This window comes from Stenotrophomonas sp. S49, assembly GCF_016624905.1.
GTDB lineage: Bacteria > Pseudomonadota > Gammaproteobacteria > Xanthomonadales > Xanthomonadaceae > Stenotrophomonas.
Genome location: NZ_JACVUD010000014.1, coordinates 1 through 57249 on the forward strand (window position 1 = coordinate 1; position 57249 = coordinate 57249).

The window sequence follows — 57249 nt, forward strand, 5'->3', positions numbered from 1 at the left end:
CCTCTGCGCCCGGGTTGCCCACCACCCCCCCCCCCCCCCGCCGGCCCCCCCCGCCCGCGGCCCCCCCCCCCCGGCGAGCGCGAAGCGCGGGGGCCTTGCCTCAACCACCGCCCAGCGCGTGCACGATCTCCACCACATCGCCCTCGGCCAGCACGTGCTCGCCATGGCGGCTGCGGCTGACGATCTGGCCGTTCACTTCCACCGCCACCCGGCGCTGCAGCAGCTGCTCGGCGGCGAGCAGGTCGTGGACGGTGGCCGGGGCGGGCAGGGTGCGGGGTTCGCCGTTGAGCTGGATATTCATGCCCGGCATTGTCGCTTATGGCCAGGTTGGATCGGAACCGTTGCAAATCCAGCGCAACGCCACCTCCGGCACAGTTGTTCCGGGGTGGTCCGGGCGACAATTCATGCGGCGGCGCAGCGTGAGCAATCGGCGGTACGGTGAAACCATTCACCGTGCGCCGGCGTACGTGTGCCGGGTTCCCGACATTTTCCCCCAGGAGTTTTTACATGCTGCTCAGCAAACGCCCGATCCGCTCCCTCATGGCGGCCGCGATCGCGCTGGCCGCGCTGCCGGCCATGGCAGGCGAATCCGCATTCAACAGCACCGTCTTCTTCGGTGACAGCCTGACCGACAGCGGCTACTACCGTCCGCTGCTGCCGGCCGATGCCCGCCCGGTGGCGGGCCAGTTCACCACCAACCCGGGTTGGGTGTGGGCGCAGTTCGTGGCCGACTACTACGGCACCAACGCCACCCCGAACGGTCTGGGCCAGAGCGGCGACAACTACGCCGTGGGCGGCGCCCGCGTGGGCACCGACCTGACCCAGCCGGCCTTCGGCAACGTGCCGGTGCCGTCGCTGAAGACCCAGACCGCCAACTACCTGGCGGCCAACGGCGGCAAGGCCGACCCGAATTCGCTCTATACCGTGTGGGGCGGCGCCAACGATCTGTTCGCCATTACCACCCCGACCCAGGCCCCGGCCGTCATCGGCGCGGCAGTGACCGACCAGATCGGCATCGTGGCCTCGCTGAAGCAGGCCGGCGCCGAGTACGTGATGGTGCCGAACCTGCCCGACGTGGGCATCACCCCGGGGTTCATCGACCGCGGCGCCGCTGGCCAGGCCCTGGGCACCTCGCTGTCCAACGCCTACAACAGCGCCCTGTATGGCGGCCTGAAGCAGGCCGGCATCGATTTCATCCCGCTCGATACCTACACCCTGCTGCACGAAATCATCGCCAACCCGGGCATGTACGGTTTCAGCAACGTCACCGGCCGCGCCTGCCTGGTGGCCTCGTCGCTGACCTGCAGCCCGCTGGCCTACGCGCGCCCGGACGCAGCCAGCACCTACCTGTTCGCCGATGATGTGCACCCGACCAGTGCTGCCCACCAGATGCTGGGCCAGTACGCCATTTCCATCCTGGAAGGCCCGCGCCTGCAGCAGGTGCTGAGCCATTCGGCGCAGACCATCGGCCGTTCGCGTGCCGACCAGGTCAGCCTGCACCAGAGCGGTCGTCCGGCCGATGGCCTGTCGTGGTGGGGCGGCCTGCGTGGCGACATGCAGCGCTACGACCACGCCGACGTGTACGACGGCATGGCCCCGGCCGGCCTGGCCGGTATCGACTGGGCGCGTGACGGCATGGTGGTGGGCGGCTTCGCCGGCTTCGGCCGCATGGACGCCGACTTCGGCAACAACCGTGGCGACTTCACCCAGAAGGACACCACTGCCGGTCTGTTCGCCGGCTGGTACGGCGAGCGCGTGTGGGTGAACGGCCAGGTCAGCTACACCTGGTTGTCCTACGATGTGAATCGCAAGGTGCAGCTGGGCCCGGCCACCCGCGAACACGGCGGCTCGCCGGACGGCAGCAACCTGACCGCGGCGCTGAACGCCGGCTACGAATTCGGCACCGAAGGCGGCTTCCGCCACGGCCCGATCGCTTCGGTCATCTGGCAGAAGGTGAAGATCGACGGTTACACCGAAAGCGCCACCGCCAACACCCTGGCCACCGGCCTGGGCTACGGCCAGCAGGATGTCGATTCCACCGTGGGCCGTATCGGCTGGCAGGCCCGCTTCGACGGCGGTGCCGTCAAGCCGTACGCGCAGCTGACCTACGACCACGAGTTCGAAGACACCAAGCAGGCCAGCGCCTGGGTGCAGAGCCTGCCGGATGTGGGCATGTACCGCGTGCCGGGCATGAACTTCGACAAGAACTATGCCACCGCCATCCTGGGCGCGCGCATGGAACTGTTCGGCCTGCAGAGCAACGTGGGCATCAGCGCCACCACGCTGCAGAAGCGTGCAATGGACGCCACGCTGTTCGCCAGCTTCAGCGGCAGCTTCTGATGCAACGCGGGGTCAGAGCCCTTTCCTGATGGAAAGGGATCTGACCCCATTGCGGCAGCCACCATTGCGCAATACCGGCCGCTGCGCATAAGATTCCCCCCTGCAATGCGGGCGTAGCTCAATGGTAGAGCTGTAGCTTCCCAAGCTACTGACGTGGGTTCGATTCCCATCGCCCGCTCCAATCTTCCAGCCCAGTTCGCAAGTGACTGACTGGGTTGAAGATTTAGGCCGATTGATGATTCCGAGCGATGCCCCTTGAGGTATCAATCGAGGTATCAATCTTGCCCAAGGCCCTCATGATTTCGCGCTCGGCTGGCCTGTATGCGCGCTTCTTCGTTCCTACCGATCTCCGGGCTCTGGTTGGCTCGCGTTACCTCGTGCGCTCGCTCGGGGCTTGCCGTGGGGACAGTGCCAGGCTGCTCGCTGCGATGATGGGGATGGCGCTATGCTCAGCCTTCGATGCCGTGCGGAAAGGGATAGCCGTGGATCTCGACGAACTGCTGGAGAAGGTTCGCAGTGGAGCGATCAAGGAGCTGATACTCAGCGACGTGACGTTGCCGGATGGCACGCGCATCGCCCAAGCTCAGCTGGACAGTCCCGCAGATGCGGCGATGTTCGCAGACCTGATGGATCGATCCCGGCAAGTGGAGCCGAGTGAAGTCACCTCGGCAAGAGTTGCCAAGCGGCGCGACCAGATGCGCAGCGCCAGCCAAAACATCACCAGCCACGCCCCCAACGCTTTGATGCTGTCAAAGGCGATGGCTGATCACTTGAGCGACCTGACAGCGGCGCGACTGCATCAGAAAACGGTCTTGGAGAGCCGTCATACCCTGCGATTGTTCGCGGGCATCATCGGCGAAGACGTGCCGGTAGCGTCGCTGACCCAAGACCACGTCCGGGCCTTCTTCGAGGGCGTGCGTTACTGGCCCTCTAATGCGACCAAGCGGCCGGCTTACCGTGAACTGTCAGTGCCCGAGGTGATCAAGCTGGCGAAGAAGAACGAAGAGCAGGAACCGGCGGCGTGGACGATGGCCAAGCACCGGCAGCGCTTGAGCGTCTTTCTGGTGTCCTTGGTCGACGGCAAACATCTGGCAGTGAACCCATTGGCGGGCATCCGAGCGATTTCCACCCCAGATTCGGAAGACACCGGCTCACCTTTCACGGATGACGAGCTGAGGGCCATCTTTGACCCGGTGGAGTTTCCGAAATGGGCGTCCAAGTATCCGCATCGGTGGTTCGGACCGATCCTCGGGCTTTACTCGGGGGCGAGGGTCAACGAGATCGCGCAGCTCCGACTGGAAGACATCGACACCATCGACGGCGTGCCCGGCTTCTTCGTCCGCAAGATCGGGAAGAAGCAGAGCATCAAGAACAAGCACAGCAGACGGTTCATCCCGTTGGCTCAGCCGGTGATTGACTGTGGGTTCCTGGACTACGTGGAAGAGGCTCGCCAAGCTGGAGTGGAGCGTCTATTTCCGGACCTGCCAAACTCCACAGGGCTGGGCTATGGGCGGCAGCTGAGCCGTCAGTTCTCCGTTTACATCAAGCGGCAAGGTGTGTCTGAGAAGGGACAGGGCTTCCACGGGTTCCGCCACACTATCGCTTCCAAGTTGGACGAGGCGGGGGTGTCGGCGTCAGCCATTGGAGCGCTTACGGGCCATGGCACTGGCCAAACCGTCTTGGAGAAGTTCTACATTGATAGGAAGAGCTTGCCGGACCGAGTGGGCACGTTGGCGAAACTGTGTGTGCTTGCTGAACTGCCCAGCTATCAGCCTGGGCAGTTTGAAGGCAATCTCAGGCAGGCAACGTAGCGGGGGGGCGGATCGGCCCGAACCTGATCTATCAACAGTTCGCAAACCGAACGTGTGCTCTATGCGTTGCTCCGCCACCACGGCTTGTTGATAACTATTTGACTTTCCCCTTCCGTATTGAGTAAGAGTTCGTCGACTTGGTCTGCAGCACCGGCTTCTGCGGCACTCGAGGCTGCGCAAGTGGTAAAACTCCCAAACGCTGCTGCCTCATAACGGTAAGGTTGTTGCTGTTGATGACGGTGGGATTCAGTTCACTCAGAGGAGCGCCCTCGAAAACGTCCATTAGTAGCCGTGTTTGTTTAATGAATGAGGAGGCTTCCGTCCAACGGTTTATCTCAAGCCACCCTTGCGCCATTTGCGGCTCTGTAACGCCCGATCTAAGTAAGTCTGAAAAATTTCTGATTGGGATGGTCTTCGGATAAAGAACTTTCTTCCCGGAAACTTTATCCCAAAGGGCCTTGACATCATCAAGATCTGTTTTCCCCTTGCTCTTGATCTGGGTGTTCGTAAGGTCTATTTTCTTTATTTCCTCGGTGTGGTCGCTGAGAGGGCTCAAATATGCGTCATCGTGATGGTATATGAGATAGTGTGCGAAGGATAAATCCTTTGTCGACCATTCGAGCTGTCCATTTGGTAGTGGTTTTTGAGCCACCATCGAAAGTGAGTGATCCTTGAGTCGAATGATTTGAGGCTCTGGAGGTCGGCCGTCCCTCGCTGGAGAAATGTGAAGGTGTTTGAAACTTAAATGTTCACTCTCGGAGCGCTTCGCCTGGAAAATGGCCGCTCGCCATCTCGACTTGGACAGCCTGAGCACTATTGCGAAGTCTGCTCCAGTGTAGGCCTCTGAAGTCTTGTCCTTCTTGTGTTTGCTATAGTGAACCCACGATAGTGGGCTGATTTCGGAATCTGCGAGTAGTGCTGAGGTCCATGCAATATTACTCGCGAAGAATCCCAAGAGGGCGGCTGTTGTTATCTCTTCATCCACGTGCTTGATTAGCTTACAGAGCACCACGTCTCTTATGGATAGCTCCAAAGCTCTTGCAAGGAGCTCGCTGTTTCTTGCATCCGTCGCATCGGTCACAAAGCTGCCCCCAAATCCATTGAGCGCAAGATCTTACATCTTTTCCCATCGATAGGTCGTGCTGGCGCCGGCGCAGCGATGACGTAAGCCACGATGAGTGGATGGGCCCATGTGTCTCGCAAAGGTGCCTTAGTTCACTAGGAGAAAGGATGAGGTTGCGAGAATGCTCTTTGTTCAGCGCGCAAGATAGGAAGTCGGGCAAGCCGATTTCGAGGTCTGACCACCTTTGAAGGTCCTTCACTTGCATGTCTGTCATATCCTCACGGGTAAGCACATCCAGTGCCGCAAGCATGCTGACTTGCTCACGTGACCTGCTGCTCCAGTAGCGAAGTGCGTGAGCGGCGCTTGAGAAGACGGATTTTTCTGGTGGTGTTGAGTGTAGAATCGCCACCCACCTATTCTTGTCTGTGCCCGTTGGTGATCTTTCAAGTGTTACGCCGAGCATTGCTAAGTGCATTTTGATTGATTCGGTTCTCATGCATGGCTCCCTTTCTTGGGAGCCTATGTCGGGATGGCCAAAAGTCAAATTGAAGAGCTGTCAATGTTGCCCGTTTCAGAAATAAATAAGCCACCCCTGGGTGGCCTATCTATTTGTCTATTTGAAGGCCCAGATTTACATTTGGCCCTAAGCTTTCTGGGGTGTGTTTCTCCCTTGTCGGTGCCTATTGACTAAGCTGTGCATAGAGCACGAAAAGGAACATCGGCAACCCGCTCAGGACAGCGAAGGCTCCAGCAGCGCCCATCAAGGTCAGGACGGTCATGGCCCACCACTGCCACCAGGCGAACCCCTTATCCCTGGCCTGAGCCACTCGAGCTTCGGCCGGGTAGAGGCGTCCTACCTTACGTGTTCCTCGCCGGGCCATAAGCGGTCCGACAAGGAACCCAAAAGGTCCCAGGAAGAGCAGGGTGAGCGTATACCACCAGAAGAACCGGTCCCGTGGCGTCATGAGCTTGCGCCGGGCGGGCAACGGCTGGTCAAGCAGAGGGGGAGGCGCGCTCATTTGGCGTAAGCCTTCCAAGTCCTCGAGTCCTTGGCATATCGGAGATTTTTGCTGATTGGCAACGGCACTTGTCGCCCTCCGATGTCCAGCGTCACCATTCCGCTGGTGTCGCACCGGTATCCGTCGACATCCTTGGCTTCGACGCACCCGTTGAGCTCGAACTCAGGCACATCAGAAATCTCGCCAGCCCCGCTTTGCTTCAGAAGTGCGACAAATGCGTCTTGGGCGTCGGCGTTGGATGGCGGCCCGCCGCAGGCCGAGAGGGTCAGTGCAATGGACAAGCCGGCCAGGGGGAGCCATGGTGCTTTCATCGTTCGTTCCTTGATTGATCTGGTTGAGGCGGCAGGCACCTGCCGCCCAGATAGGTGGCGATGGGGGAGGATTACTTGTCGCGATTGCCTTCCGGCTTGAACCCAGCGATCCACATGCGGCCGTCTTTGAACGGGGTCAGGAGCCCAGACGCCCCCGGGTGAAGATCTGCTGTCTGGATGAACCCAGAGACCCACGCCACCCTCAAGGCCACGTCGACGGCGCGGTCGGACACACCTGGACGGCTGACGTTGACGACAAAGGGCTGTGCGGGCGGATTGGGGCCAGTAGACGGGCTGGCCCCCGTGTTCGGCTTGCCCGACGGCACCCGAATCCCCATCAGGCTGTCACGGCCCTTCCAGAGTGCGGCAGTGTTGAACTCCGCCGTGTCGCCGAGATCGTCCGTCACCGTCACAGGTGCATTTGCGCAGGTCCGGAAGGTCTCCGTGGTGGACGCGGAGGGGCTCGTCCAAATCCGAGCCTCGACCGTCCAACACGGCAGCGTTGTGCCCCAGTCAACGTAGGTCAAAGAGACCCGAGGCCACTCCAATCGTCCCTGCTGGGCGAGCTGGTGGTTATCGGATTTGAAGAGCCCGGGCAGCTTCCCTGCACCGCTGACCGGGGTGTAGATCGGCTGGTTGTTAGTGGCTTGGCCAGCGGCAGCCCCGGTGGGCTTCACTCCAATCATCTGGCCGCCAGCATCCTTCAAGCTCCTCCCCAGCTGCCTGAAGAAGCCGGGCTGTTCCGCCTGCTGGGTGGACTGACTGGCTTCCTGGGCCGATACGCTCTGGCCACTCAGCAACAGCGCGGCCGCCAGAGCGGCGGCCATCCTTGTGGTGTCCTTCATTAGGTGCCCCTGTAGACCGCCACGCCGGCGGCATTTACGATAATCGCAGATGTGCAATCGGGTTCCAACAGTCAGACTTGGGAGGAGTTCAGCTTTGGCGCAAGAATCCGGATGCAGCCCAAAACGCCTACGACGGTCTATGGCAAGCGCCTGCGAAGCGCCAGGCTCGCCAAGCGTTGGACGCAGGCCCAGCTGGCGGAGCGGATTGGAATGGTGGACTCCGTCTCGGGGGCGACCCGAGTGAGTCGCTACGAAACGGGTCAACATGACCCTGACCCGGCGACCTCTCAGGCATTAGCTAAAGCGCTAGGTCTTCCGGTCGCTTACTTCCATGCAACCTCAGATACGCTGGCCGAAGTGATTTTGTTGGTGTCCAGGCTGCCGGTCGCCAAGCAGAAGGAAGCCCTCCAGCGCCTGAAGGACATGGTGGCTAAAGCGGAGGCCGGGCGTTGAGGGTGGCGCTCTAAGAGCAGCCATCGAGGCCTTGGCTCGGTCTTGCTCTCCGGTTGTCTGAAAGTCAATGGGGCCTGCCTTGAGGGGGCCGGTTTTGCTATCGGCAGGAGACCGCTGGTGAGTGGAATGCGGGGTGATGGGAGGGCAGAATGGGCCATGGACTCTATTCAACGATTCGCCTTAGACACCAACTTCTTCCTCCAAGTGAAGGCGGCAGAACTTTTGCCATGGGACGAATTGACAAACGCGGCAAAAGTCGAGCTCTTCCTCTTGGACGAAGTGATGGGCGAGCTTGATCACCACAAGTCGAACGGCAACAACCGGGCAGCCAGGCGGGCGCGCGGTGTCTTCGAAAAGCTCGATCCCCTAATCGATGGCGAGATCGATGAGCTTGTGGTTAGGGAGAGTGGTCCTCGGGTCGTTTGGCTGCTCGCTCCTTTCTTCGATCCTGAGCGTGCCAAGCCCGCAAGCTTGGACCTCTCATCGGCGGATGGAAGGATCGTGGAGCAAGCGTTCGCGTTGCATCAAGAGTGCGGAAGCGTCGTGTTCCTGACCCATGACCGACTTCCAAGAAGAATGGCCAAGTCTGTTGGACTGCCCTTCAAGAAGATCCCCGAATCATGGCTTCTTGCTCCTGAGAATGATGAGCGAGATAAGGAAATAGCCAAGCTCAAGGACGAGTTGAAGGTTTGGAGCAACCGCTTCCCCCAAGTCGAAGTTCAACTGTTTCGGGATGAGAAGCAGGTCGACCGGATATCCGGTTCGATCCGTCAATACCGTCCTTTATGCGACGATTTCATCGACACTGCAGCAGAAATCATCGAGAGTCGCTTTCCTGAGGAAAGCGCCGGCGTGCCGGGCCAGGTCACGGTAACGAGGCAGAGTGATTTGTTGGCTTATCAGCAAGCCCGCCGGGAGTGGTGTAAGAGTGTCCGCGAACGGATTGAGAAGCTTCCTGCCAGACTCAATCTTGACCAGGGATTGTTTGAGCTGACCCTATCTGTAAATAACGTGGGCGGTGCTCCCGCCGAAGGGCTGACGCTGGAGGTCCTCGTGGAGGGGCCGATGATGCTTGTCAATGACAAGCTAAAGGAAAAGTGGTTTCCTCCAGGCATTCGGTTCACACCGCCACAACCGCCAATATTAGAACGCTATTCTGGTTTTGAGCGGTTCAGCCGACCCTCCCTTCCTGAAGTCGCGGACCTTCACCGACATTTCAACCCTCACCCTGTCCCGCGTGACCCAGAGCGTTTCTACTGGGACTACGCTGAAGATGCGATTCTATGCAAGTCTGCGGAAGGGAGCTGTGTAGACTTTCGGCATCAGGCGCGTGCGGTGAATCTACCCATCATCCTTTTCCTTCCTCAAGGTGAAGGCGAGCCGAGGGGCTGTCTGCTGATTCGATGGTCTGCTAGGAATATCCCGAGAGCTCTCGAGAAGAAGTTTTCGATCAACTTGGCGATTGACTGGAAAGACAGCGAGGACGATGTGAGCAAGCTGGTGATTGGGGGCGAGATCTAGTATTGGGCATGGGGTTCGAACAGCCGGATCTATCTGTTTGAGATGTGATGCGAAATGCTGGGATTAGCTATGTGGTGCGTCCGTCACCCGCCACAGGTCACCTAGTCCAGTGGCGGGCAAGGGGTCGAAGGGTAATCAGGGGTAGAACTTACGAGGATCGGACAACGCCCCCTTGAACTGCCCCGCTTGGTAGGCCGGAAGCACCACATCAGGGCGATACTTCTCCAGAACTGCGATCTGCTTCGTTCGTGCCTGCGCTGGCTTCTTGTGGAAATAGGCCTCGTGCAGCACAGGGACCCGCTTGCTGATGGAGTGGCCGGTGACCAGGGCGATGTCCTCATCGGCCACCCCCATGTGATGCAGCTCCGTGGCAAGGGTATGCCGGAAAGCGTGGAACCCGACGCCTTTAGGAAAGCCGAGATCCTTCATGTATCGGCTGAACTGGTTGAGGACGCCTTGGCTGTAACGGGCGTTGGTGTCGCCATTGTCGCGTCGCACGCCGGCAGACAAGTGGGGGAAGAGGCGAGGATGGCCACAAGCTCGGATGTCCTCCACGAACGCCAGGAAACCAGCATCGAGCAGCGGTTGGGGAATGGGGAGCGTCCGAACGGCTGCTTTGCCTTTTAGGCTTTGGCGGCTCCGGTTCCTGTCTCTGTGGCTCAGGTCCGCGTCTACCGTCTTCTGGATCTTGATGCACCACACACCAGCCTCTTGGACGATGTCTGCGAGCTTCAGCTGAGCGACTTCATTGATACGCGCTCCCGTGTGGAGTCCAATCATCGGCACCCACCACCGGTGGGGCGCTTTCATGGCCCAGGGGATGAATGTGTTGGGGGCAAAGATGCGACGCAGATCTTCTTCGTCAAACAAGCGCTCGGCCTTATCGGGGTCAATGACCAGGTCCTTCTTCGCCTCTGGGAAAAAGTGCATGGGAGAGCCCGCAATGGCTTTCGCCTTGTCCAGCCGCCCAAAGAAGGTGACCAGGAACCGTCGATGCTTCTCTACGGTGGCCGGTGCGGGCGGCTGGACACAGAGCGCCTTCCCCTGAGCCACCGCCTGCTCATACGTGAAGTTCCGATACTGAGGGTCCGACTGGAGAAGCGGTGGAGCCCAACGCATCAGCTCCCAGAGTCGGTAGATATGCACGTGGTCGACCCGGGACACCGGAATATCCCCGCAGGCCATCAGGAGCATCTTCAGTGACCGCGCTGTGGCCTCGATGGTGTTGCGTGTCAGGCCCATGCGCTCGCGGTCAGCCAGGTAGTCCCGGATCTCGATAGACAGCAATCGAGCGGGAGCGGCCACGGGGAGAGGCTCAGGGTGGCGCGTGCCATTCTTTCCAAGGAGCGCTCGACGGGTCCGCTCGCAGGCGTCGTTGATGATCTCTTGAGCATGGATGGCTGCTTCTCGGCCAGTCACGATCATTTCGCCGATGCGGACGCGGCCGATGCGCACGTCTGTCAGTTTGAGCGTGCCCGTCGGGTCTGCGAGGTAGGCGTTGAGGTGTTTCGAGGTGGGGGAGGTCACTGCGTTGCTTCCATCTGAAGGATGGAAGTAGGGATACGACAGGGATGAAAATCGTCAACGAAAAATCGGCTTTTTATTCACGGCCTTAGGCATCGCCTGAGAGGTGCCATTTTGCGTCTCGGTCTAGCCAATCGTACCGCCCCTATATGCGCTGACATTTACATTTAAATCAACGGTTTGTATTCGTCGGGGTGGCCCATTTCCGGAGTCATTACCGTACTGTTTAACTGGCATAAGCTAACAAAGGGTGCGATTTAACATGAACGCAAGATAAACGACCGTTGATTTTGTTAGTTTGTTAAGTGCAGTTAATCAGTTGGTGACACCTATCGAGGACTGGCAGTGGCTCGTCGCAGTGTTTAGGTATCGGACGCTTTACATTCTGTGATGGCGATCTCAGAATCGATGCGTCAGGAGGGACCTGACGAGTTTTCCCACATTCGACAGAAGGAGTTTGCGATGGCTGGTGGTAAGTATTGGTCCGGGCAGGAGTGCCCGAAGACTGCGACCTATGGGCAATACAACGATGCAACGGGAACGTATGCGGGCAGCTCGAGCGATCGCCGCGTCGAAAAGGGCGAACGTTTCCCGCCCAGTCAGAACAACCATCACTTCGAAGAGAAGTGATGGTTGGGGGGAGGGCGTAAGCCCTCCCTCCTTCTTGTGTGGTTAGGAAAGCGAGGGCGCGCCTCCAAGGAGGGGAGTGGCTTTTTGAGTTCAGGAGAGACCGTGGCTGGGGGAGCGGATGACCATCTTTCGGGTATACGACATCATTTGGGACGTGGATGGCGCGTCGGTGATGCTTCCGTCCGAAGTCGAGATCGCTGTGTTGATAGGGCTTCCCTGCCGGGCGCTCTATCAGACGCCTACGGGTGGCTGGTCACAGACTTCAAAGTAGTTTCGGCAGCAGGGGCCTAGGGTCCTTCCTACAGCTGCGCTTGAACGCTGCGGTCCGGCCTGTGCGCAGGGGAGGGCAGCGACACGGAAACAGGGGGGCTTTATGGGTATTACTGCGTATCGCGGCGGAAAGCCGATCACGGACGAGCTTGAGCTGCAGGCTTACCTCGCATCTCTTTTGCGACTGGAGAACGTAGGCCTGCTGTTGGGGGCCGGGGCATCGTGCTCCGCAGGCGGGCAGACGATGAGGATGCTTTGGACATCCTTCCTTAGGGACAGTCCGACCGATGCGGATTGGCTTCTGTCCCAGAAGTTCATCACCGAGGATGAGCGGAGATTGCCGCTTCCGCCGCTCCCGGCTCTGCCTGGTGGAGCTATCACGGCCTCGACAAATCCGTCTATCCCAATGCCTGCTGCCAGCTTGCCCAACTTTGAAGTGCTGCTGGACCGTTTGGAAATAGCCATTCTTGAGTGGGAGCGCCAAGAGAGCTCGGAAATTATCCGAGCTCAAGCCGCCAGGGCAGCGCTTTTCAGATCTGTGGTTAGTGCAGCGAAGCTGAAGGAAGATTGGTGGAAGTCTCCATTGGGCGCTGACCTAGCCGAAGAACTGGGAGCACATCGATCGATTCTTCAGAAGTTGACTGCCGCTCGTCAGCCTGGTCAACCGGCTCCGTGGATCTTCACAACCAACTACGACTTAGCCATTGAATGGGCCGCCGAATCGGTCGACCTTCAGGTCATCAATGGATTCTTGGGCGTGCATAGCCGCCGCTTCTCACCTCAGAGCTTCGACCTTGGGTTCCGTAATGCCCAAGCCAAGGGCGAAGCCCGTTTCGGTGTCTACAACATCTACTTGGCGAAACTACACGGCTCGCTGACCTGGAAAGAGGTTGACCACAGCTTGTATGAGCTGCCGGCGTCTGAAGCTTGGCGCGATATCGATGAGTTCTTGACCGGGTTCGCGGACAAGCTGAGCTACTTGGTCCTCCCCCGCGCTGCCAAGTATCTTCAGACCGTCGGATATGTAATGGGCGAACTGCTGCGACGATTCGCGGAGTTCATGGCCCGCCCGCAGACGGCTCTGCTGATAAATGGCTATGGCTTCGGCGACGAGCACATCAACCGTCTTATCCGCTCTGCCCTGCTCAATCCCACTCTCCAGGTAGTCGTGTATTTGCCTGAGTTCAAGGGAGACCCCGCAGCGGCGGACCTTCCGCAAACCGTGCGAAGACTCCTTGCTCTTCAGACGCCACGCCTGACCATCGTTGGTGGGGGAAGTAGGGCCTTCACCAGCGCCTTAGCAAATGATCTTCCAGACCCAACGGTCTACGATCAGGAGCTGGCAGATCTGCGCAGGCGACTGATGCCTGAGAAGCCAGATGGGACCGAGGACGACGAGCCATGAGGAGCCGCCAAGCCATAGGCTACGTTGTCCAAATCGACGGCGTGGACATCACGCTGAACCTGATGGATGTCCATCGAGGGCAGTTGGCTGCTCACGTCCATGGCGTTTCTGTGGTCACTGAAGTCGGCAGCCTCCTCGGGATTGAATCCGGGGGGCGGCTACTGGTGATGAAGGTTCAGTCCCTTTCGTTTGCCGAGCCCAAAGAGGTTCACCGGGTCGGATTTTCAGGGACTTCGGTTTCCTCTGAGCCCTTGCGTCACCTCACGGGTTTGGTGGTTGGTCGACTGCGCCGCGAGGCTGGTCGATTGACGTTCGTGTCGGATTCGCTCTCCTCGCCGACGCTGGGTGCTGAGGCCTTCCCGCTAACCGACGACGAGCTCTCATCGATTCTGGGTGGTGACGCAGCCACGCCTGCGGACATCCACTTAGGGGATGACCTCCGAGGCGGCGGCCGCCTGACCATTGACCTGCAGAGTTTAGTTTCCAGGCATGTGGCGGTGCTCGGCAGCTCAGGGCAAGGCAAGAGCTGCTTCACGGCTGCGGTGCTCCAGCAAATCGCGAAGATGCCTAAGGCACGCGTTGTCATCTTCGATATCAACGGTGAATACGAAGACGCCTTCCCCGCCAGCAACTACCCTGCGAATGCCATCAAGGTCACTCGGATCGGTGGGTCGGATTCGGACAGCTACCGCATCCCCTACTACGCATTGGGTCGCCTTGGCCTGCAACGTCTTTTGTTGCCAAGTGACAAGACTCAACGGCCCGCCCTGACCTTTGCCTTGGACCATTTGAACAAGATTAAGTGGTTTGCGTCTTCTAAGGGTGCAGGCCTCGAGAGCGACACACAGGCTTCGCTCTTTGATGACTGTAGAGGCGACAGGGTGTTGGATGCTCAAGCCATTATTCAAGGCCTAAGAGCAGGAACGGCTCCCGTCGCCTCAGCATGGCCGCCCATGCAGGCGATGGGGCCGCTGATAGCAGATAGCCACGCCATTTCGCCAAGCAACAAAGGATTGGAGCGCAATGCCTGGAACTACGGCAACATCTCTCCTCTCATTACACGTATTGCCCGCTTCACAGACGACGACATGTTCAAGGATGTGGTCAATGTAGACGGCGGACCAGGCTGCGGCGGACCGCTCAGTTGGCGAAATGAGTCCAAGGCTGTCGTGGAACGATTGTTTGGCGGGGATGAGGTGGACTGGCGAGTGCACATCGTTGACCTCCGCCGTGTATCCCATGACCTGACCCCCTTCGTCCTGGGGGCTGTCTTGGAGCTCTATGCATTTGAGCTCTTTAGTCGCGGCCAAGAGAACAAACGAGAGACCCTGTTGGTGCTGGAGGAAGCGCACCACTACCTACGCCAGATGGGAACCGGCGACGAGGCCGTGAACAACGCCTTGGCATATGAGCGCTTGGCCAAGGAGGGCCGAAAGTTCGGACTGGCGCTCTGGCTGAGCACCCAGCGCCCATCGGAGATCTCTCCCACCGTGCTTTCTCAGTGCAACACCTGGGTGTCCTTCCGGCTGTCGTCTGAGAAGGACCTTTCGGCCATTCAGTCTGCTAGTGAGTGGGCGGACAGACAGGAGGTCCGGCGCATTGCTGGTCTAGCCCGTCAGAACGCCTTGGCCTTTGGTGGCAGCCTACAGATGGCTACCCTGATCCGGGCGTCGACTGCGGACCCGCGGCCTCGTTCGGAAGACGGGCGATTCAATCAATGGGCTAATGACCAGGGCTACCCTGTTTGCGTTAGCGAACTGTAATCTGAGAGGTGGCTCTTGACGAAACACAGTTTGGGGGCACCATAGTGGGCTCTTCACGCGCCCAGAGCAGAGGCTGTTACTCGCCACTGCGTTGTTAATCGAATCATGATGCTGTGCCAGTTGTTTACAGGAGTTTTACGTGGCAAAGGGTAACTATAAGGATATCCCCATGGATCACGCTAAGGTCTCTGGCGTGCTTGCTGGGCTGAACGTTGTAGGTCTTACTGAAACAGTCGTCCAAAAGGGGCGACACAATCGATACACAGGTTCACTGAACTCGGAAGCGCTGTGGATCGACGTTTACATCAACAAGGGCGCTAAGTGCACTCTTAGTCATCAAGCGGGCAACTTGAACGCAGCTTTCACTTCAGCGGCGGATGCATTGGTTGCCGGGTGTCGTTTTTCTGAAAAGGCGCGGCTTGAAGAAAGCGTTCCGGACATGAATGTCGAACGTCTTAGCGACCTTTTGATCGCTCTTCAGAAGCATGGTGCGACGATTGAAGAGGATAGCCAGACAAAGATTTATCGACTGGTGAGGCTGTGTGGTCCTCTGAAGGACAAGCTCACGCTGAAGCTCTATGGCAACGGGACTTTGCAGTTGCAAGGAGTTCATGGTCAAGTCGCGGGGTGGACACTAGCAGCACTCGGAGAAATGCTGCCCATTGACTCGATTCTCGACCACCAGAAACGGATTTACAAAGTTGATATTAGTGTTAAGCAGGTGAATGAGGACCTTGCCTGCCGGATCCCTTACGCACATACGGTCTTGCATCCATCTGTCAGTGTTCAGCTTGCGTCTTCACTTGTTCTCACCAAGACTGGGTTGAACTTGGAGGACCATGCGGTTCTGGCATTTCCGGCGCTCAAGGCCCTTGAGGGTTTCGCCTTTCAACTCATCAACGACAAGTTCACGCCTGCCCCTACGCATATGCAGAAGTTCGGCGACTATGTCCAGCTAGTCAATGGTCGGGCTGAGATTGTTTCCGCCTACAAAGGGGCTGCAACTCCAGCTGTAGCTCAAGCGCTTGAGAAGTGTTATCGCCTGTGGTATGATCATCGGCACTCTCTTTTTCATATGGATCAGGTCCTGGACGCGACGAGATTCATTGAGCAGCGTGAAGACGCCGTTGAAATCGTTGATACGGTCCTGGATTTGATTGAGAGTTGTTGCCGCGAAGTCTATTAGAGCCGAGGCGCAGTCATGAAGAACTTTGCCATAGTTCCACCAAAGCTTGGACTGAGTCCAGCGCTCGTGTTGTCCACGGGCGCGAGGAAGCCGCATGAAGAGATCGGCTTGGTCGAGGAAGAGCTGCGTGCCCTCAAGGTGGAAGGTGATGTGATTTTCGACCTTCTAACTTCCAATGCCTCTAGGACAAGGCGTTTCTTCAAAGCGCGCTTCAATGGAAGGGGGTTTGAGTCTCGTATCCGGCTCGAGAGGGTCGAGTGTAGCGACGATCTGAGGCGAGCATCCGCGAATTTTCTTTTCGCAAACCCAGAGAAGTTTGACTTGTCGCTTTTGAGTTCCTCCCTGCGTTCAGCTGTGGAGCGTGGTATTCCGGTCTGAGAGCAAGAGCGCACTTAGGCGTTCCTCCGGAACGCGTGCGCCAAGGGCTCCGCCCCTGGAACCCCAAGCCTCTGCGAGGCTTGCCAAAAGCAGAAGCTGATCCATAAAGACTCCTGTTTTCAGGAGTTTTTATGGCCATCTTCCACACCGCAATCAAAGTCTTCAGCCGAGGCAAAGGCCAATCCGCCGTCGCAGCAGCCGCCTACCGAGGCGGCCTGCTGTTGTCCGATTTCGCCACTGGGCAACAGCACGACTACCGCCGCAGAAGCGGCGTTGTCGAAACCTTCTGCCTTGCGCCTCCCGATGCCCCGGATTGGGCTCTGGTGCCCGGCGAGCTTTGGGCCGTGGCCGAAGCCGCCGAGCGCCGAAAAGACGCGACGGTAGCCCGGGAGTTCGAGCTGTCGTTGCCGCACGAGTTGACCGACGAGCAGCGTGCCCATCTGGCTTTCTCTATTGCAGAGGCCTTGGTGGATCGCTACCAGTTCGCCATCCAAGCCAGCATTCACTCGCCTGGAACCCCGGACGGGCTCAATCATCACGTGCACCTACTTGCCAGCACCAGGCGTATTGGGCCGGATGGGTTTGGCGAGAAAACGCGCGAGCTCGATGGCGGCGTGTCGGGGAAAGTGCAGGTTCAATGGGTGCGGGAAATGGTCGCTGAAACGACGAACGCACATCTTGAAGCGGCTGGCCTCACGATCATGATCGATCATCGGAGTCTGGCGGAGCAGGCTAGGGCGGCTTCGGACCGGGGGGACGAGCTCCAGGCGGTGGCATTGTCTCGGGAGCCAACCAAACACTTGGGCAAGGCGGCCGCCGCGCTGTCCAGAAAGGGCATGGACAGCCGGCTGGCAGCAGAGAATAACGCCATTGAGGCCGGCAACGCCGAATATCTGGACCATCTCACGATCCAAGCCGGGCGAGCGGGCCGGGCCGTCCCCGCGCCGGTCGGTGATGGTGAAGTTGGCCGATCGCCCTCCATGCAGGGCTTGGCTCCTGGGCTCGAGATTCGAGGCGTGTCCGGAATGCGGCTGCCTCAGGTCCTGGGCCGCCAGCACGAAGCAACCGAAGGCCCGCGCCCCATCAGTCTCGCCGAGCGCGTGGCTCAGGCCCTGCGTGACCTCCAGGACATCGCGCGCGCCAGGGCAGACCTCTCGACCCAGCGCGTCCGCGCAGGGCTTGAATGGTCCCAAGCTGAGCTGGCACGGGCTGGAGAGACAGTCCCGTTACGGGAGTGGATCACCAAGGCGGTTCTCCAGGTCCGGGCACTGCGAGCCGCTATCCTCGGGCGCGCTTTACGATTGGTGTCGCTGGGCAGGGCCGAACGCCTACATCACTTGGCTCAGCACGAGTGGGAGCGGTTCAATACTGACTACCCCCTGGGAACCAATGGCTATTCAAGGCCGGAATGGACGCAGCGACGGGAACGCCGCTTGTCGGCCCTTGAGCAGCGGACAAAAGAGTTGGAGAAGGCACGTTCGCGTGGGTCAGCTGACGCGCTGGCAGAGGTGGACGCGGACATTCTTCGCAAGGCGATCGAACTGGAGACCCTCCCTTCGCCGTCCCAGCTCGCTCTTGAACGGCAGACCATTTCGCCGGTTGCAGGGGACTCCCCCGCTCCCGTTTTGAAGCCACGGCCGCCCACCCTCCACTGAAAGACGAAGCCCCGCAGATGCGGGGCTTCGTCTTTCAGTGAATCGTCGGTCCAGAAGGCTTTCGAGGAACCGGCGCGGGAGCCAGCCCGCGTGCCTTGCGCCATTCGTCGGGCGAAACGAACGTTGGCGGCACCTGATCTCGGCTTACAGTCGCCGCCCGTGGGGCAGGTCGCGCCCCGGCGCTGGGCACATAGGCTTGCTGCGCTTGTCCGGCAGGTGGTGCTGCGAACCGGCGCATCAGAGCGGCGGCTACATCCAGGGCGTGTTGAATATCGGCTTCGCGTTCGGCGACGTCTCTGGTCCCGCTTTGCGCCATGAGGGCGGGCAGGAGGCGGCTGGCGATGCGAAGTTCTACGTTGGCAGGCATTGGATCTCTGAAGCTCTCAGTATGAAGGGTCTTCACATCGAAGCACTTCGTCCCAGATTGGCAAGAGACGGAATCTGCGTTGGTTCACAAATATTGAAGTTGACTCTCAATGCCTAGGGATGACAGAAGCCTGCCGGTAACAAAGTCATGCAGCTGTCGATTCGGGTTGTGGTGCCAGTCTGACTAACCAATGACCGCCGGGCGCTTGTGTGGCTGTCAGCAGGTCGTATGTCTGGATCATGTCCAGGAGGCCGGAGTGGCCGTAGGCCTTCGGCGAGAAGGATGGGTCAGTCCGCTTCAGATAGTGGCCGAGTGTCCCTAGCACCACTTCCCCGTCCGTCGTCCCATCGGCCAGTAAGGCAACCGCGTCGACAAGGAAGCGAGGGCGGCGTTTGGGAACCGGCCTGGCCACTTCGGCTTTGCTGGGGGCGACTTTAGCGGTCGGGGCAGGCGACTCTTCGCAGGTCGCATTCGACTCCGTTGGTTGCCACTCAAAAAACTGGTCGCAGGCGTTACGCAACGTCTCTGGCGTCTTAGCTTCACCCACGATGCAAACCGTGGCGCCTCGCTCTCGAAGCTTACGACACAGGTAAGCGAAGTCAGAGTCACTGGTGACCAAACAGAAGGTGTCTGCGCGCTGGTCGAACATGGCTTCTAAGGCGTCCAGCGCCAACGCGATGTCCGCCGTGTTCTTGCCAGCGGCGTATTGGTATTGCAGGCATGGGGTAAACGCTTGCCGGACGAGTGTTTCCTGCCAACGCTTGGTCAGCGTGGAGTGGTTGCCGTAACCCCTCCGAACCACCACCCGTCCGAACTGAGCTCCCATCAGTAGGGCATGGTCAACGATCTCAGGATTTACATTGTCACAATCGACCAACACAGCCACTTTGCTATCGTGAGCGGCGGATCCGTTTGCCATTTTGTTGGTCCTTACGCTGCGATACGTGCATCAAGGCCTGCATGCTCCCTCAAGAGGTAGAGCAGGCCGCCTCCATCGATCAACTCGATGGGCTTATCCTTTGCGAACTCGAACGCCGCAGTGCCGTAGCCGCTGGTGCAAACTAGGATGCCTTTGCTGGCACCTTCGTTGAGCATGGTTCCGTAGAGGTCCCGAACCGCGCTGACGCCCACTGTGTCCTTATAGCGCTTGGCTTGAATGACGACCTTTCCACCCAGCACCGGCCGGGTGTCGAAGGCCACCGCATCCACGCCGCCGTCGCGGGAGCTGCGTGTCAGCTTCGTATCCAACCCCATTTGACTAAAGAGATTCGATACCAGCGCTTCGAACTCACCAGGGGTCAGCTCCAGCAGATTGGGCCGCGACTCCAGGCCCGAGAGCACGTCTGTCTGGGCAATGAAGCGCTTATCGACCATGTTGAACTCAACAATCGGCTTGATGGCTTGTAGCTCATCCGGCCGGCTGGATACCTGAGCGCCCAAGTTTCGGAGGCATGGGATTTTTTCCACTCGGTCCAGCCGCAGTTGCAGGAAGGCGGCCTTGGTCGCGCGGACCGAGACCACAGGGACGCGGACCTCTTGCCCAGTGGTGGGGTCGTGTGCATCGACCACGCCATTGAAGGTCACCAACGCTAAGGCATCCGCTTGGTCGGCTTCAAACACCTCGTGCAGCGTGCGCAAGGTGATGGAGGCGATGATGTCCTGGTAGAGCGCTTTGATGTCGCTTGCCTTACGCGCCTTGGCGTCGATAGCATCCCGGGTCTTGACGTAGCGGTAGTCCGATTCGGCAGGAATGACGGACACCTCTGGGAGGTCATACTCTATGACCAGTTCCTTGGATTCCTCTGCGTAGGCCAGCTTGAAGGACTGCGGGAAGCCCTCGGCGGGGTATTCCGAGCGTGTCAGCACCATGTCGTTGTAGGCGACGACGGCGTCTGGCTCGTGCGCGTTGTAAGCCTGCTGAAAGGCATCAACCTCCGCGTTCCGACGAGCCACATCGGCATCGTAGAGGGCGCGAGCCGCCTCATGTTCGGTTCGTAGGTCGGTCAGGCGTTTTCTTTTTTGCGCTTCCGCACTCTGAAACTGCTCCAGAGCCTGTTGATGGGCATCTCGTGCTGCCGTTTGAGCCGCCAAGTGCCGCTTTCCAGCGCCCGGCCAGAACCGTGCAAGGCCGGTGGGGGCGAGCACGTCAACCGGGGCTGGGGCCACGCTTGGCATCAACTCCTTGGGTGTCTTGAAGGTGGGGTGAGGATCCGTGTGCCGCAGGCTGTCGAAGCTGATGGTGTCATTCACCGAGAGGGTGTGAAGGAGCAATCCCTCCAGCTCCTCCAGCCGGTCTTTTAGCTCGGCGTTGAGGTCGTCGGCGTCCGCCTGTCGATCCTGAAGGTATTCGGCCTTGGCCAAACGGGCTGCCGCCTTTTCTTCCTTTTCCATCGCGCGCAGCTCCCGCATCTGCTGAGCGGCTGCCATACGCTGATGGCGCTCCAACTGTCTCAGCTGCGTGGCCTGCATCCGCTCTCGGCGCTTGCTCTCCCGCTGCGCTGCGGCCGCTGCCCGGCCAGCTGCCCGCAAAAATCCTTCCAGGCCGCTCCGTCGTCCCATGGTGTTGCATCCCCCTGATGAGTGCCCAGAGAGTAGCGCGTTCCCATCTGCCCAAGAACACCGAGGGGGCTAGACGATGGGCTGAAGACATCAGGAAGGCCGTGGGGTATCATCCGAGGCATCATTTTGGATCACCCTCCTGCTGGGATAAGCTAGGGAAATCAATCGGTTGGCGTGCGAGGATTCTGTTCCCATCGCCCGCTCCATTTGTCACCGGATCTGCGCCTAAGTTGTTGATAGCGCACGGGTGATTTGGCAGAAAAACGAACGCTCAAACGACCTGCCCAGGTATCGTTCGAGGTATCGTTTTTGCCCAAGCCGCTGCTTCTTTCTCGTCCCAGTGGGCTATACGCCCGCTCTCTTGTGCCCATCGATTTGCGTGCCGCCATCGGTTCGCGCTTCCTCGTTCGTCCTCTCCATGAGCCTGCCGGCGATAGGGCACGGCTGGTGGCCGCCTGCATGGGCGTGGCACTCTCTCAGGCATTCGAAGCGATACGCCAGGGGGACGCGGTGGATCTGAAGAAGGCACTGGAAGCGGCACGTGCTGCTGGGCGCAGGGACCTGATCATCAAAGGCATGACCCTGCGCAACGGAACCCATGTTGCTGAGGCTCAGCTGGAAACACTTCAGGACGTGGAGATGCTGGAGCGGCTGATGGGGCAAGTGGCGGAGAAGGATCCGCTGACTGCTGCGGTGGCCGGCTACCTGCCTCAGGTGCCCAAGTTGGCCACTGTCCCGTCAGGACCACTGCTCTCCGTCTGTATCGATAAGCATCTGACCAGCTTGGGAAAGCTGGCGCCGAAAACCATCATCGAAAGTCGGCACAGCCTGCGAATTCTGTTGGGCCTTGTTGGGGACATTCCTGTTTCCACACTGGACGCTGACCACGTGCAGGCCTTCATGGACGCGGTGGAGCATTGGCCTAGAAACGCAACCAAGCACAAGCTGTATCGCGACCTCAGTGTCCTGGAGGTTCTCGCGCTCTCCAAACGCAACGGCGAAAAGGCACCGGCCAGTGCGACGCTCAGCAAGCATTGGGACAGATTGAGGGTGTTCATTTCGCACCTGCGCAAACAGCGGCTTCTACAGCTTGACCCGATGGAGGGCATCGCCTCACCGTCGGAACGGCGAGGAGTGGAGGAGCCGGAAACTGGTCGCCCGTTCACTCATGACGAACTGAAAGCAGTGTTCGGATCGGGTTTCTTGCGCTGGGCCTCGAAGTATCCGCATCGCTTCTGGGGGCCGATATTGGGTCTATACAGCGGCGCGCGCGTGAACGAAGTGGCGCAGCTGCGCGCAGCAGATGTGATGCATGTGGATGGGGTTGCCGGCTTCCTGGTCACAACTCTGGGAGAAGGAAACAAGGTCAAGAACACGAGCTCACTTCGGTTCGTTCCATTGGCGCAACCGGTGTTGGATGCAGGTTTCCTCCATTTCGTAGATGAGGTGCGAGCGTCCGGCGTGGATCGCCTTTTCCCGGACCTTCCCAACAGCACAGGGTTGGGCTTTGGGCGTCAGCTGTCACGGCAGTTTTCGACCTACATCAAGCGGGAAGGCATCACCGATGAGGGCATGGGATTTCATGCCTTTAGGCACTACTTCATTACCCACATGGATCGAGCTCTGTTGGCCACCGGCATGGAGGTCGGCGCCAGGGACGTGGCCATTGGCCGCATCACCGGACATGGAAAACCGCCCAAATCCGTCTTGCGGAAAGTCTACGTGGACAACAGTGGGTTGGCCGTGCCGGCCGCAGTTCAGCCAGAGACTTTGCCTCTGCGAGTGGAGACGCTGGCGATGTTCAACCCGCCGGTGACCTTGCCTTCGCACGCCCCGGGTCAATTTGCGGACAACTTGAAACGAGTTGCCGCAGAGGCGAGGCGAACCGCACGTGGGGCATAGTCAAACGGTGCTTCCACACGAATGCGTGCTTTGGAGCTCTAGGAGGCGAGCTCAAATTTTTCGCCGGATCTGCTTATCCAGAGCAGGAAAAGCATGCAAAAGCTTTTCTATTGCTTCTAATGGCTTTGCCAAAGCCCCCCTGCTTTGCCCTTCAGCTGTCGGGTCCCCTTCGGGGCCCCTCCAGCCGAAGGGCAAAGTCTCCCCTAGGACCGGCATCGAAAGGCGCCGCCCGGGGATGACTTTGGCCCTGTGAGTTGGCCTCCGCAGGAGGCCCCCAGCACTCAGGGCGCGGTGATAATCAGACGACACCGCTTCAACAGGTTCAGGCAGTCTGACTGCCCCGGCTCTGGGTCCTGTCACCAAGCTCTCGCCTGGCGTCTCTCCAGTGGGCTACCCCGTCCCCAGACGCGTTCTTCCTGGGAATAACTCCTAGCTGCATTCCATTGACCACAACCCCGTTGGTGGACGGACAGAGAAGGGGATACGCTCCCGGGCCAGATTGAGCACTCCCGGTTACCCCTCGACAGATGATCCACCTAGGTTGGCGCAAGTTGCAGGCCATACAGCGCCTTGTCCCCTTGCTTCAAAGCTCACGCACGCCGGTGGAGGTCAATCCCAAACCCTCGCGGGTTCCCGCTCCTTGTGCATGACCCGGCTTGTTCCATCCGGGCACCGTGATACGGCTACCAACGGCCAAGCTGGGCAGACTGGGAGGAGAGGAAAGATAGAGGCTTGCGGTCCATCCGAGGCTTGCTAATGTGCACTCAAGGGGCACCGCCTGGGCATGTCGTAGCTGCAACTACCTTGCTCGCCTCCGGGTTTACCTACCCGGGGGCCATGAACTCAAAGTAAAACGCCCCGGAGCTTTGTCAAGCCCGGGGCGTTTTTTAGATTTTGGTTAAATGGGCGGCAACTTCGCGATTTCATCTCTCTTTTCACGCAGCAAAGCAGCATGCGTGAATCTGTGAAGCTCTATGATCTGAAGCGGGATCAAGGTCGACCTAATCAGTGAAGCAAAAAACAAGCCGCAAACAAGTATTGCTGCTGGCTGCCCCGCCTGCTCCCAGCGTGAAACAATCGCCGGAACAAGGAGCGCCATCACCAAACAGGTGAAGTGATTTATCAGTGTTCCAAACTGGTAAAGAAGGAGATAGTTCGCCTTAAGCGAAACATCTCGAAGTTCTGAGATAGACAGGCTCTTAGCTACGTCAATCTTGCCAGTGAACAACATGGTCGCGATCATGAACCCGCTGAGAACTGAGGTTGCCGTAAGGACCGCTCTCCACAGATCTTTGTCCTTGGGATCAATCAGCCCGATTTGCAAGAGCAAATACCCGATTGCCCCACCAGCTATCAACGTTAAAGCATAAAAAGCGATCTTGGAGCGCTTGGCGGCCTTCGTCGGCAATGCATCACGACGCGCAGCCGCCAGCGTTTCAGCAGCTGCTGAAACCTCGGGAGGCGTAAGATCTCGTAGGCTCACAGCGATACTCATAGGTCCGTGTTACGTGAATTTTCCGGTGTTATCAATAAGTTGGAAATTATTCGCATTGGGTGTCACCAGGTGGGTCATATAATTCACCACCTCCGTCTCAATTTCTGTGACTGCTGGAACGCCTGGGCGCACTTGCTGAACCTCGATCATCAACTTCTCTCGATACTTCTCAAGGTCACCAAGAGACACGCCGTCCACAAATGTGACGGTTATCCCACTCAAGCCAGTCCCATCCTCACTTTCATTTACCAACTTTTCGACTTCGTCAACGTCAAGCTCTTGGCCATCCAAAGCCTCGACGGTGGTGGTCACTCGCTTAAGCGCTCCCAAGCCCTTGGGAGTAATGAACGTCTCTAGCGACTTGCCAAAAGTATTCGGCTCAGCGACAAAGCCACTGTGAAGACGCGCCGTAACTTCCTTCACTCCTCGATGCAACTTCGCCATTTCCTTAAACCCTAAGCTCGGAGCATCTTCCAGCCGCAAATTCGGGAATTTGGGCGATACGTGTCGACGAACAAGATCGCGAATTGCATGGATCGCAAGGGGGCCACTCCCGGCAACCCGCGCAGTTTCAATCACAATTGCCTCACCGAAGACAAGGATCGCGAAGCGTTCCACTACCTCTTTGGGAGTTCCGTCCTCGTCGACAATAGGCTCCGCAGATATGCGAGCTTTAATGTCATCAAGCACGGCTTGGTCTGGTGTGAGGCCTGCCACATATGAATAGGCATGAAAAAGCACTGCCTGCCCTTTCCTTTCCACGCGCTCAAAGAACACACACCTGTTGCCGGGCTTTATCTTCTCACGCTTAGGATAGTGCCGATCCCAAACAGTGTTAGCAGCCGTGAAGACTGCATCCATTTGCAGGTGAAGATTGATGGCCGGAATGGCCGGATACCGCTGACCGTCAATTTGAGCAACTTTCTTTACCAACAAAGTCCGGCGAATAAGCGCCATTTAACATCCCCCTGAATGCACAAGCGATCCTGCGAGTTTGCCCATTCTGACATGACACGACGTTATGCGCCCATCTACCAAGTCGTCTCCGACGCCTAGGGACATGACGTAGATCGGACAAGCGTAAAGAACGTGCCTCCTGCTAGTGGTAGGGCCACGTGAAGCGGCACTAGCACCAACTCTGCCAGTGCAGTCAGGCCCCGCACTTGTGCTGGACTGGGGAGGATATCGGCGAAGCCGCTCACCAGGAACGCCAGCGTGTGGAGGGCGATGACGGCAGCCCAGGTCCAGAGGAAGCCCCGCCAGAAGCCTCCGCGGGGGAGACCCTGTCCTGCGTGATGGGGGAAAGGCTGGCGGTTGATCCACGCCCGTCGTCGGTTGGCCCGATGGGTGATCCAGAAGAGGAAGGCCAGCACCAGCCAGGTGCCAATGCCTCCCAAGACCGCCAGCCACCCAAATGAGCTTCCGTTCTGGAGCATCTCCAAGCCGCCACCGACGAAGACGAGGCCGGCTCCCCCGAGAAGAACCGATGCGCAACCCACGTTTGCGTAAGAGTTCATGCGGTCAGGGCCTGTGCGCCGTCCAAACGCCATTGGCCTTGCTGAAACGGACCGGCTCAATGATGGGACGCACCAGCTCGGTGCCCGAGATATTCAGGACCACCTCGCCTGCCAAGTCGCAAACGACCCCATCGGCCGGGGCCGCGTCTCGGCAATCCGAAAGCTTGAAGTCCCGGTAACCGGTCACCGTCATCGATCCGCTGGAGACTTGGGTGAAGGTGGCTCCAATCGCAGCTTGGGCTTCTTCGATGGACGGCCAGTTGCTGCCACAAGCGGCCAAGCCCAGTGCAGCGATGGCGGAAATCAGCAAGGTAAGGACGATCTTCATGAAACCCCCTGTGTTTGGGTGATGGTTGGGTGCTACATTTCATGAAGACTCTGCCACAAAACGCCGTGAGAAGTCATGCTTCAGGATCAATCCATCAAGCTGCGTCCACGTGTCCAAGGCTCCACCGTCACCCCGCAGCCTCTTTGCGGCCCGCCTGAAACAAGCGCGAGCGCTGCGCGGCATTGCCAGCCAGCGGGCGCTGGGGGTGCTCATGGGACTGGATAAGAAGCTGGCGAGCAGCCGGGTCAACCGTTACGAGAACGAGACCAGTGGCATTGACCTCGACGGATTGGGCAAATTGGCCGAGGTGCTCGGGGTGCCGATGGCCTACCTTGTGGCCGAAGACGAGACCATTGCTGAGGCAATCTTGGCTTTAGCTGAGATGCCCCCCAAGGAAAGAAAAGAGGCAGTTCAGGCCCTTTTTGGCACAATCGTTGGCAAGCCGACTCGCTAATTCAATGATGACGGAGTGGTATGCGGGAAAAAATCGCTGCATGGAAGAATGCCTTAGATGGCGATGCTAATTCTGTCAGCCAAGCGCTCTCGCATTTAGCATGGAATATCGCTGCTTTTTCCTCTATCGGCGAAGCTATACGTGAAGCTCCGGAGACGGAGGGGGCGAAGAAGATCAATGGAGTGATGATCGACTTGCTGGTTGAAGGCTTTTGGGGCTCGACCATGCAGGCAATTCGACGACTGGTGGACAAAGCGCACCCCCTATATGGTCGCAATGGAGTGTGCTCCTTGGGGGCCATCCTCAGTGATGTTCGTGCAGTTCGAAATCGCATCACGCGCCGGGTGTATGTTGAGCAAATCGCGGAACTTCCTTACAACTACGAAGAAGTCCGGAGGCGCCATGAAGAATATGCGTGGCAACAGGGTCCCGGTGCTTTTTGGGTGCCCCGGGAGTTTCACTATGAGATTTCTGAACAACGGCACGCTGAGTTCGATTGGCTGAGTGGAACAACCCCTGGAACGAGTTCCGACGCGGATGTCATTCAAGAGAGCATCTTTGATCGACTGGATGCACGCTTGGCACGTCTAGATGGCGTTGTTGAGCATGCCACGCTGCATTACGCCCATGCCGCCACGGAGGCAAGCAGGAATGGGCGCGTCCTAGACCAATGGGGGCTCGATGACGCAAAAGCTGCGCTGAAGGAACTATACGAGGTAGCCGAATTGATTGGCAGATGGTTTTGTTTCTCAGGTGTTGGAATGCTGTTGCCAACGCCTCAGTTCGATCAGTTTGAGCATCTGGATCAACCATTGCTTCAAGGCTCAAGAGCGTCGCTTGATGCACTATGGAACGCCTTCGATGAAGAAACTCAACGTTGGTATCAGATCAACAACGAAGATCTCTAATAGGTGCCTCAGGGACGCGGGGGGCGGAACGATGTTGACTTCGGTGGATTGAGAGTTGAGTGAACCACATGCCGCTTTTCGGGGGCTGGTTCTGAAGACGCTGGCTGTTGTTTGGAAAAGCGGAAATTCTCTTCCGGATCTGCCTTCAGGAACCTGTCCAATAACCGCTGCTGTAGGCGTTTTGCTTCGATGACAGCGGCTTCCTGAGCGGTGACCGCCAAGCGCTCGGCTTGCTTGGCGCAGCCCACCTGCTCTTCGGTCAGTTTCACCGCGTCTTGCAGGTCCCGCAGGGTCCTGGGTGTCCAGCCCACGCGCTGGGCGAGCTTGTCTTTGCCCTTCAGCCCTGCTTCGCCTTGATCGCGGTAGTAGCGGGCATCGTGCCGGGCCCGTCGGGCCTGCTTGAGGTCAGCCGTCGCCTGGTTTCGTACGACGACGGCCAACTGGGCTTCTCCCTCGGCAGAGAGGTAGTCCCGGGCCAGCGAGCGGGGCAAGGGATCGGCATGGTTCTGAGCCCAAGCCAGGGCACGCCGGATCAGATCGGCCACGTCTTTTTCGAGCTGAGCCAGCCATAGGTTCGCCAGGTGGGCCGCTTGTTCGCTTTCCCTCGTTCCATTACCGGTGACCCGGGTGTGGACTTGCGGAGGCAGTTTGGCCGCTGCCTCTTTCCCCCGGTGACTGACCACCCGAGTGGTCCTTTTGGGCACTGAAGATCCGGGTTGGAGGGAAGCGGGACGCATCTCAGGTGCTGGAACGGCGCCGTGGGCTTTTGGGGTATTTGGAACGAGAAGGGCTTCGGTCGCAGCCTGCAACCGCTGAGCCCCTTCTTTACGGCGTTCAACCAAGGCACGCGCATGCAGGGCTTGTTCGTCCACGGTTGCCAATCGGCCTTCGGCAGCGGCCTTGGCTTTGATTTCTTCGAAGCGACGGGAGTGCTGGTTGAACCGCCGTTCTCCTGCCGTCTTCAAGCGATCGTTGCGTTTTGCACGAGGGAGGCGCTCCCCCCTGCGACGGGCTTGCGTGACCGCCTTGCCTTCGTGCCTGGAGGGCAGACGGTCCAGCTTGGCGGCGGCGCGGAAGTCGCCCGCTTCTATGGCGCTGCCTTGCTGGTCGCGCAGGCTGCGGTGGTCCACGCGTGCCGATTGGCAGGCAGCGCTCAGGGCATCGTTGATGCGCTCACCGATCAAGGCTCGCAGTGCCTTCAGCTCCTGAGCACCTGCCTTGAACTCGTCCAAGATCCTGGCCGCGCTGTCGCCAAACCCGGTCGGATCCACTTGGCGAGGGGTCATGAGAATGTGCGCGTGGTAGTTCCGCTCATCGCCTCCCTTGTCTGGGGCGTGGAGAGCGATCTGCACGGCCACGCCGTAACGTTCCACCAACAGTTGGCCGACGTCCCGAGCCAGCGCCCGGCGTTGTTCGGGCGTGAGTTCGTGGGGCAGGGCCATGAGCACCTCGCGCGCGACACGCGCGTTCTTCCGTGTCTCGTGTTCTTCAACCTTGGACCAGAGTTGGTGCGGATCCAATGCCCACGCTGGCGCGTTGGTGGGGGCCAGCATGTCCACGGAAAGTACGCCGGTTTTGCGGCAGTAGCTGTGGCGTGCGCCGCTGGGATCGTCCAGGTCGAGACCAGCCCGGTAAGCGGCGGCAGCGGTGGCGCTGTCGCCCTTCCCACGGCTGAGACTTTTCACTTGAACGCTGTAGATCGCCACTGCCCAAAGCTCCGATGCAACGCAGCCCCCTCTGGGGGGGAGGATTGGGGGGAGGCGACGCGAAAGGCGTGGCGTTCGGGTGTCGGGGCGAAGCCCTGACCGCACGGTTTTGCGAAGCAAAACCATAAGTGCGCTATTGCTTGGTTGCTGGGGGCGAAATCGCCCCCTGCCAACCACATAGAACCGGGCCGCTCGCTGCCGCTCGTCGGGCCCCCTTCTCAGGGTTACATGCACGTCGGAACTGTCAACTTTTTAGCCAAGAGCAAAAGCGATGCTCGCTGACCGCTCGCATCCACGATGGGGCAGAGCCCCTTGCGCTTCGCGCCATTTCTGGTTGCATGGAGCAACGAAGCAAGAGCAAGCGTGCTGTGGGAAACGTTGAAAAGCAGAAACTGAAGTTGGAGCGGATGGTCGGAGCGCTGGCCAAGGAGCAAGCCAAGCTGCTGCTCGTCGAACGCGAAGAGCAACGCAAGCGCCGGCGCGCAGAACTGAAGCAACGCGAGGCGGATCGCCGTGCCGATGCTCACCGGAAGATCGAGCTGGGAGGTCTGGTTGTCGCTGCCGGCGTGGACAGTTGGGATCCGGCAGAGATTGTCGGCGGCTTGTTGGTTGTAAGCGAGCAGCTGTTGCTACAACCGACCCGACGAAACGCCCTGCGCGAAAAAGGCATCACCCATTTGGAGGCAAGGGCCGCCACTCGAAGGGTAGGGCAATCATGACTTGGACGCCATTACACGAGGCCGTGGTCATGGGCGATGTTGCCGCGATCAACGCTGCACTGGCCGCGACCATCTTTCCTGATCCGCGCGATCGCCACGGTCAGACACCTCTCCACTTCGCCGCCCATCTGGGAAACGTTGAGGCAGTGTCCGCGCTGTTGCTGGCCGGTGCTTCCCCGAATGCACGTGATCGCCATGCCCAGACCCCGCTTCACTTGGCGGCATGCTCAGATCATGTTGGGTCTTCCGGACCCGCTGCGGCGGCTCTGGCTGCGCTGGCCGATGGGCGCCCCTGGACGTCCGTTCACGCAACTAGGTTCCTGGAGGGGTGGGAACGGCGTGACCCTGCCGCCACGTGTGCGACGCTCCTTGCCGCAGGCGCTGAGCCAAACGCCCCAGATTGCCGACACGAGACGCCGTTCGGTCTGGCTTACCCGCGAGCTTTGAAGGCTTTCCTCTCGGCGTGAATTGAGACGCGTTTGCGACATCCGCGGGTGCGGAGCGAATTGGCGTGTTTTTTTGTGAATTAACTATATCTGGTGTTGATTTTGTAATTTTTACACAAGATCATGGGTGTGGGCGGTCGTCGCCCAAAACCATTGTCGAGGTCGAAATGGGCAAGAATCAGCACGTGGTGAAGCGGCCGGATGGCTGGGCGGTGCGTGGCGAAGGCAACTCGCGCGATACCTCTCACCACCGGACCCAGGAAGAGGCAAGGCAGCATGCGCGTGAGATCGCCATTAACCAGCGCAGCGAAGTGGTGATCCACGACCGTCAGGGCCTTATCCGGGACAAGGACAGTTACGGGAACGACCCAAATCCTCCTAAGGGTTGATCAACAAGGCCGCCGTTTGGCGGCCTTGTCTTTTGCTGGAGCTTGGTTTGCCGACGGGGCAATGCGCACCCGAGCCATCCCCAACAGTGGGAGCAAGTGGGACGCATTGCCCCGCTGCTTGCTGGCCCTTCTGCAAGCCTGTTAGGCTTCCAAGTATCGTTAGAGGTATCGTTTTTCTAGTCGAATGTTCCGGGGATTTTCTTATGGAACAGTCGGTTAGGTGGGTTTGGGTTCGATTCCCATCGCCCGCTCCAGCATTCCAAACCCCGGTAACGGTCAGCCCGTTGCCGGGGTTTTTTTTCAGGGCTGGGCTGCAGATGCCATCAGCTCGCCTTTCTCCAGATGCAACACGCGCGAGGCATACTCGGCAGCCTTGGGGTCGTGGGTGACCATCACCAGCGTTTTGCCGTATTCATGATTCAGCTGCTGCAGCAGCTCCATGATCTCTACGGCTGACTGCCGGTCAAGATCACCGGTTGGCTCATCGCAGATCAGAAAGTCGGGGTCGGTCACAATCGCCCGCGCGATGGCCACACGCTGCTGCTGGCCCCCTGACAATTCCGATGGGCGGTGGCGCGCACGGTCGGCAAGCCCGACCAGCTCCAGCGCAATCGCGGCGCGTCGACGCCGTTCCGCTCCGGGAAGTGGCGTGAGCCGAAGCGGCAGTTCCACATTCTGCAAGGCGGTCAAGCTGGGCATCAGATTGTAGAACTGGAAAACGAAACCAACGCTGCGGCTGCGCCAGGCCGCCAATTGGCTGCTGCCCAGTTGGTCAACGCGCGTTCCATCAACAAGAATGCTTCCGGCGCTGGGTTCATCTACGCCGCTCATCAGGTTCAATAGTGTGGTCTTGCCTGATCCAGAGGGTCCCATCAGGGCCACGAACTCACCGGCGCGTACCACCAGGTCAATGGCCTGCAGTACCTGGATGTGTTGATTGCCACGCTGGTAGGACTTGCTGACGCCGGAAAGCGAAATGGTGCAGGACATGTTGGCTCCAGTAGCCTTGGCGGAAGTCACGAGGAGGCAGGTGTGACAGTGGCGGGTGTCGAGCGCAGTGCCCTGCCTTGGAAACTGACACGGGCAGCCATGTCCGGCAGGATCCGCGGGTCGTGTGTGTCCAGGCCGATCCGGGCGCGCACGGTTGCCTTGCCCCGGTCAGCCGTGGGGATGATGGCGATGACGTTCCCCGCCAGGTCCAGTTCGGGGTAGGCGTTCAGCCGGATTAGGGCTGGCATTCCAGCTGCGATCCGGCTGATGTAGGCCTCGCCAACATCCACTTCGATTTCCAGCGAGTGCATGTCCACGATGGTTGCGATGCCCGTGCGGGTGAAGCCGCTGGCTGCGCTGGGCGAAATGATCTCGCCTACCTGTGCAGCCTTGGAGGTGACAACGCCAGCGAAGGGCGCGCGGATGACGGTCTGCTCCAGTAGTACCTGCGCCGCCTCGACCTGTGCTTTGCTGGCCTCGGCCGTGCTCCGCTGGGCGGCAAGTTGCGCACGCAGGCTTGCCACCTTGGCCAGTGCCTGTTCGGCATCCTGATGGGCCAGCAGCTTACGGTCTGCAAGCTCGATGGCGCGTTGGGCATCGCGTTGAGCCTGATCGAGCTGCGTCTGGTACTGCTGCGCCAGCTTCGTGGCCGCGGCGTACTGGCGTGCTGCTATGTCCCGCGATGCACGGGCGGACCGTCCATCCAATCGGGCCAGTATCTGGCCGGTCTCGACCTCCTCTCCCTCTTCGAAGAGCACTTCGGTCACCATGCCGATGGTTTGTGCCGACACAGTGGCGGTACGACGCGCCACGACATAGCCGCTGGCGTCCAGGCCCATGGATGACGGATCTGCGGCAGGGAGGGAAGGGGGCGTAGTGACCGCGGCGCGGTTGCGATCGAAGGAGGTTGAAGGGGGGCTGCCGTGTCTTGCCAGTACCCACGCACCGATGCCGAGCGCCAGTAGAACGAGCACAGTCCAGACTTGCCATCGCACCGACGGCCGTATGCCAGAGATGGGCCCAACGGCCCCGGCGGCCGTACCGCGTCGGAGCTGGTGGAGCAGATCGCTGCGAGAAGGGGGCGTTTTCGGAGTCATGGGGTATGCCTTCAGCCAGCCTGTTGAAGTGTTCGGGTCAGTTCTTCAGTGCCTGCGCCAAGCCACGGCTGAGGGTGCGACGCAGCGGCAGTACGGAACCCAGGAGGGCGAGAAGCAGGGCATACGCCAGCACCGCGGAAATCACGCTGGAATCGACGATGAACGTTGCGTATACGGCTTGGCTTGCGCCCGATGTGCCAAAGTGGGTCCCGTCCAGGAGGGCATGGACCAGCGCAGCGGCCATCAGGGACGTCAGCACTCCGACGATTGCCACCTCGGTCAGGACGGCCAGCCAGATGGATGCTGGGCTGAAGCCCAGCGCCCACAGCGTGGCCAGCTGGCGGCGACGTTTGTCCAGGACCATGTCCAGCGCTGTTGTGATGGCAAGTGCGGCTCCCGCGCCCAGCAAAAGGGATACACCCAGCGCAGCTGCAGTGACCAGGCGAGTCAGAAACCCCATCTGCTGTTGGTAGTAGTCCACCTGTCCTACGAACCGGACCCCTTCCAGCCGAGGATCAGCTTGGCCCGCTGCGATCAGCTCGCCCAGCTGGTCGGGGCCAGTCAACTTGATCCATGCGGAGGAAACGCCGGACGGCCGATTCGATGCTGCCTGCAGCGCTGACTGTTCGACCCAGATTTCCGATTCCCATAAGTTCCCACCGGCCTCCAGCAGACCCACCCGTCGCCACGTCGCCCCCAACAGCTCGGTGGTGGCCTGGTTCAGCGCTAGATACTGTCCCGCCAGCGTGGCGCTCCCCAGCCACTGCCGTTGACCAGGTTCAAAACCTCCGGTTGCATGAATCGGCGCATTGTCGAGGAGCACCCAGGTATTGCGATCAATCCCGCGAAGCTGCAAGGTCCCTGGTTGGCCATCGGTGCGGGGCAGCCGGGCGGTGGCAAGGAACTGGAGCGCCACGTTCGGCCGGCCATCGGCATCACGCGCAACCTGTGGAAGCTGTGAGAGCTGGGCCACTTGCTCCTGTGACAGGCTGCTGCTGGATTCGTCCGTGGCGTTGGCGGCCATCGCCAGTGCGATGTCGGACTGCCCCGTCTGGCGCGTGATGCGGTCAATGCCCGCCGGAATGGACAGCATGACTGTCAATGTTGATGCGGCTATGGCGAATCCGGTGAAGATCATCAGCGCATCGTGGGGGCGGCTGCGATGCATCGATAGCAGAATGAAGAGCAGTTGACGGACGTGTCCGGTCGTACGCATGAACGGTTTCTCCGGGTGGCGTCACGGCTGCAGGTGATCGATTGGCCGCAGGCGTGCAATGCGGTAGGCGGGCAGGGCCAGCGCAGCCACGGCCAGTAGCCCCAGTCCTGCGGGTAGCCACAGCAGCGCCCAGTCCGGCACCCGCAGTTGGCCGACTAGCCACTCGACCTGCGGATTCACTGCCGACATGACGGCAATGCCACCCAGCAGACCCAGCAACACTCCCAGCACAAGCTGGGTCCCGAGTTCGGCGCTCAGTGCTGCGAACTGCAGCCGGCGACCGAACCCCAGTGCCAGCAGCCCCGCCATGCTGGCGCGCCGCAGCGCGACCAGATGGGCCAAGACCGTGACGAACACCAACAGAGCGCAGGCGGCCATGGCGAGCATGACGATGCCAAGCAGATCCTGGACCTGACCGAATCGACCCAGCGCACTCTGGACAGCCGTACTGGGTTCGGCAAGCAACGGCGGGTCGCTGCTGGCGAACTTGTGGTTGATGGCATCGGCCAAGCTTTCGATGGTGGCAGCGTCTCGTGCCGTTACTGTGCCGCGCATGACCCGATTCTGCTGCGCCACGGGAAGCAGCCTGTTGATGTAGTCATAGTGCGCATAGGCAATGCGATTGCCCAGTTGTGCTTGGGTCAGTGGCAGCACATCGATAATCGTCACTGGCATAACGATGCCTGAGAGGAGCTCTGTGGGATGCAGGCTCATTCCGGCCTTCAGGTTGCAGCGCTCGCCAAGTTCTGCACCGACAAGTATTCCCTGTTCGGTGCCGCGCCAGCGTTCGATCATCTCCCCCGGAACCCCGCTGGAGCGGAGCCTGGCAACGGTGCCGGAGCCCCCAATGGCGTTGAGCGGTATGACGCTGCGGCCTGCGCCGCAGGGCAGTGCGGTGACACTGAGGTAGGTGATACCTGCGACCCCGCTATGCCGTTCCAGTTCGTGCATGTAGCGAAGCGGGTAGGCGTCTGCCTGCGCCCGCGCGTTGGAGATGGCCAGGCCTGCATTGATGCTGCCCCCCGCCCGGGATACCAGGAATGGATCGGTCAAGGCAGACAGAACGACCCACGCGAGCACAGTGACCGCCAGTGTCGATACCAGATATACCCCCCTGAACTGCTGTTCGCGTAGGCGCACCACGGCCAGGAAGAAAGAAGCGCTGAGTGCGTTGGTCATGATTCAGCGGTTGAAGGCGAGGTCAACGGCCCTGACGGCACCGGGCTGACTGGCTTGAAGCGACGCCATTGCCGCGTGGAATGGCTGGCACGGCTGGGCACAGGATTCGCTCCTCAGCAGCAGCAGGGTCCACGCGCCCTCTGGCACTGCTCCCGTGTCCACACCCAGGGTTTTCAGCAGGCCGGTCACCTGAGTGAGCCGCATGGTCGATAGTGGCGCTGCCTGCGGCGCTGCCAGAATGGCCTTGGCAGCGTCAAGGTCGTCGGCATTTTCGATCCGGGCGACCAGATGGCCTGCTGGCGAGTAAACCCAGATGGCCGGCAGTTGTACGTTTGGAACCGGTTCGTTGGCAGCCGCAAGATAGGCCTGGAAGAACGCACGTACATCCGCTTTCCCTGCCGTCGCGTTCTCAGAGCCGTATGAAGCGAAGGGCAGGCCGCACATCAAGGCGAGACCAGCCGCCACCCCCATGGAGATCTTCATGGTGTTCCTTGCTTTCAATGGAGCGCGATGGCCCGGGCGCGCAAATCGCGCCCGGGTGATCAGAATCAGAGAACGACAATCACGCAGAGATTGGCGTCGCAGATGACGATGACATCGGTCGCGGGTGCGTTTTCAGCTGCGAGAGCGTTGCTGGAACCGAATACAGAAGCAGCAAGCAGTGCAGTGGCAAACATCGAAGTGCGGATCTTCGTGAACATGCAAAACTCCCTTTCAGTGGATGAGTGTTGGACTTCCATGCCCTCGGCGCCTTGGGCCATTGCAATGTAGGAATGCGATCGATACGACTGCAAGGCGTCGGCCCGCTTTTCGTAAAATTCTCAGACACCGGCGGGAAATCACGACATTTGGCGGCCGAAGATGCCCCTCTGCGCGTCGCCGCTGGCCTGTCCGTGCGGGTGGACTCCGATCGGCGTGCCTTGCCAGGCAGGCACCAGCGTCAGGTTCTGCCCTCGAAAGAGACAGGGGGCTGTGAACGCAACCCACACCAGCATCATCCCGCCGCCACACGCCCGCGCTATGCTGCGCGCCTGCCGCCCGATGCCCCCGCGATGAAGCTCGCCATCCTGTCCCGCAACAGTTCCCTGTATTCCACCCGTCGGCTGGTCGAGGCCGCGCGCGCGCGCGGGCACACCGTGCGCGTGCTGGACCCGCTGCGCTGCTACATGCGCATTGCCGCCGATGGCTTTTCGATGCATTACAAGGGCCGGCCGATGACCGGCGTTGATGCGGTCATTCCGCGCATCGGCGCCTCCATTACCCGCTACGGCACCGCCGTGCTGCGCCAGTTCGAGCTGATGGGCGCGCGCACGCCCAACCCGTCAGACGCCATCCTGCGCTCGCGCGACAAACTGCGCGCGCACCAGTTGCTGGCGGCCAAGGGCATCGACATGCCGGTCACCGTGTTCGGCGACAACCCCGACGACACCGTGGATCTGCTGTCCATGCTGGGCCCGGCCCCGCATGTGGTGAAGCTCAACGAAGGCACCCAGGGGCGGGGCGTGATCCTGACCGAAAAGGCCAGCGCCTCGCGCGGCATCGTCGAGGCCCTGCGTGGCCTGTATGCCAACTTCCTCATGCAGGAATTCATTGGCGAGGCCAGGGGCGCGGACCTGCGCTGCTTCGTGGTGGGCGACCAGGTAGTGGCGTCCATGCAGCGCCAGGCCGCCGAGGGCGACTTCCGTTCCAACCTGCACGCCGGCGGCACCGCCCAGCCGGCCAAGGCCAGCCGTGCCGAGCAGCAGGTGGCCGTGCGCTCGGCCAAGGCGCTGGGCCTGTCGGTCTGCGGGGTGGACCTGATCCGCTCCCAGCGCGGGCCGCTGGTGCTGGAAGTGAACTCGACCCCGGGCCTGGAGGGCATCGAGGCTGCCTGCGGGGTGGACGTGGCCGAGCGCATCATCGTGCATGTGGAAAAGCTTAAAAAGCCTTGATATTCAATGGTGTACGCATTCGTTCAGCTGGCGGGGACGGGTTTAACACCGCTTTAATCGGCCGGGGCGTAGTCTCCATTTCACCGCAGCTCTGCCTCTCAGCAGGATCGGTAATCGGGATGACACTTCAAGCCCAGGCGGCGCAGCGCCGTCTGGGCTTTTTTCTTGCCGCGCAGCAACTTGCGCACGGCGGGGTCTTGGCTGAACATGCCTTGGCCACTACCGGCACACCTAAGGAGGGGAATGTGATGCGTAAGGTTGCATGTGCTGTCCTATTGGTCCTGGCCTCCGCCAGCGCTGCGGCAAGCCGTGGCACCGCCGGCCCGCTGGATGTCAGCCGCCCGGCCGATCTGGTCAACACCCAGATTTCCACCATCCGCGCCGATCTGGCCAAGGGTGAACTCTATTCCGAGATTTCTGCCGGCGAGCAGGCCAAGGTGAGCGATGCGCTGACCCGCATCCAGACTGCCATTGACCGCAGCGGCGGCGCTGAACTTTCCAGCGGCCAGCAGGTCTCTGTGTTCAACGACCAGGAGATCGTCAACACGGTCTTGACCCGCGCCAAGGATGATAGCCGCATGATCTGCAAGCGCACCCGTGCGGTGGGCAGCAACATGGTGACCTCGCAGTGCATGACCGTGGCCCAGCGCCGCGCATTGAGCCGCGACAGCCAGCGCGAAATGAACGACATCCAGCGCAACCGACCGTTGCCGGAACGCTAAAACACCAAACATTCAAGAGGCTACAGTGAGAATTCTGGTAATCGAAGACAACAGTGACATCGCGGCCAATCTGGGGGACTACCTGGAAGACCGTGGCCACACCGTCGATTTCGCCGCCGACGGTGTGACCGGGCTGCACCTGGCCGTGGTGCATGAGTTCGACGCGATCGTGCTGGATCTCAATCTGCCCGGCATGGATGGCATCGAGGTCTGCCGCAAGCTTCGCAATGAAGCGCGCAAGCAGACCCCGGTGCTCATGCTCACCGCCCGCGATTCGCTGGACAACAAGCTGGCCGGCTTCGATTCGGGCGCCGACGACTACCTGATCAAGCCGTTCGCGCTGCAGGAAGTGGAAGTGCGCTTGAACGCGCTGTCGCGCCGCGGCAAGGGCGTGCAGACCCGCGTGCTGGAAACCGGCGATCTGGAATACAACCTGGACACGCTGGAAGTGCGCCGCCAAGGCAAGCTGCTGCAGCTCAACCCCACCGCCCTGAAGATCCTGCAGGCACTGATGGAAGCAGCCCCGGCCGTGGTGACCCGCCAGGAACTGGAAACCCGCGTGTGGGGCGAAGAGCTGCCCGATTCCGATTCGCTGCGCGTGCATATCCACGGCCTGCGTGCAGTGGTGGACAAGCCGTTCGAAGTGCCGCTGATCCAGACCCGCCATGGCATCGGATACCGCATCGCCACACCGGAAGCCTGATTCGGTGGCGGCGAAAGGGGAGCGTCGGCGCACGCCTTATCGGCGGCGCCTGCGCAGCCGCATCATCGTGTCATTCGTGTTGTTGGGCTTCTGCCTGACAACCCTGTTCGCGTTCGCCACCAACTGGGCCCGCATCCGCGTGGAAAACCAGCTGGTGGAAGACGTGATGAACCGCAACATCAACGAGTACGCGCGTCGCTTCTACGAACACCCTGGGCGCAACCCGGAAGTGCCGGTGCAGCAGATCAAGGCGTATGCGTACTCGCGCGACAAATTCGACCGCGTGCGCGAGAACCAGCCGGACTGGGCCGCGCTGCCCAACGGCAACTACAACCTGAGCGGCACCGACGAGCAGGGCCAGCCTTACGCCTACAAGCTGGCGGTGCGCAAGGCTGACGACGCCTGGTTCTTCCTGGCCTATGACATGACCGACAGCGTGCGCGGCGGGCAGCAGCTCAGTCGCGCGCTGGTGTTGTCGGTGCTGGTGTTCAGCCTGCTGTCGCTGGTGCTGGGTTGGTGGTCGGCCTCGAAGGTGATGAAGCCGGTGTCTGACCTGGCCGCACGCCTGCGCGCCTATCGCGGCGGCAGCAGCGACCCCGAGCCGCTGGCCCCGCGCTTCCCCGATGACGAAGTGGGGCAGTTGGCGCAGGCGCTGGACGACTATTCATCGCGGCTGACCGAAGTGGTGCAGCGCGACCGTGAGTTCAATGCCGACGTGAGCCACGAACTGCGCACGCCGCTGGCCGTGATTCGCGGCGCCACCGAACTGCTGCTGACCCGTCCGGGTCTGGACGAGAAGGTGCTGCAGCGTCTGCAGCGCATCCAGCGTGCCGAACAGCAGTGCAGCGATCTGATTGGCGCCTTGCTGCTGCTGTCGCGCAACGAGCGCGGGCAGGGCACCAGCAACGTTGCCCGCGTGGCCGAGCAGCTGCTGGATGCACACCGCGCACAGCTGGGCGGCAAGCCGCTGGAGCTGGTGCTGGAAGGCGAGCGCGATCTGGTGATCGACGCGCCCGAGGCCGCGCTGTCGGTGGCGCTGGGCAACCTGATCGGCAATGCGGTGAAGTATTCGCAGGACGGCGACGTGCGCGTGCACGTGGGCGGCAATGCGGTGTCGGTGACCGACAGCGGTCCCGGCTTGAGCGAAGAAGATGCCGCCAAGCTGTTCCAGCGCGGTTATCGCGGCACGCATGCCGGCCATTCGCAGGGTGGCGGTATCGGCCTGTCGATCGTCAGCCGCCTGTGCGATCTGTACGGCTGGCAGGTGAGCGTGCGGCCGGGCGGCCAGCGCGGCGTGATCGCCACGCTGACGTTCTCGCCGAAGCCGCTGTAATCGGGCACACGGAAACCCGGTAGGCGCCGATTTTGGTCGGCGCTGGTGCTGCGCGCGATGTGTCGTGACTGGCGCGTGCGAAGGTGACGTTGCGCCGTTCTTTGCGGGCCTGACACCGTGGCGATGTGATCGGTATCGCGCAGTGGCTGTGCGTTGCGGCACGAATGGGCTGCGGCGTAGGGGCGGTGGCGCTTTTGCCTCGTGATTGACGGGGCATGCGGTGGCCTGATGGCGTGGCCGGGGCAGGTGCCTTGGCCGGGATTGGCGTCCTGAAATCTACCCAACAATCAACAAACCTCTGATGTGCCGCTGGCCATCATGGAATATGCACCGTGTGCCTGCTTCTGGCGGACGGTGCGTGGGGATTCATTGGAATCCGCCGGAGTGTTTCGTTGATTGTTGTGATCCGGTACGCCAACCCGCACCGTCCGCCACCTTGCATCCGCAGGTGGCCCCGCCGTCTGCGGAGGAGCATCGCCATGTCACAGCGCACCGCCTATCCCAACCTGCATCGCCTGGTTGGCGATTCCATCGATCAGCTTCCGGCCGAGATTGCCGAACGCATTGAAGACGTCCTGTCCGAACCCACCGACCTGCTGCCGAACCTGTTGGCCCGCATGGATGGCCGCGACACCGCCGAAGGCCAGCCGCAGAAGGCCACCGGCCTGACGCCGGCCCAGGCCGTCACCCTGGCCAGTCTGAGCCGCACCCTGGCCGGCCTGAACGCCCTGATCCAGATGCTGCACGCCGCCGAAGCCGCCCGCGTACAAGGCAGCGCCGGCCAACAACTGCCGTCCGACGTGGTGGAGGGTCTGCTGCTGGCCGCCCGCGAACTGGCCCAGTACGCCCGCCGCCAGCTGGGCTGAAGGGCAGGTCACCCGACGGGGTCGGATCCCTTTCCGCAGGAAAGGGCTCTGACCCCAGCTTAGCCAGCCGCCCAGGGGCGGATCCCTTTCCAGAGGAAAGGGCTCTGACCCCGATCAGGCGTGCGGAAAGGCAGATCAGTCGAGCAAGCTCGACTCTACTCAGTCGAGCAAGCTCGACTCTACGCGGGTTCAGCGCGCTAGCTGCAAGTACTGCTCATGCAGTGCTTCCACCTGCGCCTGCAGGTCATCCGGGTGCCCATCATTGACCACCACGTCATCGGCCAGCGCCAACCGCTGTGCGCGGCTGGCCTGGGCGGCAATCATCTGGTCGGCCAGCGCGGCATCAATGCCGTCGCGCTGCATCAGCCGGGCATGCTGCACGGCCTCGGGGGCGTCCACCACCAGTACGCGGTCCAACCACGGGTAGGCCATGCGTCCGCCCACTTCGGTCAGCAGGGGGATGGCGGCAATCGCATAGGGGCTGGGTGCCTGCTCGCACTGCTGCTGCATCAACCGGCGGATGGCCGGGTGGGTGATGGCTTCCAGTGCTGTGCGTTCGGCCGGGTCGGCGAAGATGTGGGCGCGCAACCGCGCCCGGTCCAGGGTGCCGTCGGCCAGCAGCATGTCGGCGCCGAAGCGCTCGGCAATGCGGGCCAGGGCCGGTGCGCCGGGGGTGACCACGGCGCGGGCGGCCAGATCGGCGTCGGCCACCACGATCCCCAGCGCCTCGAAGCGCCGGGTCACCTCGCTCTTGCCGGCGGCAATGCCGCCGGTCAGGCCCACCACGTAGCGGCTCATGGCGGTGCCGTCAGCGCAGCCCGCTCATCACCAGGTACTGGTTCAGCAGCGGCTCGCCCCACATGAAGAACAGCCAGCCGGCCAGCGCCAGATAGGGGCCGAACGGGATGGGGGTCGCCTTGTCACGGCCCCGGCTGTACAGCCAGATCGAACCGATGATGGCACCCAGCACCGAGGACATCAGGATGATGGGCAGCACGCCCTTCATACCGCACCAGGCGCCCAGCGCTGCCAACAGCTTGAAATCGCCATGGCCCATGCCTTCCTTGCCGGTCAGCTGCTTGAACAGCCACCACACCGACCACAGCGACAGGTAGCCCAGCAGCGCACCCAGCAGGGCGGGCTTGGCCGGCATGTACAGGTTGTCGATGCTGCCTATCAGGCCCAGCCACATCAGCGGCAGGGTCAACTGGTCCGGTAGCAGCTGGGTGCGCAGGTCGATGCCCGACAGGGCAATCAGGAAGCAGGTCAGCACGATGGCGCCAAAGCCCTGCCAGCCGAAGCCGAACTGCCACACGCAGGCCAGCACCATCACCGCGGTCAGCGCTTCCACCAGCGGGTACTGGATGGAAATGGGGGCCTTGCAGTGGCGGCACTTGCCGCCCTGGATCAGCCAGCTGAACAGGGGGATGTTTTCGTACCAGGACAGCTTGTGCTTGCAGTGCGGGCAGTGCGAAGGCTCCACCACGATGCCCGGCGGGGCCGGCTCGTAGTAGTCCGGTTCTTCCAGAACCTCGCGCGCATCGCGCTTCCACTGCCATTCCAGCCGCTTGGGCAGGCGCAGGATGACGACGTTCAGGAAACTGCCCAGCAGCAGCCCCAGACCGGCCGCGGCGGGGTAGCCGAGGCCGGGATGCTGGTCGAGAAATGCCATTGTTACCTTAGCCGACGACGGCGCCGAGTTTGAAGATGGGCAGGTACATGCCGATGACCATGCCGCCGACAATGGTACCAATGAACACCATGATCATCGGTTCCAGCAGGCTGCTCAAGGCATCCACGGCATTGTTGACTTCCTGCTCATAGTACTCGGCCACCTTGAACAGCATGGCATCCAGGGCGCCGGCCTCTTCGCCGATGCCGGTCATCTGGATCACCATGTGCGGGAACAGATTGGTCTGCTTCATGGCCATGTTGACCGGGTAGCCGACCGACACGTCGTCACGCATGCGCAGCACGGCTTCTTCGTAGACCTTGTTGCCGGTGGCGCCGGCGACGATGCCCAGTGCTTCCACCAAGGGCACGCCGGCCTTAAACGTAACCGCAGTAGTGCGTGCAAAGCGGGCAATCGAGCTGTTGTGCATGATCTGGCCGATCACCGGCACCTTGAGGATGAACCGATCCATCCCGTGCTGCATTTTCGGCGATCGCTTGTAGGCCATCACGAAGCCGATGACCGCGCCTGCGACGAGGAACAGGATGAGCCACCACCAGGAAATCACGAAGCGTGACATTCCCACGATCAGCTGGGTGAACGCCGGCAGGTCGGCGCCGAATCCCTTGAACACTTCTTCAAACTGCGGCACGACGAAGATCAGCAGGATGGCCGACACGACGACGGCGACAACGACCACCATCGCCGGATAGAACAGTGCCTTCTTGATCTTGCCTTTCAGTCCTTCGATGTTTTCCTTGTATGTCGCAACGGTGTCCAGCACCGTCTCCAGCACACCTGCGCCTTCACCGGCCCGCACCAGGTTGCGATACAGCTCGTCGAACTGCACCGGGTACTTGCTGACCGCCTCATAGAGCGAAGAGCCGCCCTCGATATCCAGCCGGATACCGTCAACCATCTTCTTCATGCGGGGGTTCTTGTGCCCGCTCGCGATGATGTCCAGAGCGGATACGATCGGAACGCCCGATTTCATCATGGTGGCCATCTGGCGGCTGAAGAACGCAATGTCCTTCGGTCCGACAGCCTTGCCCGCAGAGCCGAACAGAGGCTTGGGCTTGACCTTCACCACGCCGGGGTTGATCCCCTGTCGACGCAGTTCGGCCCGAAGCAGATTGGCGTTCTTGGCCAGCTGCTCACCTTTCATCTTCACGCCGCGCTTGTCTGTCCCCTGCCAGACAAACGGCTGCAACTCCATGGTGCTACGCGCCACGGGCTCTTTCTTCATCGCACTGCGACTGACAGACATGTTGGCTCCCCAAGACCCGCCATCCCCAGGCGGGCATCAATGGGCCGATGGTAGCGGGTTCAGGGGCTTCTGGGCAGCAGCAGGCCCTATCGGAGTGTGATTTCGTGGCAGGCGCCGACCAAAGGTGACACACTGCGTCACATTGCCGCCTGCGTCGCAGAATTCTCACCGGGGGGTTCCCATCCGCAAAATAGCTGCCATCATTGGCCCGGGGAAATCCAGGGGGAGGCGTGCCGGGGTTGGCACGCAACCTGCGTTGATCCACCCGCAGGGCGCAGGACCCGCTCACCCGGCCGCCGGCCGGACCGCTCCTGGGCACTGACATCAACCACCACTATCTTGGGGATGTACGACTATGAAGAACCAGAAGGGCTTCACCCTTATCGAACTGATGATCGTTGTTGCGATCATTGCCATCCTGGCCGCCATCGCTCTGCCGGCTTACCAGGACTACACCATCCGTTCGCGCGTGTCGGAACTGGCCGTGATGGCCAGCTCGTTCAAGACCACCGTGGCTGAAAACATTGCCAACAACGGCGGCACCATTCCGACCACCGGCGCTTGCACCGGCACCGGCACCACCGCTGCTACCACCAACATGGCCAGCATCGCCTGCGCCGGCGCTGGCGTGATCACCGTGACCGGTGATGCGACCCGCACCAAGGGTACCATCCTGACCTACACCCCGACCGCTGGCGCCGCTGACTCGGCCGTTGGCACCACCTGGCGCTGCGTCGGCAGCGGCTCGCAGGCCAAGTACTACCCGGCCGAATGCCGCGGCGCTGCTGGCGGCACCGGCACCGGCACCGGCACCGGCGGCTGATCGCCCGGTAGCCAACGGTTAGTTGTCTGAGGATGGGGGGCAATGCCCCCCATCCTTTTTTTTGACAGTGATTTCCTGGGGGAGCAGGGATGACTGAACTTCCGCGAACGGCGGTACCGGCGCGCGTGGGGATCGTGGGCGCGCTGGGTGCGGTCGCAGCGATGCTGTGCGCATTCGCTTTGTCGCTCGGGACAGGACCCGCGCTGATCTTCCTGGTCCTGGGGGGCGCCGTGCCGATGTGGCTGCTGGAATGGCGCCAGCTTGAAAAAACACAGCCGCCGCCGGCGGGCCCGGACGTCCTGCTCGGCCTGGTGGTTGTGGTGGCCCTGGCGGGCCTCAGTGTGTGGATGCAGCTGACCATCGGCGGGGGCCTGGGCGCTGCGGCTGGCGACATCCTGCTGCCCGGGATTGCGTCGGCGGCACTGGCGTTCATCGTTGCCTTGCTGCGCCCGCGCTGGCTTGGAGAGAACATCGCCGCCCTTGGATGCGTCGTGCGTGGCTTCGTGCGGTCCCGGCGCTTGGCTGACGGCGAGATGACCTTGATCCTTGGATGGGTGATCAAGTGCTTCTTCCTGCCGCTGATGTTGGGCTGGGCACTGGGATGGCTGACCCATGCCGAGGCAAAGGTGTTTGATTCGTCTGCGCTTGCATGGTTCGCGGTTCCGCTGGCGCTGATGTACGCCATCGACACCTCGTTCGCGGCCATCGGCTACATGTCCACTAGTCGCCACCTGGGCGCGGAAATCCGTTCCGTGGACCGGACGTGGCTCGGCTGGCTATCGGCCCTTGTCTGCTATCCGCCCCTGAGTGTGTGGGTGCTCGACGCCTGGCTGGTGTACAAGCACGGCGCCGACTGGACCGTCTGGCTTGCGATCGGCAGCCTGGCGTCCTACCTGTGGGGCGGTGCGATCCTGGTGCTGACCGCCATCTACACCTGGGGCACCGTGGCCTTCGGGCCGAGGTTCTCCAATCTGACGCACCGCGGCATCGTGACCCACGGCCCATATCGATGGGGCAAACACCCCGCCTATCTGGCCAAGAATCTGTCCTGGTGGTTGATGTGGGTGCCGTTCCTGCCCGTCATGGGGTGGGGGCAGGCGCTCGTGCACAGCCTTTCGCTGCTGTGCGTGAACGTCATCTATTATCTGCGGGCGCGTACGGAGGAACGGCATCTTCTGCACGATGCGGTCTATCGCCAGTATGCGGATTGGATTGCTGAGCATGGACTGTTGGCGCGGATCTTGCGTCCAGTTTGCTGGGGGCGAAACAGGAGGCAGTCATGACGGCGAGGGCATTTCTGATCATTGCCATGCTGCTGATCAGCGGCTGCGGGGAGAAGGAGCGTCCGCAGGTCGTCTGCATGAAGCAGGCGTTGCAGCAGCCAGAGCTGCATTCGGGAAGGGTAGTGTTTGGGCGGCTGGGCGGGCAGCCTGAGGTGGTCAGTGCTGGCGGCCTGTTTGCTGCCGATACGCATGCCGAGCTGCCCATGGCCAGTTTGACCAAGCCGCTGGTTGCCGATCAGGTGCGGAAAGCCATCGCACGTGGGGACTTTCAGTTGAGTACGCCTTTCGCGGACCTGCTGCCACGCCTGCGTATCCAGAGCAGTAACCAGAAAACCACGGTGCGCCAGCTGCTTCAGCATCAGGGGGGATTTGATCGCAGCGGCGGAGATCCGCTCTTCGCCAATGATCCGCCCAGTTGTGCCCTTGCTGCTGCAGATGTGGCGTTCCGCCCGCCGGAAGTGCAGCCTGGCAACGCGGTCATGTACAGCAATGCCGGGTACTGCCTGCTGGGGCAGGTGTTGTTGGAGAAGCCCCAGCACCTGTCCCCGGAGTTCCGCGCCATTCTGTCCAGTCCGCTGGGGGCTGCCGGCGGGTGGCGGGCGACGCTGCCCGCGGCCTATGCGACCTATCAGGCCCTGCTCCCGGTTCGTGACCTGCCTTCCACACTTCATCTGGAAGATGGCAGCCATTATGCCTACGGGTGGCGTTGGGATCCGGCGTTGCGGGTGTGGATGCACTTCGGCAGATTGCCCGGAATGCTGTCGCTGGCGGTAACCGATGGCAGTGACCGGCTTCTTCTTGCGTATTTCGATGGCGATCCGGTGAGTGACACCCACAGCGCCGCGCTGGCTGCGAAGGCAATGTGGCCCTGTATGTCCCGCTGAGACGGGGCAGATGTACCGACCCGGCGTTGTTGATCATGGCGTCGCTGATCTTTCTCCACAGAATGCCCAGGGGAGGCATGCCAGATGAAGACTTCACGTGGCTTCACGCTGATTGAATTGATGATCGTGGTGGCCATCGTGGCTATTCTGGCTGCGATTGCATTGCCTGCTTATCAGGACTACACGATACGGGCCCGGGTCTCGGAGGCCGCCGTGCTGATGTCTGGCGCGAAGGCGGCCGTCGTGGAGAACATAAACAGTCGCAATGCCTTGGACGCGAACGCCTGCGTGGGCGTCGATCCGTTGGTGACGGCCACGCGCAACGTCGCTTCGATAGCGTGCGCAGGAAACGGGGTCCTGACGGCGATCACCACGGCCGCTGCGGGATCGGTGACGCTGCGATTGACGCCCACGTTCGCGGCCAATGAGCCGGTCCGGTGGCAGTGCACACGGGTTGCTGGTCTGCCCAAGCATGTGCCGGCCGAGTGCCGTTGACGCAGCAAGGTTCGGCGGGCGATCTTGGGCATGGGCGCAGGATGCGGCGTGCATCCGGTGCTTTCGCATGGGTTGGGTGTCCGGTAACCTGTCAAGGGGAGTAGGAGCCTTATCTAATGAATGCAATCGTCACCGCCAATCTCGTCGGCATCACCGGCCTGGCCCGTCGCCTTGTGCAGGACGGTGCACTGGACGAAGCCGGCGCCCGCGATGCCATGGCCAAGGCGACGGCTGCCAAGCAGCCGCTGCCGACCTGGTTCGCACAGAACAAGGTGGTGGGAGCCGCCCAGCTGGCAGCGGCCAACTCGGTTGAGTTCGGCATGCCGCTGTTCGACGTGTCCACGTTCGACAGCAGCCAGAACGCGATGAGCCTGGTCAGCGAAGAGCTGCTGCGCAAGCACAACGTGCTGCCGCTGTTCAAGCGCGGCGGCAAGCTGTTCGTGGGTACCAGCAATCCGACCCATTCGCTGGATGAGATCAAGTTCCACACCAACCTGGTGGTGGAGCCGATCCTGGTCGATGAGGACCAGATCCGGCGCACCCTCGAACAGTGGCATTCCAGCCACGACACCCTGGGCGACACGCTGGGCGGTGACGACGATGGCATGGCCAATCTGGACGTCTCCGGCGGTGAGGAGGACATGTCCTCCACCGACAGCGGCGTAGACGCCAAGGGCGACGACACCCCGGTGGTGAAGTTCGTGAACAAGGTGCTGGTCGATGCGATCCGCAAGGGCGCGTCGGACATACACTTCGAGCCCTACGAAGACGACTACCGCGTGCGCCTGCGCATCGATGGTCTGCTGAAGATGGTGGCGCGCGCTCCGGTGAAGTTGAACCAGCGCATTGCCGCCCGCCTGAAGGTGATGGCGCAGCTGGATATCGCCGAAAAGCGCGTGCCGCAGGACGGTCGCATCAAGCTGAACCTGTCCAAGAGCAAGCAGATCGACTTCCGCGTCAGCACGCTGCCGACCCTGTTCGGCGAAAAGGTGGTGCTGCGTATCCTGGACGGCAGCGCGGCCAAGCTGGGTATCGACAAGCTGGGTTACGAGCCGGACCAGCAGAAGCTGTTCCTGGAAGCCATCCACAAGCCCTACGGCATGGTGCTGGTGACCGGCCCGACCGGTTCGGGCAAGACGGTTTCGCTGTATACCGCGCTGGGCATCCTGAACGATGAAACGCGCAATATTTCCACTGCCGAAGACCCGGTGGAAATCCGTCTGCCCGGCGTCAACCAGGTGCAGCAGAACAACAAGCGCGGCATGACCTTTGCGGCGGCGCTGCGCTCGTTCCTGCGACAGGATCCGGACATCATCATGGTGGGCGAAATCCGCGATCTGGAAACGGCGGAAATCGCCATCAAGGCGGCGCAGACCGGTCACATGGTGCTGTCTACGCTGCATACCAACGATGCGCCGCAGACCATCGCGCGTCTTATGAACATGGGCATTGCCCCGTACAACATCACCAGCTCGGTCACCCTGGTGATCGCGCAGCGTCTGGCGCGCCGGCTGTGCAACAACTGCAAGCGTCCGGCCGAACTGCCGGCACACGCGCTGCTGGCCGAAGGCTTCACCCAGGAACAGTTGGATGCGGGTATCCAGCTGCACGAAGCGGTGGGCTGCGATGAATGCACCGAGGGCTATAAGGGCCGTACCGGCTTGTACCAGGTGATGCCGATGACCGACGAGATTTCCACCATCGTGCTGGCCGGCGGCAACGCACTGCAGATTGCCGAAGCCGCGCAAGCGATCGGCGTGAATGATCTGCGCCAGTCGGCACTGAAGAAGGTGGCGGCGGGTGTGACCAGCCTGGCTGAGATCAACCGCGTTACCAAGGATTGATGCGGTTGTTCTGATACGGGGATGACGGGGGCACAGCCGCCCCCGGTAGATCCACGCCATGCGTGGATAGCGCAGGCCCGAATGGGGTCAGAGCCCTTTCCTGCGGAAAGGGATCCGACCCCGGGGCACTCCGGCCCTTATTCCATTCCCAGCTTTTTCAGCTTGTAGCGCAGCGCGCGGAAGGTAATGCCCAGCTGCGCGGCGGTCCGGGTCTTGTTCCAGCGGTTCTCTTCCAGCGCGCGCTGGATGGCGCTGCGTTCCAGCTGCTCGATGTACGAGGGCAGGGCGGCGCTGCCGGGTTGCAGGTCGGCTACCGCTTCCACGGCCACGGCCGGGTGGGCGCCGCCGGCGGTGCGCGGGGCGTGCTGCGGCAGGCGCAGGTCGTCGGCGCCAATGCGGTCTTCTTCGGCCAGCGCCAGGGCGCGTTCCAGGATGTTTTCCAGTTCGCGCACGTTGCCTGGGAAGCCGTACTGGGCCAGTGCGTCCAGCGCCGACGGTGCCAGCAGCGGGGTGCCACGGCCGTGGCTGCGGGCCAGCCGCGCCAGGATGGAACCGGCCAGGTCGGGCAGGTCCTGGCGGCGCTCGCGCAGCGGCGGCACCTTCAGTTCGATCACGTTGATGCGGTAATACAGGTCGTGGCGGAAGCGACCGTCTTCGACCAGCTCGGCCAGGTCTTTGTGGGTGGCCGACAGAATGCGCACGTCCACCGGTTCTTCGTTGGATGCACCGACCGCCCGCACCGATTTTTCCTGGATGGCACGCAGCAGCTTCACCTGCATCTGCAGCGGCAGTTCGGCCACTTCGTCCAGGAACAGGGTGCCGCCATGGGCCGCCTGGAACAGGCCAGGCTTGTCGGCGTGGGCGCCACTGAAGCTGCCCTTGCGGTGGCCGAAGAACTCGCTTTCCATCAGCTCGCTGGGAATGGCGCCGCAGTTCACCGGCACGAATGGGCCTGCGGCGCGGGCGCCCTGGGCGTGGATGGTGCGTGCCACCAGTTCCTTGCCCACGCCCGATTCGCCCAGGATGTAGACCGGGGCCTGGCTGCGGGCCACTTTGCCGATGGTGGTGCGCAGCACGTCCATGGCCGGCGAACTGCCCAGCAGGCGCGCGGCCTGTTCGGCGGCGGGGCCGGTGGCAGGGCGCTCGGCGTTGTTCAGTTCGAGTGCGTGCTTCACCAGCCCGCGCAGCACCGAAATATCCACCGGCTTGCTGACGAAATCGAAGGCGCCGGCCTTCAGCGCTTCCACCGCCAGGTCCATGCTGCCGAAGGCGGTGATCATCGCCACCGGGGTGCGCGGGTAGTGGTGGGCGATCTCGCTGACCAGCTCAATGCCGTTGCCATCGGGCAGGCGCATGTCGGTGATGCACAGATCGTAGGGATTGCTGGCCAGCAGCTCGCGCGCTTCGGCAAGGTTGGCGGCGGTGCTGATGCGTAGGCCCATGCGGCCAAGGGTCAGCACCAGCAGTTCGCGGATGTCGCGTTCATCGTCGACGATGAGAGCGCTGCGGGTTTCGTTCATGGGCGGAAAGATAGCCGAGGGGGGGCGGAAGCGACAAATACTTGACGCGCTGGATCAGGTCGGAAGCAGGGTGTGCGGGCCCGGCAGGACCAGGCGGAAGCACGAGCCGCCGGCCGGCACCGGGATGTAATCCAGGCGTGCCTGGTTGGCGCGGCACAGCTCACGGGCGATATACAGGCCCAGGCCGGTGCCGTGCTCGGACGTGGTGAAGAACGGGCGGAACAACTGCGCGGCCACCGCTTCGGGAATGCCGGGGCCGCGGTCCATCACGTCGATCACCGCGTTGCGCTCGTGCAGGGCCACGCGCAGGCGCACACGCGCTGGCTGCTGGCCCACGCGCCCATACTTCAGCGCGTTGTGCACCAGCACGGTCAGCACCTGGTACAGGTGGCGGGTGTCCACCTGCGCCGGCACCGAGGTGTCGGTGATGATCGGCTCAATGCTGTCGGTTTCCAGCGTCTGGCCCTGCTTGTACTCCAGCACGAAGCGGCGCACGAAGGCGGCCAGATCGACGTTTTCCGGGGTGGCGCGTTCGCGCCGGGCCAGGCCCAGCACGCTTTCCACAATGCTGTTGGTGCGCTGGCACTGCTGGTGGATGATCTGCAGCAGGCGGCGGTCGCTTTCGTTGAAGCCGGTGCCTTCTTCCAGCAGCTGCACCGCGTAGTTGATGGCGGCCAGCGGGTTGCGGATCTCATGGGCCAGGCTTGCCGAGAAGCGGCCCATGGCCGACAGGGTGAGCGATTCGGCGCGGCGCGAGACCACGCTGGAATCGTCCAGGAACACCAGGGCCAGATCGCTGCCGGCCAGCAGGCGGGCAAAGCGCGGCTGTACTTCCGGCTGGTCGGGGTTGAGCTGCAGCGGCAGTTCGTCCTGGGTCCAGCCGTTGCGCCAGCGGTTGAGGCGGCGCGCCAGCTCCGGGGCGATGCTGGCCAGGTCCAGGCGGCCGGTTTCGCCCACGCCATCGTTGTCGCCCAGCAGCAGCGAGGCCGCTTCGTTGGCCAGGGTGATGCGGTTTTCGCCATCGACCACCAGCACGCCGGTGCGCATGCGACGGATGATCAGTTCGTTGATCTGGAACAGGTTGGCCACTTCGTCGCCGCGCTGGTTGGCCAGCTGCTGGTTGCGGCGCGCGCGGTTGCCCACCTGGTAGCTGATGAAGGCCAGGGCCAGGTAGCTGGTGGCGAACATGGCCAGTTCGGCCAGGGTGCGGGTGGGGTCGCCGCCTTCCAGCACCTTCCACAGGTATTCGGCGGCGGTGGCCACGCTGGCGGCCAGCGCCAGGCACAGGCCCCAGCTGAGCGGCAGCAAGGTGGCGGCCGCAGCGATGTTGAACAGCAGCGACATCGAAATGCCGGCGCTGGCGCCGGGCAGGGCGTGCGCAAGCAGGCTGGCGGCGACGATATCCAGCAGCACGCCACCGACCACGGTGGGGCGCAGCCAGCGTTCGCTGCGGCCGATCAGCAGCCACAGCAGCGACAGGCCCAGGTACGCGCCGCCCACGGCGTAGGCCAGGCGCGGGTGGTGGGCTTCGCCGACCATGGCCGACAACGGGCTGTAGAGCAGGGCGGCGATGACCGACGCGATCAGCACCCGGTACAGGGCGAAGAAGTACAGCTCACGCCGCGGTATCGATTCGATGCGGTCGATCAATGAAGCACTGGGTGACACGCCGGAACTCCCCTTCTGGCTGCCTGGAACTGGGTTTGACGGCGGTGGCCTGCAGCGTAGCCGATGTTCCCCCGATCATCGGAACCGCGCTGCGTAGAGTCGAGCTTGCTCGACTGCTTGTGCCATGCGAGGCAACGGCAGTCGAGCAAGCTCGACTCTACCCCGGCACGGCCGCCCCAAGTATAGGCCTGTGGAAGCGATTTCCTGCGCAATCGGGCCCGGGCGGGCGCGTGGCCGGGCCCGCCCGGCGCCCGCAACTGCCTGAATGACGGCGGAAAACTGCCCGGGTCTGGCCATTTGTCCATACTTCTTTGCGCCCCGGCGCCGGCTCGGCCACAATAGTGGGCCCGCCGCGGTCCATGCCGGCGCCCCGCCGGGGCCCCTGAGGAATTGCGTGCGGTCGTTCCTATTCCCACGGTGACGCATGAATTTCCACGAATACCAGTCAAAACAACTGCTTGCCGAATACGGCATTCCGGTCCCGGCCGGCAAGGTCGCTGCGACCCCGGACGAGGCGGTTGCCGCTGCCAACGCTCTGGGCCAGGGCCCCTGGATGGTCAAGGCGCAGATCCACGCTGGCGGCCGCGGTAAGGCTGGCGGCGTCAAGTTCTGCAAGACCACCGACGATGTGAAGGCCGCTACGGCCAAGATGCTCGGCACCAAGATGGCCACCTACCAGACCGCAGGCGTTGAACTGCCGGTCAACCTGGTGCTGGTGACCACCGCTGGCGAGATCGTCAAGGAACTGTACCTGTCGGTGCTGGTTGACCGTGGCACCAAGACCATCACCTACATCGCTTCTTCGGAAGGCGGCGTGGAGATCGAGCAGGTTGCCGCTGAAACCCCGGAACTGATCCACTCGCTGAACGTCGACTTCGTCGAAGGCGTGCAGGGTTACCACGGCCGCGATTTCGGCTTCAAGCTGGGCCTGACCGCCAAGCAGGCCGGCCAGTTCGCCAGCATCATGGTGAACCTGTACCGCCTGTTCAACGAAAAGGACCTGGCCCTGGTTGAAATCAACCCGCTGGCCATCCTGGACGACGGCAACCTGTACGCGCTGGACGGCAAGTTCGACAGCGACGACAACGCCGCGTTCCGCCAGAAGGCCCTGGTCGCCATGCGCGACAAGACCCAGGAAGATCCGACCGAAGTGATCGCTTCGGAACTGGACATCAACTACGTCACCATGGACGGCAACATCGGCTGCATGGTGAACGGCGCCGGCCTGGCCATGGCCACCATGGACGTCATCAAGCTCAACGGCGGCGAGCCGGCGAACTTCCTGGACGTGGGCGGCGGTGCCAACAAGCAGCGCGTCATTGAAGCCTTCAAGCTGATCCTGTCCTCGGACAAGGTCGAAGGCATCTTCGTCAACATCTTCGGCGGCATCGTCCGCTGCGACATGATTGCCGAAGGCATCATCGCCGCCGTGAAGGAAGTGGGCGTCAAGGTTCCGGTCGTGGTGCGCCTGGAAGGCACCAACGTGGAAGAAGGCAAGCAGCTGCTGCGTGACAGCGGCATGGCCATCATCCCGGCTGACAACATCAACGATGGCGCCAAGAAGATCGTTGAAGCTGTCAAGAACGCCGCCTGATACCGACACCAAGGAATTACCATGTCTGTTTTGATCAACAAGAACACCAAGGTGATCGTGCAGGGCTTCACCGGCCAGCAGGGCACCTTCCACGCCACTCAGATGATCGAGTACGGCACCCAGGTTGTGGGCGGCGTGACCCCGGGCAAGGGTGGCACCACCCATATCGACCTGCCGGTCTTCAACACCGTTGCCGACGCCGTGCAGAGCACCGGTGCCAACGCGTCGGTCATCTACGTGCCGCCGCCGTACGCGGCTGATGCGATCCTGGAAGCCGCTGCTGCCGGCATCAAGGTCATCGTCTGCATCACCGAAGGCATTCCGGTGCTGGACATGCTGCGCGTGAAGAATGTGCTGACCCGTTCGCATCCGGACACCGTGCTGATCGGGCCGAACTGCCCGGGCGTCATCACCCCGGGTGAGTGCAAGATCGGCATCATGCCGGGCCACATCCACCAGCCGGGCAAGATCGGCATCGTGTCGCGTTCGGGCACCCTGACCTATGAAGCGGTCAAGCAGACCACCGAAGTCGGCCTGGGCCAGTCCACCTGCATCGGTATCGGTGGTGACCCGATCAACGGCCTGAACTTCGTCGACTGCCTGAAGCTGTTCAACGAAGACCCGCAGACCGAAGGCATCATCATGGTCGGCGAAATCGGCGGTGACGCTGAAGAAGCCGGCGCCGAGTACATCAAGAACCACGTGAAGAAGCCGGTTGTCGGTTTCATCGCCGGTGCGTCGGCTCCGGCCGGCAAGCGCATGGGCCACGCCGGTGCGATCGCCTCGGGCGGCAAGGGCACGGCCGAAGGCAAGTTCGCCGCCATGGAAGCTGCCGGTGTCGTCACCGTCCGCTCGCCGGGCGACCTGGGCGCCGCCATCGCCAAGCTGGTGAAATAAGATCGACTGCCTCCGGCAGACGATTCGGTAGAGTCGACTGTCAGTCGACTGCTCTACCTGCATCAACAGAAAAGCCGCCTCCGGGCGGCTTTTCTGCATCTGGCGGTGTGCCGGTCGGCCCCATCCACGCATGGCGTGGATCTACTGGGGATGGCCCGGCGCGGGCATGGCCCGGCGTTACAATGGGCGCATTGCAACCACAGGCTGGACCCCCATGGCTTCGATCCGTATCGCGATGGCGCAGTTCGATTTCCCGGTCGGCGATGTTGCCGGCAATTCCGAACGCATCATCGAGATGATCGGCCAGGCGCGCGATGAGTACGGCGCCGAGCTGGTGATGTTCCCCGAGCTGGCCGTCAGCGGCTACCCGCCGGAAGACCTGCTGCTGCGCCCGGGCTTCCTGTACGAATGTGAGCAGGCCATGGCCCGCATCGCCGCCGCCTGCCGTGGCATCACCGCCGTGGTGGGCTGGCCGCAGGCCGCCGGCGCGGTGGTCTACAACGCCGCCAGCGTGCTGCGCGATGGCCTGGTGGAACAGACCTACCGCAAGCGCGAGCTGCCCAACTACGCCGTGTTCGACGAGCGCCGCTACTTCGATGTCGACCCCGATGGCGGCAGCTGCGTGTTCGAAGTGAACGGCATTCCGGTGGGCCTGCTGATCTGCGAAGACCTGTGGTTTGCCGAGCCGATGGCCGACACCGTGCAGGCCGGCGCGCAGCTGGTGGTGGTGCCCAACGCGTCGCCCTACGAGCGCGGCAAGCATGCCCAGCGCGACGCCGTGCTGGCCGCGCGCACCCGCGAGAGCGGGGCGGCCATTGCCTACCTGAACGTGGTGGGCGGCCAGGACGCCCTGGTGTTCGACGGTGCGTCGGTGGTGGCCGATGGCGATGGCACGGTGCACCCGGCCGCGGCGGCCTTCATGGACCAGTGGCTGGTGGTGGACTATGACGGCGCCAGCCGCCGGTTCATGCCGCATGTGTGGATGGACGACGGCGACGAGAGCATGGATGCGCTGGCTTGGCGTGCGGTGACCCGCGGTATTCAGGATTACTGCCGCAAGAACGGCTTCAAGAAGGTGTGGCTGGGCCTGTCCGGCGGCATCGATTCGGCGCTGGTGCTGGCCCTGGCCGTGGATGCGCTGGGCGCGGACAACGTGACCGCCGTGCGCCTGCCCTCGCGCTACACCGCCGGCATGTCCAACGATCTGGCCGCCGAGCAGTGCCAGGCGCTGGGCGTGAAGCTGGAAGCGGTCTCCATCGAGCCGGCCTTCAAGGGCCTGATGGAATCGCTGGCGCCGATGTTCGAAGGCACCACGCCGGATGTGACCGAAGAGAACCTGCAGTCGCGCAGCCGCGGCGTCATCCTGATGGCGCTGGCCAACAAGTTCGGCGGCCTGCTGCTGACCACCGGCAACAAGAGCGAATACGCGGTGGGCTACGCCACGATCTATGGCGACATGTGCGGTGGCTATGCGCCGCTGAAGGACCTGTACAAGACCGAGGTGTTCGGGCTGTCGAAGTGGCGCAACACCGTGGGCGGCGCGCCGGTCATTCCGCCGGCGGTGATCAGCCGACCTCCGTCGGCCGAGCTGCGCGAGAACCAGCTGGACCAGGATTCGCTGCCGGCCTACGACGTGCTGGACGGCATCCTGTACCGCTACGTGGACCAGGAGCAGTCGCGCGCGGAGATCGTGGCGGCCGGCTACGACGCGGCCGTGGTGGACCGGGTGCTGCGCCTGGTGCGCATCAGCGAGTGGAAGCGCCACCAGGCCGCGCCGGGCCCGAAGGTGTCGCGCCGGGCATTCGGCCGCGAGCGCCGGTACCCGATCAGCAACGGGTTCAAGGGGTAAGGGCGGCCCGCGCCACCCCCGGTAGGTGCGGACCTTGGTCCGCACGGTGTTCGACGATCATCCACGCATGGCGTGGATCTACCAACCCATCATCGTGCGGCGTCGAGCTGTTGTTCCAGCCCCGCCAATTCGGCTGCGGGGTCGAAGCGGGCATCCTCCAGCCGTGCGCGCACGAACGCCAGCCCATCGGCCGCCGCCGCATCCAGCGTGCCGCGGTGGTCGACCGGGTACTGCCGGAAGGCCACCGGCTCGCCACGCAGGGCCAGGCCGGCGGCGTACAGCAGCGTGGTCAGGTAGGGCACATCCTGGTCGCCGGTGCCGTGGGCCAGCATCAACGGCTGGGTGAACCCGCGCCGGGGCACGCCCAGATAGTCGTGCAGCAGCGTCCAGATGCCCGGCACCGTGGTCAACGGCGCGCTGAACATCTCGCCGGTGCTGGCGCCTTCCAGCTG

At 61.8% G+C, this 57249-nt stretch carries 52 protein-coding genes and 1 tRNA gene (1 of these 53 only partly in view); 29 read left to right on the forward strand and 24 right to left on the reverse strand.

The features are described 5' to 3' along the window. Window positions 1-100 precede the first annotated feature (100 nt). Window positions 101-301 carry a sulfur carrier protein ThiS gene (gene thiS / locus IAE58_RS05005; RefSeq protein ID WP_199932860.1) on the reverse strand — a complete coding sequence of 67 codons (201 nt, stop codon included), beginning with the start codon at window positions 299-301 and terminating at the stop codon, window positions 101-103. 206 nt (window positions 302-507) lie between these two features. Between thiS and IAE58_RS05010 the strand changes: the two genes are divergently transcribed. The 3 genes from IAE58_RS05010 (at window position 508) to IAE58_RS05020 (ending at window position 4151) form a co-directional block, all read left to right on the forward strand. After that, complete coding sequence (locus tag IAE58_RS05010) at window positions 508-2340, forward strand: autotransporter domain-containing protein (protein ID WP_164272392.1); 1833 nt, start codon at window positions 508-510, stop codon at window positions 2338-2340. A gap of 107 nt (window positions 2341-2447) precedes the next feature. Beyond that, window positions 2448-2521, forward strand: a tRNA-Gly gene (locus IAE58_RS05015). 67 nt (window positions 2522-2588) lie between these two features. After that, a complete protein-coding gene (locus tag IAE58_RS05020; RefSeq protein WP_199932859.1) occupies window positions 2589-4151 on the forward strand; it encodes a site-specific integrase in 1563 nt (520 codons plus the stop codon). A 94-nt stretch (window positions 4152-4245) separates the two neighbouring features. On the opposite strand, the gene IAE58_RS05025 is transcribed toward IAE58_RS05020, so the two are convergent. The 4 genes from IAE58_RS05025 to IAE58_RS05035 all read right to left on the reverse strand — a co-directional run bounded on the left by IAE58_RS05025 (window position 4246) and on the right by IAE58_RS05035 (window position 7389). Further along, on the reverse strand, window positions 4246-5232 hold the full coding sequence (locus IAE58_RS05025; RefSeq protein WP_199932858.1) for a hypothetical protein: 987 nt from the start codon (window positions 5230-5232) through the stop codon (window positions 4246-4248). 662 nt (window positions 5233-5894) lie between these two features. After that, window positions 5895-6233 carry a hypothetical protein gene (locus IAE58_RS19950; RefSeq protein ID WP_233614707.1) on the reverse strand — a complete coding sequence of 113 codons (339 nt, stop codon included), beginning with the start codon at window positions 6231-6233 and terminating at the stop codon, window positions 5895-5897. Beyond that, window positions 6230-6544, reverse strand: coding sequence for a hypothetical protein (locus IAE58_RS05030; RefSeq protein WP_199932857.1), 315 nt, complete (start codon window positions 6542-6544; stop codon window positions 6230-6232). The genes IAE58_RS19950 and IAE58_RS05030 overlap by 4 nt, the downstream gene beginning before the upstream one ends. A 71-nt stretch (window positions 6545-6615) precedes the next feature. After that, window positions 6616-7389, reverse strand: a complete 774-nt coding sequence (locus IAE58_RS05035; protein ID WP_199932856.1) for a hypothetical protein — start codon at window positions 7387-7389, stop codon at window positions 6616-6618. Window positions 7390-7500: 111 nt separating this feature from the next. Here IAE58_RS05035 and IAE58_RS05040 point away from each other — a divergent pair, with 111 nt between their 5' ends. Both IAE58_RS05040 and IAE58_RS05045 read left to right on the forward strand, forming a co-directional pair. Beyond that, window positions 7501-7842: a helix-turn-helix transcriptional regulator gene (locus IAE58_RS05040; protein WP_199932855.1), complete on the forward strand. Its 342-nt coding sequence runs from the start codon at window positions 7501-7503 to the stop codon at window positions 7840-7842. A 156-nt stretch (window positions 7843-7998) separates the two neighbouring features. After that, window positions 7999-9363 carry a PIN domain-containing protein gene (locus IAE58_RS05045; RefSeq protein ID WP_199932854.1) on the forward strand — a complete coding sequence of 455 codons (1365 nt, stop codon included), beginning with the start codon at window positions 7999-8001 and terminating at the stop codon, window positions 9361-9363. Between the two features lie 135 nt (window positions 9364-9498). On the opposite strand, the gene IAE58_RS05050 is transcribed toward IAE58_RS05045, so the two are convergent. Next, the gene (locus IAE58_RS05050; protein ID WP_199932853.1) at window positions 9499-10890 is read right to left on the reverse strand and encodes a site-specific integrase; all 1392 of its coding nucleotides are present in this window, start codon (window positions 10888-10890) and stop codon (window positions 9499-9501) included. Window positions 10891-11277: 387 nt separating this feature from the next. On the opposite strand from IAE58_RS05050, the gene IAE58_RS05055 reads away from it, so the two are divergent. From IAE58_RS05055 to IAE58_RS05080, 6 genes are all read left to right on the forward strand, one after another. Further along, complete coding sequence (locus IAE58_RS05055; RefSeq protein WP_164207768.1) at window positions 11278-11517, forward strand: hypothetical protein; 240 nt, start codon at window positions 11278-11280, stop codon at window positions 11515-11517. A 373-nt stretch (window positions 11518-11890) separates the two neighbouring features. Then, on the forward strand, window positions 11891-13192 hold the full coding sequence (locus IAE58_RS05060) for an SIR2 family anti-phage-associated protein (RefSeq protein ID WP_199932852.1): 1302 nt from the start codon (window positions 11891-11893) through the stop codon (window positions 13190-13192). Beyond that, on the forward strand, window positions 13189-14955 hold the full coding sequence (gene herA / locus IAE58_RS05065) for an anti-phage-associated helicase HerA (protein WP_199932851.1): 1767 nt from the start codon (window positions 13189-13191) through the stop codon (window positions 14953-14955). Before IAE58_RS05060 ends, herA begins: the two co-directional genes overlap by 4 nt. Before the next feature lie 169 nt (window positions 14956-15124). After that, window positions 15125-16141, forward strand: coding sequence for an RNase LS family HEPN domain-containing protein (locus IAE58_RS05070; protein WP_199932850.1), 1017 nt, complete (start codon window positions 15125-15127; stop codon window positions 16139-16141). A gap of 15 nt (window positions 16142-16156) precedes the next feature. Beyond that, on the forward strand, window positions 16157-16519 hold the full coding sequence (locus tag IAE58_RS05075) for a type II toxin-antitoxin system RnlB family antitoxin (RefSeq protein WP_199932849.1): 363 nt from the start codon (window positions 16157-16159) through the stop codon (window positions 16517-16519). A 131-nt stretch (window positions 16520-16650) separates the two neighbouring features. Next, window positions 16651-18174, forward strand: coding sequence for a MobA/MobL family protein (locus tag IAE58_RS05080; protein ID WP_199932848.1), 1524 nt, complete (start codon window positions 16651-16653; stop codon window positions 18172-18174). A 512-nt stretch (window positions 18175-18686) separates the two neighbouring features. Here the strand turns inward: IAE58_RS05080 and IAE58_RS05085 are convergent. Together IAE58_RS05085 and IAE58_RS05090 are read right to left on the reverse strand one after the other, a co-directional pair. Next, the gene (locus tag IAE58_RS05085) at window positions 18687-19460 is read right to left on the reverse strand and encodes an NYN domain-containing protein (RefSeq protein WP_199932847.1); all 774 of its coding nucleotides are present in this window, start codon (window positions 19458-19460) and stop codon (window positions 18687-18689) included. Between the two features lie 11 nt (window positions 19461-19471). Next, a complete protein-coding gene (locus IAE58_RS05090; protein WP_199932846.1) occupies window positions 19472-20968 on the reverse strand; it encodes a restriction endonuclease in 1497 nt (498 codons plus the stop codon). 441 nt (window positions 20969-21409) lie between these two features. Between IAE58_RS05090 and IAE58_RS05095 the strand changes: the two genes are divergently transcribed. Then, entirely contained in the window at window positions 21410-23002 is a 1593-nt protein-coding gene (locus IAE58_RS05095) for a site-specific integrase (RefSeq protein ID WP_233614706.1), read from the forward strand. A gap of 898 nt (window positions 23003-23900) precedes the next feature. On the opposite strand, the gene IAE58_RS05100 is transcribed toward IAE58_RS05095, so the two are convergent. The 3 genes from IAE58_RS05100 to IAE58_RS05110 all read right to left on the reverse strand — a co-directional run bounded on the left by IAE58_RS05100 (window position 23901) and on the right by IAE58_RS05110 (window position 26342). After that, window positions 23901-24497 (reverse strand): hypothetical protein, encoded by a 597-nt coding sequence (locus IAE58_RS05100; protein ID WP_199932844.1) that lies wholly within the window; start codon window positions 24495-24497, stop codon window positions 23901-23903. A gap of 9 nt (window positions 24498-24506) precedes the next feature. Next, window positions 24507-25454, reverse strand: coding sequence for a hypothetical protein (locus IAE58_RS05105; protein WP_099475863.1), 948 nt, complete (start codon window positions 25452-25454; stop codon window positions 24507-24509). Between the two features lie 564 nt (window positions 25455-26018). Next, a complete protein-coding gene (locus IAE58_RS05110) occupies window positions 26019-26342 on the reverse strand; it encodes a hypothetical protein (protein WP_199932843.1) in 324 nt (107 codons plus the stop codon). A 109-nt stretch (window positions 26343-26451) separates the two neighbouring features. Between IAE58_RS05110 and IAE58_RS05115 the strand changes: the two genes are divergently transcribed. Together IAE58_RS05115 and IAE58_RS05120 are read left to right on the forward strand one after the other, a co-directional pair. Then, entirely contained in the window at window positions 26452-26796 is a 345-nt protein-coding gene (locus tag IAE58_RS05115; RefSeq protein ID WP_199932842.1) for a helix-turn-helix domain-containing protein, read from the forward strand. Window positions 26797-26816: 20 nt separating this feature from the next. Further along, complete coding sequence (locus IAE58_RS05120; RefSeq protein ID WP_199932841.1) at window positions 26817-27704, forward strand: hypothetical protein; 888 nt, start codon at window positions 26817-26819, stop codon at window positions 27702-27704. An 8-nt stretch (window positions 27705-27712) separates the two neighbouring features. Here IAE58_RS05120 and IAE58_RS19955 read toward each other — a convergent pair whose 3' ends face one another. Next, the gene (locus IAE58_RS19955; protein ID WP_325166834.1) at window positions 27713-29410 is read right to left on the reverse strand and encodes a MobA/MobL family protein; all 1698 of its coding nucleotides are present in this window, start codon (window positions 29408-29410) and stop codon (window positions 27713-27715) included. A gap of 338 nt (window positions 29411-29748) precedes the next feature. Between IAE58_RS19955 and IAE58_RS05135 the strand changes: the two genes are divergently transcribed. Together IAE58_RS05135 and IAE58_RS05145 are read left to right on the forward strand one after the other, a co-directional pair. Further along, window positions 29749-30129 carry a conjugal transfer protein TraD gene (locus tag IAE58_RS05135; RefSeq protein ID WP_233614703.1) on the forward strand — a complete coding sequence of 127 codons (381 nt, stop codon included), beginning with the start codon at window positions 29749-29751 and terminating at the stop codon, window positions 30127-30129. 613 nt (window positions 30130-30742) lie between these two features. Then, entirely contained in the window at window positions 30743-30964 is a 222-nt protein-coding gene (locus tag IAE58_RS05145; protein ID WP_010481480.1) for a DUF2188 domain-containing protein, read from the forward strand. A gap of 300 nt (window positions 30965-31264) precedes the next feature. On the opposite strand, the gene IAE58_RS05150 is transcribed toward IAE58_RS05145, so the two are convergent. The 6 genes from IAE58_RS05150 to IAE58_RS05175 all read right to left on the reverse strand — a co-directional run bounded on the left by IAE58_RS05150 (window position 31265) and on the right by IAE58_RS05175 (window position 36147). Then, window positions 31265-31954, reverse strand: a complete 690-nt coding sequence (locus IAE58_RS05150; RefSeq protein ID WP_108753975.1) for an ABC transporter ATP-binding protein — start codon at window positions 31952-31954, stop codon at window positions 31265-31267. Window positions 31955-31980: 26 nt separating this feature from the next. After that, window positions 31981-32793 (reverse strand): efflux RND transporter periplasmic adaptor subunit, encoded by an 813-nt coding sequence (locus IAE58_RS05155; RefSeq protein ID WP_199932838.1) that lies wholly within the window; start codon window positions 32791-32793, stop codon window positions 31981-31983. 295 nt (window positions 32794-33088) lie between these two features. Continuing rightward, window positions 33089-34267, reverse strand: coding sequence for an FtsX-like permease family protein (locus IAE58_RS05160; RefSeq protein WP_199932837.1), 1179 nt, complete (start codon window positions 34265-34267; stop codon window positions 33089-33091). A 21-nt stretch (window positions 34268-34288) separates the two neighbouring features. Beyond that, entirely contained in the window at window positions 34289-35446 is a 1158-nt protein-coding gene (locus IAE58_RS05165; protein ID WP_199932836.1) for an FtsX-like permease family protein, read from the reverse strand. Window positions 35447-35449: 3 nt separating this feature from the next. Beyond that, a complete protein-coding gene (locus IAE58_RS05170) occupies window positions 35450-35929 on the reverse strand; it encodes a hypothetical protein (protein WP_199932835.1) in 480 nt (159 codons plus the stop codon). A gap of 65 nt (window positions 35930-35994) precedes the next feature. Further along, window positions 35995-36147: a hypothetical protein gene (locus IAE58_RS05175; protein WP_199932834.1), complete on the reverse strand. Its 153-nt coding sequence runs from the start codon at window positions 36145-36147 to the stop codon at window positions 35995-35997. Between the two features lie 351 nt (window positions 36148-36498). Here IAE58_RS05175 and rimK point away from each other — a divergent pair, with 351 nt between their 5' ends. From rimK to IAE58_RS05200, 5 genes are all read left to right on the forward strand, one after another. Continuing rightward, complete coding sequence (gene rimK / locus IAE58_RS05180) at window positions 36499-37377, forward strand: 30S ribosomal protein S6--L-glutamate ligase (RefSeq protein WP_199932833.1); 879 nt, start codon at window positions 36499-36501, stop codon at window positions 37375-37377. Between the two features lie 275 nt (window positions 37378-37652). Further along, complete coding sequence (locus IAE58_RS05185) at window positions 37653-38099, forward strand: hypothetical protein (protein WP_200734974.1); 447 nt, start codon at window positions 37653-37655, stop codon at window positions 38097-38099. 25 nt (window positions 38100-38124) lie between these two features. Next, window positions 38125-38802 (forward strand): response regulator transcription factor, encoded by a 678-nt coding sequence (locus IAE58_RS05190; protein ID WP_005410804.1) that lies wholly within the window; start codon window positions 38125-38127, stop codon window positions 38800-38802. After that, window positions 38765-40135, forward strand: a complete 1371-nt coding sequence (locus IAE58_RS05195) for a HAMP domain-containing sensor histidine kinase (RefSeq protein WP_199932831.1) — start codon at window positions 38765-38767, stop codon at window positions 40133-40135. The genes IAE58_RS05190 and IAE58_RS05195 overlap by 38 nt, the downstream gene beginning before the upstream one ends. 479 nt (window positions 40136-40614) lie before the next feature. After that, on the forward strand, window positions 40615-41001 hold the full coding sequence (locus IAE58_RS05200; protein WP_199932830.1) for a hypothetical protein: 387 nt from the start codon (window positions 40615-40617) through the stop codon (window positions 40999-41001). A gap of 189 nt (window positions 41002-41190) precedes the next feature. Here the strand turns inward: IAE58_RS05200 and coaE are convergent, their stop codons facing one another. Genes coaE through IAE58_RS05215 form a run of 3 tightly spaced genes read right to left on the reverse strand, consistent with a single transcriptional unit; the run spans window position 41191 to window position 43940 of the window. Beyond that, window positions 41191-41799: a dephospho-CoA kinase gene (gene coaE, locus IAE58_RS05205; RefSeq protein WP_199932829.1), complete on the reverse strand. Its 609-nt coding sequence runs from the start codon at window positions 41797-41799 to the stop codon at window positions 41191-41193. A 10-nt stretch (window positions 41800-41809) separates the two neighbouring features. Next, a complete protein-coding gene (locus IAE58_RS05210) occupies window positions 41810-42673 on the reverse strand; it encodes an A24 family peptidase (protein ID WP_108753966.1) in 864 nt (287 codons plus the stop codon). Window positions 42674-42680: 7 nt separating this feature from the next. After that, window positions 42681-43940, reverse strand: coding sequence for a type II secretion system F family protein (locus tag IAE58_RS05215; RefSeq protein ID WP_199932828.1), 1260 nt, complete (start codon window positions 43938-43940; stop codon window positions 42681-42683). A gap of 355 nt (window positions 43941-44295) precedes the next feature. On the opposite strand from IAE58_RS05215, the gene IAE58_RS05220 reads away from it, so the two are divergent. From IAE58_RS05220 to pilB, 5 genes are all read left to right on the forward strand, one after another. Next, window positions 44296-44763, forward strand: coding sequence for a pilin (locus IAE58_RS05220; protein ID WP_199932827.1), 468 nt, complete (start codon window positions 44296-44298; stop codon window positions 44761-44763). 89 nt (window positions 44764-44852) lie between these two features. Then, complete coding sequence (locus IAE58_RS05225) at window positions 44853-46046, forward strand: isoprenylcysteine carboxylmethyltransferase family protein (RefSeq protein WP_199932826.1); 1194 nt, start codon at window positions 44853-44855, stop codon at window positions 46044-46046. After that, complete coding sequence (locus IAE58_RS05230) at window positions 46043-46930, forward strand: serine hydrolase domain-containing protein (RefSeq protein ID WP_199932825.1); 888 nt, start codon at window positions 46043-46045, stop codon at window positions 46928-46930. Before IAE58_RS05225 ends, IAE58_RS05230 begins: the two co-directional genes overlap by 4 nt. Window positions 46931-47014: 84 nt before the next feature. Next, window positions 47015-47425 (forward strand): pilin, encoded by a 411-nt coding sequence (locus tag IAE58_RS05235; RefSeq protein ID WP_199932824.1) that lies wholly within the window; start codon window positions 47015-47017, stop codon window positions 47423-47425. Between the two features lie 116 nt (window positions 47426-47541). Beyond that, window positions 47542-49269 (forward strand): type IV-A pilus assembly ATPase PilB, encoded by a 1728-nt coding sequence (gene pilB, locus IAE58_RS05240; protein WP_199932823.1) that lies wholly within the window; start codon window positions 47542-47544, stop codon window positions 49267-49269. Between the two features lie 137 nt (window positions 49270-49406). Here pilB and IAE58_RS05245 read toward each other — a convergent pair whose 3' ends face one another. Together IAE58_RS05245 and IAE58_RS05250 are read right to left on the reverse strand one after the other, a co-directional pair. Then, window positions 49407-50789, reverse strand: coding sequence for a sigma-54 dependent transcriptional regulator (locus IAE58_RS05245; RefSeq protein ID WP_199932822.1), 1383 nt, complete (start codon window positions 50787-50789; stop codon window positions 49407-49409). Between the two features lie 54 nt (window positions 50790-50843). After that, window positions 50844-52457 (reverse strand): ATP-binding protein, encoded by a 1614-nt coding sequence (locus IAE58_RS05250; protein ID WP_108750895.1) that lies wholly within the window; start codon window positions 52455-52457, stop codon window positions 50844-50846. Between the two features lie 424 nt (window positions 52458-52881). Between IAE58_RS05250 and sucC the strand changes: the two genes are divergently transcribed. From sucC to IAE58_RS05265, 3 genes are all read left to right on the forward strand, one after another. Then, window positions 52882-54051 (forward strand): ADP-forming succinate--CoA ligase subunit beta, encoded by a 1170-nt coding sequence (gene sucC / locus IAE58_RS05255; RefSeq protein ID WP_199932821.1) that lies wholly within the window; start codon window positions 52882-52884, stop codon window positions 54049-54051. A 21-nt stretch (window positions 54052-54072) separates the two neighbouring features. Next, window positions 54073-54948 carry a succinate--CoA ligase subunit alpha gene (sucD, locus tag IAE58_RS05260; RefSeq protein ID WP_005410793.1) on the forward strand — a complete coding sequence of 292 codons (876 nt, stop codon included), beginning with the start codon at window positions 54073-54075 and terminating at the stop codon, window positions 54946-54948. A 214-nt stretch (window positions 54949-55162) separates the two neighbouring features. Further along, window positions 55163-56797, forward strand: a complete 1635-nt coding sequence (locus IAE58_RS05265) for an NAD+ synthase (protein WP_199932820.1) — start codon at window positions 55163-55165, stop codon at window positions 56795-56797. An 89-nt stretch (window positions 56798-56886) separates the two neighbouring features. Here IAE58_RS05265 and IAE58_RS05270 read toward each other — a convergent pair whose 3' ends face one another. After that, on the reverse strand, window positions 56887-57249 hold the final stretch of the coding sequence (locus IAE58_RS05270; RefSeq protein ID WP_199932819.1) for a lipase family protein. The gene runs 831 nt beyond the window's last position; the window shows 363 of its 1194 coding nt (coding positions 832-1194); the start codon falls outside the window, past its right edge; the stop codon is at window positions 56887-56889.

Bases quoted from the DNA above. Each gene is read 5' to 3' on its own strand.
- IAE58_RS05230 (WP_199932825.1), top strand. From the start codon at position 46,043: ATGACGGCGAGGGCATTTCTGATCATTGCCATGCTGCTGATCAGCGGC.
- rimK (WP_199932833.1), top strand. From the start codon at position 36,499: ATGAAGCTCGCCATCCTGTCCCGCAACAGTTCCCTGTATTCCACCCGT.
- IAE58_RS05070 (WP_199932850.1), top strand. From the start codon at position 15,125: ATGGATCACGCTAAGGTCTCTGGCGTGCTTGCTGGGCTGAACGTTGTA.
- coaE (WP_199932829.1), bottom strand. From the start codon at position 41,799: ATGAGCCGCTACGTGGTGGGCCTGACCGGCGGCATTGCCGCCGGCAAG.
- IAE58_RS05055 (WP_164207768.1), top strand. From the start codon at position 11,278: ATGGCGATCTCAGAATCGATGCGTCAGGAGGGACCTGACGAGTTTTCC.
- IAE58_RS05020 (WP_199932859.1), top strand. From the start codon at position 2,589: ATGCCCCTTGAGGTATCAATCGAGGTATCAATCTTGCCCAAGGCCCTC.
- IAE58_RS05195 (WP_199932831.1), top strand. From the start codon at position 38,765: ATGGCATCGGATACCGCATCGCCACACCGGAAGCCTGATTCGGTGGCG.
- IAE58_RS05210 (WP_108753966.1), bottom strand. From the start codon at position 42,673: ATGGCATTTCTCGACCAGCATCCCGGCCTCGGCTACCCCGCCGCGGCC.
- IAE58_RS05105 (WP_099475863.1), bottom strand. From the start codon at position 25,454: ATGGCGCTTATTCGCCGGACTTTGTTGGTAAAGAAAGTTGCTCAAATT.
- IAE58_RS05100 (WP_199932844.1), bottom strand. From the start codon at position 24,497: ATGAGTATCGCTGTGAGCCTACGAGATCTTACGCCTCCCGAGGTTTCA.
- IAE58_RS05235 (WP_199932824.1), top strand. From the start codon at position 47,015: ATGAAGACTTCACGTGGCTTCACGCTGATTGAATTGATGATCGTGGTG.
- IAE58_RS05135 (WP_233614703.1), top strand. From the start codon at position 29,749: ATGGAGCAACGAAGCAAGAGCAAGCGTGCTGTGGGAAACGTTGAAAAG.
- IAE58_RS05040 (WP_199932855.1), top strand. From the start codon at position 7,501: ATGCAGCCCAAAACGCCTACGACGGTCTATGGCAAGCGCCTGCGAAGC.
- IAE58_RS05090 (WP_199932846.1), bottom strand. From the start codon at position 20,968: ATGGCAGCCGCTCAGCAGATGCGGGAGCTGCGCGCGATGGAAAAGGAA.
- IAE58_RS05060 (WP_199932852.1), top strand. From the start codon at position 11,891: ATGGGTATTACTGCGTATCGCGGCGGAAAGCCGATCACGGACGAGCTT.
- IAE58_RS05165 (WP_199932836.1), bottom strand. From the start codon at position 35,446: ATGACCAACGCACTCAGCGCTTCTTTCTTCCTGGCCGTGGTGCGCCTA.
- IAE58_RS05160 (WP_199932837.1), bottom strand. From the start codon at position 34,267: ATGCGTACGACCGGACACGTCCGTCAACTGCTCTTCATTCTGCTATCG.
- IAE58_RS05175 (WP_199932834.1), bottom strand. From the start codon at position 36,147: ATGTTCACGAAGATCCGCACTTCGATGTTTGCCACTGCACTGCTTGCT.
- IAE58_RS19950 (WP_233614707.1), bottom strand. From the start codon at position 6,233: ATGAGCGCGCCTCCCCCTCTGCTTGACCAGCCGTTGCCCGCCCGGCGC.
- IAE58_RS05145 (WP_010481480.1), top strand. From the start codon at position 30,743: ATGGGCAAGAATCAGCACGTGGTGAAGCGGCCGGATGGCTGGGCGGTG.
- IAE58_RS05150 (WP_108753975.1), bottom strand. From the start codon at position 31,954: ATGTCCTGCACCATTTCGCTTTCCGGCGTCAGCAAGTCCTACCAGCGT.
- IAE58_RS05225 (WP_199932826.1), top strand. From the start codon at position 44,853: ATGACTGAACTTCCGCGAACGGCGGTACCGGCGCGCGTGGGGATCGTG.
- IAE58_RS05010 (WP_164272392.1), top strand. From the start codon at position 508: ATGCTGCTCAGCAAACGCCCGATCCGCTCCCTCATGGCGGCCGCGATC.
- IAE58_RS05110 (WP_199932843.1), bottom strand. From the start codon at position 26,342: ATGAAGATCGTCCTTACCTTGCTGATTTCCGCCATCGCTGCACTGGGC.
- IAE58_RS05200 (WP_199932830.1), top strand. From the start codon at position 40,615: ATGTCACAGCGCACCGCCTATCCCAACCTGCATCGCCTGGTTGGCGAT.
- IAE58_RS05170 (WP_199932835.1), bottom strand. From the start codon at position 35,929: ATGAAGATCTCCATGGGGGTGGCGGCTGGTCTCGCCTTGATGTGCGGC.
- IAE58_RS05245 (WP_199932822.1), bottom strand. From the start codon at position 50,789: ATGAACGAAACCCGCAGCGCTCTCATCGTCGACGATGAACGCGACATC.
- IAE58_RS05215 (WP_199932828.1), bottom strand. From the start codon at position 43,940: ATGTCTGTCAGTCGCAGTGCGATGAAGAAAGAGCCCGTGGCGCGTAGC.
- pilB (WP_199932823.1), top strand. From the start codon at position 47,542: ATGAATGCAATCGTCACCGCCAATCTCGTCGGCATCACCGGCCTGGCC.
- IAE58_RS05085 (WP_199932847.1), bottom strand. From the start codon at position 19,460: ATGGCAAACGGATCCGCCGCTCACGATAGCAAAGTGGCTGTGTTGGTC.
- sucD (WP_005410793.1), top strand. From the start codon at position 54,073: ATGTCTGTTTTGATCAACAAGAACACCAAGGTGATCGTGCAGGGCTTC.
- IAE58_RS05080 (WP_199932848.1), top strand. From the start codon at position 16,651: ATGGCCATCTTCCACACCGCAATCAAAGTCTTCAGCCGAGGCAAAGGC.
- IAE58_RS05035 (WP_199932856.1), bottom strand. From the start codon at position 7,389: ATGAAGGACACCACAAGGATGGCCGCCGCTCTGGCGGCCGCGCTGTTG.
- sucC (WP_199932821.1), top strand. From the start codon at position 52,882: ATGAATTTCCACGAATACCAGTCAAAACAACTGCTTGCCGAATACGGC.
- IAE58_RS05030 (WP_199932857.1), bottom strand. From the start codon at position 6,544: ATGAAAGCACCATGGCTCCCCCTGGCCGGCTTGTCCATTGCACTGACC.
- IAE58_RS05220 (WP_199932827.1), top strand. From the start codon at position 44,296: ATGAAGAACCAGAAGGGCTTCACCCTTATCGAACTGATGATCGTTGTT.
- herA (WP_199932851.1), top strand. From the start codon at position 13,189: ATGAGGAGCCGCCAAGCCATAGGCTACGTTGTCCAAATCGACGGCGTG.
- thiS (WP_199932860.1), bottom strand. From the start codon at position 301: ATGAATATCCAGCTCAACGGCGAACCCCGCACCCTGCCCGCCCCGGCC.
- IAE58_RS05265 (WP_199932820.1), top strand. From the start codon at position 55,163: ATGGCTTCGATCCGTATCGCGATGGCGCAGTTCGATTTCCCGGTCGGC.
- IAE58_RS05155 (WP_199932838.1), bottom strand. From the start codon at position 32,793: ATGGGCCTGGACGCCAGCGGCTATGTCGTGGCGCGTCGTACCGCCACT.
- IAE58_RS05075 (WP_199932849.1), top strand. From the start codon at position 16,157: ATGAAGAACTTTGCCATAGTTCCACCAAAGCTTGGACTGAGTCCAGCG.
- IAE58_RS05045 (WP_199932854.1), top strand. From the start codon at position 7,999: ATGGACTCTATTCAACGATTCGCCTTAGACACCAACTTCTTCCTCCAA.
- IAE58_RS05120 (WP_199932841.1), top strand. From the start codon at position 26,817: ATGCGGGAAAAAATCGCTGCATGGAAGAATGCCTTAGATGGCGATGCT.